This window comes from Clostridium sp. KLE 1755 (genome assembly GCF_000466465.2).
GTDB classification, from domain to species: Bacteria; Bacillota; Clostridia; order Lachnospirales; family Lachnospiraceae; genus Eisenbergiella; species Eisenbergiella porci.
This window is the reverse complement of the sequence record NZ_KE992671.1, coordinates 57672-115068: the sequence shown is the minus strand read 5'-3', so window position 1 is coordinate 115068 and position 57397 is coordinate 57672. Positions and strand designations below refer to the sequence as shown.

The 57397-nt window shown below is 43.2% G+C and carries 57 protein-coding genes and 4 tRNA genes (1 of these 61 running past the window's edge); 46 read left to right on the top strand and 15 right to left on the bottom strand.

Annotated elements, in window-relative coordinates:
- Window positions 1–1151, top strand: partial view of a fructose-bisphosphatase class III gene (locus HMPREF1548_RS06145; protein WP_021634998.1) — the 3' portion only. The gene continues 811 nt to the left of window position 1, outside the view; 1151 of the gene's 1962 nt are visible here — the last part of the coding sequence; its start codon lies beyond the left edge, outside the window; its stop codon occupies window positions 1149–1151.
- Window positions 1152–1287: 136 nt separating this feature from the next.
- Here the strand turns inward: HMPREF1548_RS06145 and HMPREF1548_RS06140 are convergent, their stop codons facing one another.
- Window positions 1288–1776 (bottom strand): hypothetical protein, encoded by a 489-nt coding sequence (locus tag HMPREF1548_RS06140; protein WP_021634997.1) that lies wholly within the window; start codon window positions 1774–1776, stop codon window positions 1288–1290.
- A 344-nt stretch (window positions 1777–2120) separates the two neighbouring features.
- On the opposite strand from HMPREF1548_RS06140, the gene hisA reads away from it, so the two are divergent.
- Window positions 2121–2903 carry a phosphoribosylformimino-5-aminoimidazole carboxamide ribotide isomerase gene (gene hisA / locus HMPREF1548_RS06135; protein WP_021634995.1) on the top strand — a complete coding sequence of 261 codons (783 nt, stop codon included), beginning with the start codon at window positions 2121–2123 and terminating at the stop codon, window positions 2901–2903.
- Window positions 2904–3190: 287 nt separating this feature from the next.
- Here hisA and HMPREF1548_RS06130 read toward each other — a convergent pair whose 3' ends face one another.
- Entirely contained in the window at window positions 3191–3391 is a 201-nt protein-coding gene (locus tag HMPREF1548_RS06130; RefSeq protein WP_025491654.1) for a cold-shock protein, read from the bottom strand.
- A 143-nt stretch (window positions 3392–3534) separates the two neighbouring features.
- The gene (locus HMPREF1548_RS06125; RefSeq protein WP_021634992.1) at window positions 3535–3828 is read right to left on the bottom strand and encodes a YerC/YecD family TrpR-related protein; all 294 of its coding nucleotides are present in this window, start codon (window positions 3826–3828) and stop codon (window positions 3535–3537) included.
- A 267-nt stretch (window positions 3829–4095) separates the two neighbouring features.
- On the opposite strand from HMPREF1548_RS06125, the gene HMPREF1548_RS06120 reads away from it, so the two are divergent.
- From HMPREF1548_RS06120 to HMPREF1548_RS06110, 3 genes are all read left to right on the top strand, one after another.
- The gene (locus HMPREF1548_RS06120) at window positions 4096–4767 is read left to right on the top strand and encodes a DUF1836 domain-containing protein (RefSeq protein WP_021634990.1); all 672 of its coding nucleotides are present in this window, start codon (window positions 4096–4098) and stop codon (window positions 4765–4767) included.
- A gap of 67 nt (window positions 4768–4834) precedes the next feature.
- Window positions 4835–4907 (top strand) — tRNA-Val (locus HMPREF1548_RS06115).
- A gap of 21 nt (window positions 4908–4928) precedes the next feature.
- Window positions 4929–5001: transfer RNA gene (locus tag HMPREF1548_RS06110), tRNA-Ala, on the top strand.
- A gap of 63 nt (window positions 5002–5064) precedes the next feature.
- Here HMPREF1548_RS06110 and HMPREF1548_RS06105 read toward each other — a convergent pair.
- From HMPREF1548_RS06105 to HMPREF1548_RS06085, 5 genes are all read right to left on the bottom strand, one after another.
- Entirely contained in the window at window positions 5065–5844 is a 780-nt protein-coding gene (locus tag HMPREF1548_RS06105) for an ABC transporter permease (RefSeq protein WP_025491655.1), read from the bottom strand.
- A 1-nt stretch (window position 5845) separates the two neighbouring features.
- A complete protein-coding gene (locus HMPREF1548_RS06100; RefSeq protein ID WP_021634988.1) occupies window positions 5846–6643 on the bottom strand; it encodes an ABC transporter permease in 798 nt (265 codons plus the stop codon).
- A complete protein-coding gene (locus HMPREF1548_RS06095; protein ID WP_049942500.1) occupies window positions 6640–7641 on the bottom strand; it encodes an ABC transporter ATP-binding protein in 1002 nt (333 codons plus the stop codon). Before HMPREF1548_RS06095 ends, HMPREF1548_RS06100 begins: the two co-directional genes overlap by 4 nt.
- A 14-nt stretch (window positions 7642–7655) precedes the next feature.
- Complete coding sequence (locus HMPREF1548_RS06090; protein WP_021634986.1) at window positions 7656–8549, bottom strand: ATP-binding cassette domain-containing protein; 894 nt, start codon at window positions 8547–8549, stop codon at window positions 7656–7658.
- A 127-nt stretch (window positions 8550–8676) separates the two neighbouring features.
- Complete coding sequence (locus HMPREF1548_RS06085; protein ID WP_021634985.1) at window positions 8677–9048, bottom strand: GntR family transcriptional regulator; 372 nt, start codon at window positions 9046–9048, stop codon at window positions 8677–8679.
- Between the two features lie 238 nt (window positions 9049–9286).
- Between HMPREF1548_RS06085 and HMPREF1548_RS06080 the strand changes: the two genes are divergently transcribed.
- Both HMPREF1548_RS06080 and HMPREF1548_RS06075 read left to right on the top strand, forming a co-directional pair.
- Window positions 9287–9643 (top strand): hypothetical protein, encoded by a 357-nt coding sequence (locus HMPREF1548_RS06080; protein WP_021634983.1) that lies wholly within the window; start codon window positions 9287–9289, stop codon window positions 9641–9643.
- A 114-nt stretch (window positions 9644–9757) separates the two neighbouring features.
- Window positions 9758–10435: a DUF4317 family protein gene (locus tag HMPREF1548_RS06075; RefSeq protein ID WP_025491657.1), complete on the top strand. Its 678-nt coding sequence runs from the start codon at window positions 9758–9760 to the stop codon at window positions 10433–10435.
- 111 nt (window positions 10436–10546) lie between these two features.
- Here the strand turns inward: HMPREF1548_RS06075 and HMPREF1548_RS06070 are convergent, their stop codons facing one another.
- A complete protein-coding gene (locus HMPREF1548_RS06070) occupies window positions 10547–11962 on the bottom strand; it encodes a S1C family serine protease (protein WP_021634981.1) in 1416 nt (471 codons plus the stop codon).
- Between the two features lie 441 nt (window positions 11963–12403).
- On the opposite strand from HMPREF1548_RS06070, the gene HMPREF1548_RS06065 reads away from it, so the two are divergent.
- The 8 genes from HMPREF1548_RS06065 to HMPREF1548_RS06030 all read left to right on the top strand — a co-directional run bounded on the left by HMPREF1548_RS06065 (window position 12404) and on the right by HMPREF1548_RS06030 (window position 18200).
- The gene (locus tag HMPREF1548_RS06065; protein ID WP_021634979.1) at window positions 12404–12796 is read left to right on the top strand and encodes a helix-turn-helix domain-containing protein; all 393 of its coding nucleotides are present in this window, start codon (window positions 12404–12406) and stop codon (window positions 12794–12796) included.
- Window positions 12797–12873: 77 nt separating this feature from the next.
- Window positions 12874–14568 (top strand): methyl-accepting chemotaxis protein, encoded by a 1695-nt coding sequence (locus tag HMPREF1548_RS06060; RefSeq protein ID WP_025491658.1) that lies wholly within the window; start codon window positions 12874–12876, stop codon window positions 14566–14568.
- A gap of 177 nt (window positions 14569–14745) precedes the next feature.
- Window positions 14746–15009 carry a hypothetical protein gene (locus HMPREF1548_RS29860; protein ID WP_021634977.1) on the top strand — a complete coding sequence of 88 codons (264 nt, stop codon included), beginning with the start codon at window positions 14746–14748 and terminating at the stop codon, window positions 15007–15009.
- 372 nt (window positions 15010–15381) lie between these two features.
- Window positions 15382–15618: a hypothetical protein gene (locus HMPREF1548_RS06050; protein WP_021634975.1), complete on the top strand. Its 237-nt coding sequence runs from the start codon at window positions 15382–15384 to the stop codon at window positions 15616–15618.
- A 280-nt stretch (window positions 15619–15898) separates the two neighbouring features.
- The gene (locus tag HMPREF1548_RS06045; protein WP_021634972.1) at window positions 15899–16387 is read left to right on the top strand and encodes a LytR/AlgR family response regulator transcription factor; all 489 of its coding nucleotides are present in this window, start codon (window positions 15899–15901) and stop codon (window positions 16385–16387) included.
- Window positions 16388–16621 carry a LytTR family DNA-binding domain-containing protein gene (locus HMPREF1548_RS28830; protein ID WP_081745580.1) on the top strand — a complete coding sequence of 78 codons (234 nt, stop codon included), beginning with the start codon at window positions 16388–16390 and terminating at the stop codon, window positions 16619–16621.
- Between the two features lie 199 nt (window positions 16622–16820).
- Window positions 16821–17885, top strand: a complete 1065-nt coding sequence (locus HMPREF1548_RS06035) for a sensor histidine kinase (RefSeq protein ID WP_081745581.1) — start codon at window positions 16821–16823, stop codon at window positions 17883–17885.
- Window positions 17886–18127: 242 nt separating this feature from the next.
- Window positions 18128–18200, top strand: a tRNA-Pro gene (locus tag HMPREF1548_RS06030).
- An 82-nt stretch (window positions 18201–18282) separates the two neighbouring features.
- Here HMPREF1548_RS06030 and HMPREF1548_RS06025 read toward each other — a convergent pair.
- Window positions 18283–18606, bottom strand: a complete 324-nt coding sequence (locus tag HMPREF1548_RS06025; RefSeq protein ID WP_021634968.1) for a GNAT family N-acetyltransferase — start codon at window positions 18604–18606, stop codon at window positions 18283–18285.
- 135 nt (window positions 18607–18741) lie between these two features.
- Here HMPREF1548_RS06025 and HMPREF1548_RS06020 point away from each other — a divergent pair, with 135 nt between their 5' ends.
- Window positions 18742–19317, top strand: coding sequence for an SGNH/GDSL hydrolase family protein (locus HMPREF1548_RS06020; RefSeq protein WP_025491659.1), 576 nt, complete (start codon window positions 18742–18744; stop codon window positions 19315–19317).
- Between the two features lie 17 nt (window positions 19318–19334).
- Here the strand turns inward: HMPREF1548_RS06020 and HMPREF1548_RS06015 are convergent, their stop codons facing one another.
- The 3 genes from HMPREF1548_RS06015 to HMPREF1548_RS06005 form a co-directional block, all read right to left on the bottom strand.
- Window positions 19335–19832, bottom strand: coding sequence for a flavodoxin domain-containing protein (locus HMPREF1548_RS06015; RefSeq protein WP_025491660.1), 498 nt, complete (start codon window positions 19830–19832; stop codon window positions 19335–19337).
- Between the two features lie 144 nt (window positions 19833–19976).
- On the bottom strand, window positions 19977–20396 hold the full coding sequence (locus HMPREF1548_RS06010) for a hypothetical protein (protein ID WP_021634964.1): 420 nt from the start codon (window positions 20394–20396) through the stop codon (window positions 19977–19979).
- Between the two features lie 3 nt (window positions 20397–20399).
- A complete protein-coding gene (locus HMPREF1548_RS06005) occupies window positions 20400–21029 on the bottom strand; it encodes a TetR/AcrR family transcriptional regulator (RefSeq protein ID WP_025491661.1) in 630 nt (209 codons plus the stop codon).
- A gap of 183 nt (window positions 21030–21212) precedes the next feature.
- Between HMPREF1548_RS06005 and HMPREF1548_RS06000 the strand changes: the two genes are divergently transcribed.
- The 22 genes from HMPREF1548_RS06000 (at window position 21213) to HMPREF1548_RS05895 (ending at window position 44319) form a co-directional block, all read left to right on the top strand.
- Window positions 21213–21596 (top strand): GntR family transcriptional regulator, encoded by a 384-nt coding sequence (locus HMPREF1548_RS06000; RefSeq protein WP_021634962.1) that lies wholly within the window; start codon window positions 21213–21215, stop codon window positions 21594–21596.
- On the top strand, window positions 21589–22464 hold the full coding sequence (locus HMPREF1548_RS05995; protein WP_021634961.1) for an ABC transporter ATP-binding protein: 876 nt from the start codon (window positions 21589–21591) through the stop codon (window positions 22462–22464). Before HMPREF1548_RS06000 ends, HMPREF1548_RS05995 begins: the two co-directional genes overlap by 8 nt.
- Window positions 22461–23105, top strand: coding sequence for an ABC-2 transporter permease (locus HMPREF1548_RS05990; RefSeq protein ID WP_021634960.1), 645 nt, complete (start codon window positions 22461–22463; stop codon window positions 23103–23105). The genes HMPREF1548_RS05995 and HMPREF1548_RS05990 overlap by 4 nt, the downstream gene beginning before the upstream one ends.
- A gap of 124 nt (window positions 23106–23229) precedes the next feature.
- Entirely contained in the window at window positions 23230–24081 is an 852-nt protein-coding gene (locus HMPREF1548_RS05985; protein WP_025491662.1) for a helix-turn-helix transcriptional regulator, read from the top strand.
- Window positions 24074–26170: a HelD family protein gene (locus HMPREF1548_RS05980; RefSeq protein ID WP_021634958.1), complete on the top strand. Its 2097-nt coding sequence runs from the start codon at window positions 24074–24076 to the stop codon at window positions 26168–26170. Before HMPREF1548_RS05985 ends, HMPREF1548_RS05980 begins: the two co-directional genes overlap by 8 nt.
- Before the next feature lie 289 nt (window positions 26171–26459).
- Window positions 26460–27305, top strand: coding sequence for a helix-turn-helix domain-containing protein (locus HMPREF1548_RS05975; RefSeq protein WP_021634956.1), 846 nt, complete (start codon window positions 26460–26462; stop codon window positions 27303–27305).
- Between the two features lie 483 nt (window positions 27306–27788).
- Entirely contained in the window at window positions 27789–28445 is a 657-nt protein-coding gene (locus HMPREF1548_RS05970) for a bifunctional 4-hydroxy-2-oxoglutarate aldolase/2-dehydro-3-deoxy-phosphogluconate aldolase (RefSeq protein ID WP_021634955.1), read from the top strand.
- A 35-nt stretch (window positions 28446–28480) separates the two neighbouring features.
- The gene (locus HMPREF1548_RS05965; RefSeq protein WP_021634954.1) at window positions 28481–29488 is read left to right on the top strand and encodes a 2-dehydro-3-deoxygalactonokinase; all 1008 of its coding nucleotides are present in this window, start codon (window positions 28481–28483) and stop codon (window positions 29486–29488) included.
- 51 nt (window positions 29489–29539) lie between these two features.
- The gene (locus HMPREF1548_RS05960) at window positions 29540–30202 is read left to right on the top strand and encodes a FadR/GntR family transcriptional regulator (RefSeq protein WP_021634953.1); all 663 of its coding nucleotides are present in this window, start codon (window positions 29540–29542) and stop codon (window positions 30200–30202) included.
- 131 nt (window positions 30203–30333) lie between these two features.
- On the top strand, window positions 30334–31209 hold the full coding sequence (locus tag HMPREF1548_RS05955) for a carbohydrate ABC transporter permease (protein WP_021634952.1): 876 nt from the start codon (window positions 30334–30336) through the stop codon (window positions 31207–31209).
- Window positions 31209–32045: a carbohydrate ABC transporter permease gene (locus HMPREF1548_RS05950; protein ID WP_021634951.1), complete on the top strand. Its 837-nt coding sequence runs from the start codon at window positions 31209–31211 to the stop codon at window positions 32043–32045. The genes HMPREF1548_RS05955 and HMPREF1548_RS05950 overlap by 1 nt, the downstream gene beginning before the upstream one ends.
- Window positions 32046–32069: 24 nt before the next feature.
- The gene (locus HMPREF1548_RS05945; protein WP_021634950.1) at window positions 32070–33062 is read left to right on the top strand and encodes a carbohydrate kinase family protein; all 993 of its coding nucleotides are present in this window, start codon (window positions 32070–32072) and stop codon (window positions 33060–33062) included.
- On the top strand, window positions 33059–34495 hold the full coding sequence (locus tag HMPREF1548_RS05940; RefSeq protein WP_021634949.1) for an L-fucose/L-arabinose isomerase family protein: 1437 nt from the start codon (window positions 33059–33061) through the stop codon (window positions 34493–34495). Before HMPREF1548_RS05945 ends, HMPREF1548_RS05940 begins: the two co-directional genes overlap by 4 nt.
- Before the next feature lie 142 nt (window positions 34496–34637).
- Complete coding sequence (locus tag HMPREF1548_RS05935; RefSeq protein ID WP_021634948.1) at window positions 34638–35489, top strand: class II fructose-bisphosphate aldolase; 852 nt, start codon at window positions 34638–34640, stop codon at window positions 35487–35489.
- A gap of 88 nt (window positions 35490–35577) precedes the next feature.
- A complete protein-coding gene (locus HMPREF1548_RS05930; RefSeq protein WP_021634947.1) occupies window positions 35578–36549 on the top strand; it encodes a C-terminal binding protein in 972 nt (323 codons plus the stop codon).
- Window positions 36546–37178: an RpiB/LacA/LacB family sugar-phosphate isomerase gene (locus HMPREF1548_RS05925; RefSeq protein WP_021634946.1), complete on the top strand. Its 633-nt coding sequence runs from the start codon at window positions 36546–36548 to the stop codon at window positions 37176–37178. The genes HMPREF1548_RS05930 and HMPREF1548_RS05925 overlap by 4 nt, the downstream gene beginning before the upstream one ends.
- The gene (locus HMPREF1548_RS05920; protein ID WP_021634945.1) at window positions 37175–37672 is read left to right on the top strand and encodes an ureidoglycolate lyase; all 498 of its coding nucleotides are present in this window, start codon (window positions 37175–37177) and stop codon (window positions 37670–37672) included. The genes HMPREF1548_RS05925 and HMPREF1548_RS05920 overlap by 4 nt, the downstream gene beginning before the upstream one ends.
- 58 nt (window positions 37673–37730) lie before the next feature.
- Entirely contained in the window at window positions 37731–39371 is a 1641-nt protein-coding gene (locus tag HMPREF1548_RS05915) for a DUF5597 domain-containing protein (RefSeq protein ID WP_021634944.1), read from the top strand.
- A 131-nt stretch (window positions 39372–39502) separates the two neighbouring features.
- A complete protein-coding gene (locus tag HMPREF1548_RS05910; protein WP_021634943.1) occupies window positions 39503–40864 on the top strand; it encodes an ABC transporter substrate-binding protein in 1362 nt (453 codons plus the stop codon).
- Window positions 40865–40905: 41 nt separating this feature from the next.
- Entirely contained in the window at window positions 40906–42219 is a 1314-nt protein-coding gene (gene melA / locus HMPREF1548_RS05905) for an alpha-galactosidase (RefSeq protein WP_025491663.1), read from the top strand.
- 108 nt (window positions 42220–42327) lie between these two features.
- Window positions 42328–43092 carry an SDR family oxidoreductase gene (locus HMPREF1548_RS05900; protein WP_035321307.1) on the top strand — a complete coding sequence of 255 codons (765 nt, stop codon included), beginning with the start codon at window positions 42328–42330 and terminating at the stop codon, window positions 43090–43092.
- A gap of 150 nt (window positions 43093–43242) precedes the next feature.
- The gene (locus HMPREF1548_RS05895) at window positions 43243–44319 is read left to right on the top strand and encodes an alcohol dehydrogenase catalytic domain-containing protein (RefSeq protein ID WP_025491664.1); all 1077 of its coding nucleotides are present in this window, start codon (window positions 43243–43245) and stop codon (window positions 44317–44319) included.
- Window positions 44320–44541: 222 nt separating this feature from the next.
- On the opposite strand, the gene HMPREF1548_RS05890 is transcribed toward HMPREF1548_RS05895, so the two are convergent.
- Window positions 44542–45069: a hypothetical protein gene (locus HMPREF1548_RS05890; RefSeq protein ID WP_021634939.1), complete on the bottom strand. Its 528-nt coding sequence runs from the start codon at window positions 45067–45069 to the stop codon at window positions 44542–44544.
- 518 nt (window positions 45070–45587) lie between these two features.
- Between HMPREF1548_RS05890 and HMPREF1548_RS05885 the strand changes: the two genes are divergently transcribed.
- Window positions 45588–45658 (top strand) — tRNA-Gly (locus HMPREF1548_RS05885).
- 61 nt (window positions 45659–45719) lie between these two features.
- Here the strand turns inward: HMPREF1548_RS05885 and HMPREF1548_RS05880 are convergent.
- Entirely contained in the window at window positions 45720–46523 is an 804-nt protein-coding gene (locus HMPREF1548_RS05880; RefSeq protein WP_021634936.1) for an HAD family hydrolase, read from the bottom strand.
- A 291-nt stretch (window positions 46524–46814) separates the two neighbouring features.
- Between HMPREF1548_RS05880 and HMPREF1548_RS05875 the strand changes: the two genes are divergently transcribed.
- From HMPREF1548_RS05875 to HMPREF1548_RS05840, 7 genes are all read left to right on the top strand, one after another.
- Complete coding sequence (locus HMPREF1548_RS05875) at window positions 46815–47738, top strand: LysR substrate-binding domain-containing protein (protein WP_021634935.1); 924 nt, start codon at window positions 46815–46817, stop codon at window positions 47736–47738.
- A gap of 580 nt (window positions 47739–48318) precedes the next feature.
- Entirely contained in the window at window positions 48319–49545 is a 1227-nt protein-coding gene (gene rlmD / locus HMPREF1548_RS05870) for a 23S rRNA (uracil(1939)-C(5))-methyltransferase RlmD (RefSeq protein ID WP_320920480.1), read from the top strand.
- Window positions 49546–50695: 1150 nt separating this feature from the next.
- Complete coding sequence (locus tag HMPREF1548_RS05860) at window positions 50696–51751, top strand: nucleotidyltransferase domain-containing protein (protein ID WP_021634932.1); 1056 nt, start codon at window positions 50696–50698, stop codon at window positions 51749–51751.
- A gap of 5 nt (window positions 51752–51756) precedes the next feature.
- Window positions 51757–53511: a ThiF family adenylyltransferase gene (locus HMPREF1548_RS05855; protein ID WP_021634931.1), complete on the top strand. Its 1755-nt coding sequence runs from the start codon at window positions 51757–51759 to the stop codon at window positions 53509–53511.
- The gene (locus tag HMPREF1548_RS05850; protein WP_021634930.1) at window positions 53501–54001 is read left to right on the top strand and encodes a Mov34/MPN/PAD-1 family protein; all 501 of its coding nucleotides are present in this window, start codon (window positions 53501–53503) and stop codon (window positions 53999–54001) included. The genes HMPREF1548_RS05855 and HMPREF1548_RS05850 overlap by 11 nt, the downstream gene beginning before the upstream one ends.
- Window positions 53985–54821 carry a hypothetical protein gene (locus HMPREF1548_RS05845; protein WP_021634929.1) on the top strand — a complete coding sequence of 279 codons (837 nt, stop codon included), beginning with the start codon at window positions 53985–53987 and terminating at the stop codon, window positions 54819–54821. Before HMPREF1548_RS05850 ends, HMPREF1548_RS05845 begins: the two co-directional genes overlap by 17 nt.
- Before the next feature lie 764 nt (window positions 54822–55585).
- Window positions 55586–57235, top strand: coding sequence for an SMEK domain-containing protein (locus tag HMPREF1548_RS05840; RefSeq protein ID WP_162162491.1), 1650 nt, complete (start codon window positions 55586–55588; stop codon window positions 57233–57235).
- Window positions 57236–57397 lie beyond the last annotated feature (162 nt).

The window sequence follows — 57397 nt, the reverse complement described above, 5'->3', positions numbered from 1 at the left end:
TTGCCACCTTTGCCATGAATACCTATGCGGACTCAGACTGCAGCGTTTTTTCCATCAAATACGGTGAAGATTACGACATGAAGGATATGGAGCTGGATATGAAGATGCACAAAGCCATTGCCATCATCCAGTTCAAGCTGGAGGGCCAGCTGATTCAGAAACGGCCGGAATTCGACATGGCCGACAGACTCCTTCTGGACAAAATAAATTATGAAAAAAATACGGTAACCATTAACGGTACGGAATATGCCATGAAGGACATGGATTTCCCCACCATTGACCCGGCCGACCCTTACCGGCTGACGGAGGAAGAAGAGCAGGTGGTGGAGAGGCTGCGCCATGCGTTTGTGCACTGCGAGAAGCTGCAGCGGCATGTACGTTTCCTTTTTTCCAAGGGAAGCCTGTACAAGGTATACAATTCCAACCTTCTTTACCACGGCTGCGTGCCCATGGATGAAGAGGGAAATTTCCTGAAGGTGAACGTCTACGGGAAGGAATACAGCGGAAAGGAGCTGTATGATATTCTGGATCACTATGCCAGAAAGGGCTATTACTCCCAGGATAAGGAGGAACGGGAAAAAGGGAAGGATATTATCTGGTATATCTGGACCGGCCCCAATTCCCCGGTCTTCGGAAAAGATAAAATGGCCACCTTCGAACGCTATTTCGTTGAGGATAAGAGCACCCATGTGGAGATAAAGAACAGCTATTACCGCCTGATGGACAACGAGGAGGTGCTTAACCGGATTCTGCGGGAATTCGGCCTGGACGAAAAATGCCACATCATCAACGGCCATGTCCCTGTAGAGCTGAAAAAGGGGGAAACGCCCATTAAATGCGGCGGAAAGCTTCTGATTATCGACGGCGGCTTTTCCAAGGCCTATCAGGGGAAAACAGGAATCGCAGGCTATACGCTGGTGGCAAATTCCCACGGCATGACGCTGGTGGCCCATGAACCTTTTGAATCGGCGGAGGCGGCCATTCGGAAGGAATCGGATATTTTTTCCGACTCCATTATTGTGGAAACGGCGCCCAGGCGGATCCGGGTTGCGGATACGGACATCGGCGCGGAGCTCAAGGAAAGCATCTGTTATCTGGAGGAGCTGCTTGCGGCCTACAGGGACGGTACGCTTATAGAAAAAGGCGTGTGATAAAAATAAAACTGTGCGGTATTTTCACAGTTACAGATATTTCATGTTACAGACGGCCTGATATGTACAGGGCAGGCGGGGCCTGCCCTGTTTGTGGTTAAAGGTTTGCGGTCAAAGACAGGAGGAAGCGGCAGGATTATTTATTGTTGGTAATATCCTTGACGCCGTTTGCCACTCCGTCAGCTGCATCCTTTACTGCATTTCCGGCATCATCGACAACATTGCCCACGGCATCGCCTGCGTCATCAATGGCATTTCCGGCGCCGTCAACGATATTGGAACCTTCGTTTGCAGTGCTGTTGCCGCCGGTGGTGCCGTTGTTGGTGCCGTTTATACCGGTAGTATCATTCAGGCCCGCGGTTTCGGTAGTGCCTTCCATGGTGCCTGTTTCATTCATACCTGTCGTATTTGTTTCATTTGCCGTTTCGTTGCCAGCAGTGCCGTTTCCAGCAGCGCCGTTTCCTGTGGTGTTGTTCATACCTGCTGTTTCTTCCGTAGCAGAAGCAGACTCTGTTGTATTTCCTGCCATGTCATCCGCGTTGTTTTTCTTACTGCCGCAGGCTGTAACACTGGCAAGCATCAGCAGAATCAGAGCTGCAGGTATTATTCTGTTCAGCTTTTTCATTTTGCTCACTCCTTTTTTCTTTGTGATTGGGTGTGTCTGTAAAACAGAAGCGCACTTTCGAACAAAATATCTGTCCGTTTTTTATTATGTTCGGAAAAATTCTTTTTATTCGGAAAAGGGAATTGTCAAATGGGATAAATTCGTGTAAAATATACCTAATTTTGTAAAAAAAAGTGTAACTGTTCAGTACCCCTCACAGTTACTGCTAAAATCCATCCTAAATCGCCTTTGGCGATGGATTTTAGCACTCCTGAATCATTTTCTTACGGTCAGCGAAGTAAATACGCTGACCTGCTGAACAGTTACAAAAAAGTTTACTAATTCAGAGGCAGGGAGATAAAAAAATGGAATTCAGACCATGTATAGATGTGCACAACGGAAAAGTGAAGCAGCTGGTTGGCGGGAGTGTGGCGGATATCAGTGACAGCGCGCAGGAAAATTTCGTGTCTGAGAAGGATGCGGCCTGGTATGCCAGGCTTTTTGAGGAAAAAAACCTGAAAAACGGGCATGTAATTCTTCTCAACAAGAAGGGAAGCCCCTATTATGAAAGCTCCAGGGAACAGGTCCTTTCAGCGCTCCGGGCATTCCCGGGAGGGCTGCAGGCCGGTGGCGGCATAACTGCGGAGAACGCCCATGAGTATCTGGACGCGGGCGCTTCCCATGTCATTGTCACTTCTTATGTATTCCGTGACGGGACGATTTCCTATGAGAATCTGAACCGCCTGCTGGAGAACGTGGGAAAGAAGAAACTGGTCCTGGATTTAAGCTGTCGGAAAAAGGACGGTTCCTATTATATCGTTACCGACCGGTGGCAGAAATATACGAAGGTGATCCTGAATGAGGATGTGCTTGACATGTTTGCCTCCTTCTGTGATGAATTCCTGATTCATGCGGTGGATGTGGAGGGCAAGGTATGCGGCATTGAAAAGGATCTGGTGGCGCTTCTGGGAAGATGGAACAGGATACCCATTACCTATGCCGGCGGAATCCGCTCCCTGGAGGATATCCGCAGCATTAAGGAGCTGGGCCGGAATAAGATACACATTACGGTGGGAAGCGCACTGAACCTTTACGGCGGCAGCCTGGATTTTGACAGGGTACAGGCATATGCGGAAGAGGAGCTGTGAGATACTCCGGCGGCTGTTAACTGTTTCTGGCACGTAAATGTGGCGGGCTGGCCGGAAGTGAAAAAATATGATGTTTCGTACAGAGATATAAAAGGAGCGTTCCGATTCGGCAGATGCCGGTTTCAGAACGCTCCTTTTTAAATTCAATGGTCGTTTCGGTACATGGGGAAGCGGAGCCATTGGTGGAATCCATTACAACTGTACAGCTTATTCTACAAATATATATTTGATCAAAAAAGGCACATTGTGATGGTTCGTGATAAGACAGGTCAACAGGATGCCTGATCTTATAATTTGGTTACGTTAACAGCCTGGGGTCCTTTTTCACCTTCGACAACATCGTATTCCACAGCTGCTCCCTCGTCCAGAGACTTAAAGCCGTCCATGTTCAGTCCGGAGTAGTGTACGAAAACATCATGTCCTGCTTCATCAGAGATGAAACCGTAACCCTTTTGGTTGTTAAACCACTTTACTGTACCTTTGTTCATTCTAGGATACCTCCGCAAAAAAATAAGAATTAGTATGTTGCCTTGCAACATAGTCAGAATATCACAAGAATATTCGAATGTAAAGTGCTTTTTTACGTTATACCACTTATTTTCTGAAAATATTTACCAGCAATTTTCCCGGCTTACGCTTCCTTATTCAGCCTTGAAAATACCAGTTCGTAGCCATCGTTTCCATAGTTCAGGGAACGGTTCACGCGGCTGATGGTGGCTGTGGATGCGCCGGTTTTCTCTGCGATATCCAGATAGGTTTTGTGATCACGCAGCATGGCGGCAACCTCAAAACGCTGGGAAAGGGAAAGGAGTTCATTTACGGTGCACAGATCTTCAAAAAAGCTGTAGCATTCCTCCTTATTCTCCAGTCTCAGAACAGCTTCGAACAGATGGTCCACTGCGTCTGTTTTTATTTTCTTGTTCATTTCTTTACCTCCGTACGATTCCTGTGTCTATCCAGGGAAGACAAAATATAGTTTACTTCTGTCCCTCATATACTGCGATTTTAACATACTAAAGTTTTAAAGTAAAGAAAAATGTCTGCGCCAGGAAGATTATGCTTGTCATGTAGTTTTCGATACTATATAATAAAGAACAGATATATATTATCATATATCCGGTTCCATATTTACAGTTTGGGAATTCCGGGCCGCGGTGTCCGTGCATGAAAGGGCGGAAGACAGGAGCAGAGAATGACGATTTCGACAGAAGATTTACTGAACAGCATTTTGAAAAGCCTTGACAGAATTGATTATGTAAAGCCGGAGGATATTCCCAATATTGATTTATATATGGATCAGGTAACCACGCTGATGGACAGCAAGCTGAAAAACAGCACCAGGAATCCGGACGGCGACAAGATCCTTACGAAGACGATGATCAATAACTATGCAAAGAACAATCTGCTTCCGCCCCCTGTGAAGAAGAAATATTCCAAGGAGCATGTTCTGATCCTGATTTTTATTTACTATTATAAAGGTGTGATGTCCATAAATGATATCCAGACCATTCTCCAGCCGATTACGGAACGGTATTTTAAGGGACAGTCCGATCTTACGCTGGAGGATATTTACAATGAGGTGTTCAGTCTGGAAAGGGAAGAGGTCGAGGTATTGAAGAAGGATCTGGTGGAGAAATTCACCAAAGCCGGCCAGACCTTCAAGGAGACGGAGGAAGAAGAGCGGAAGTTCCTGCAGCTGTTCTCTTTTGTCTGCATGCTCAGTTTTGATGTATATGTGAAAAAGCTGCTGATTGAAAAGCTTCTTGACGCATACAGCGCCGAACTGGCTCCTAAAGGGAAAAAAGGACAGCCTAAAAATGCCAGGGAAACTGCGGAAAATGGGCCTTCAGGTAATAATGCCTGAAAATTTACAGGATTTTTGTCAAACATTCTCTTGCCAATTTCGAAAAATGTGGTAAAATAATACCCATGGAGACATAGCTCAGCCGGGAGAGCGTTCGCCTCACACGCGAAAGGTCACGAGTTCGAGCCTCGTTGCCTCCATTTTTTTCGGAAAATTAATTTGGGCTCGTAGCTTAGCTGGGAAAGCGCTGCGTTCGCAACGCAGAGACCGAGGGTTCGAATCCCTTCGGGTCCACTCAAAAAGTTTAAATCCGAACTCTCTTACGGGGGTTCGGATTTTTTTATCGTTATACGGCGCTTACATACCCATGCTTTCATAGTGCAAAATCCCTCTGTAGAAAACAAATCTGGCGCCGAGAAGGCTGAAAAGACTTATCAGGACCAGTGCCGCGCACAGGGACAGCATATGCTGCCCGGTAAGGATCATTACCGGGACCATGCCGATAAAAGCGTAGGGCACAACAAAGAGCAGGATAAATTGCAGGATTTTGGGATAGATCATGATCGGATACCGGGCATAGGAGCCGATTTCGGTTATCATATAAGGAATGCTGGTCCTGCCGCCCGCATCGTACCAGAAGACCAGGCTGTTTGTAAGCAGGTAGCTGGACATACAGATTATGGTGCCGCAGAGGACAAAGAAAAGGCACATCAGCATGGACGCAGGACGGAAAATCCCCAGCCGGATCAGGCTGTAATTCAGGCTGATGAATCCGAACAGGACCACGCCGATCCCATGAAGCCCCATGCCGCCGCACAGCACCTGGTAAAAAGGCGAAACAGGGCGGGACAGGATGGTGTCGAAATTTCCGTTGAAAACCATGGAAGGCAACTGCCAGATCCCTTCAAACAGAACGCTGCACAGCCCTTCAGACAGGTAAAGAAAGGACATGATCAGATAGATCTCTTCCTGCTTCCAGCCGGCAATCGTTTTGATATTGCTGCAGATAATAAATGGAACCAGCATCCCGAAGAACCTTGTCACAACGCCGGAAAGCAGCATGAGCCAGAAGTTCAGCGGATATTCCATTTCTGTTTTTATGTACTGTTCCTTCATTTTCAAAAATATCTGTATCATTTCAGCCTCCTGCAATTATCAGGTTTTTGCGGATGTTTTTGTAGAACAATCCATGCAGCGCCAGAAAAATGCCGATCCAGAAGAATTGGACGGCGTATACCTGGAACAAGGGAACGTTCAGCTCCTGGCCCAGCAAGATGCTGATCGGGATCTGTATCATGTAGGGGAAGGGAGTCATATAGGCCATGCTTTTCAGCCAGCCCGGGAACATGACGATAGGGATCAGGGCGCCGGAAAAAAATTCAAATATGGCGTTGCGGGTCCAGCTGATGCCCAGATATCCTGTGGTATAAAAGCACAGCAGGCTGCACAGCTCGATGAGGAGGATGCGCAGCAGGAGGGCGCCCGCCATGCAGGGCAGGAATAAAACGATATTCTGCAAAGAGGGCACGAGCAGAAAACGGCCGAATAAAAGGAATCCCGCGGATGCTATGATCAGATTGAGCGCAAGCTGGGGCAGCAGGGTACCGGTCATTTCCGCAACGGACTGAGAGAGAAAGGAAACCGGACGGATGCATCTTTTCACAACGGTTCCATTTTTTATTTCCTTGGATAGCGCGTTCTCAGAGGACCAGCCCATGATATGGTTCAGGGTAAAGGCAATGAGCAGGTAGGAGTACATCTGGGCGGCGTCCATACCGCTGATGATGTGATCCGGCTGCTGCTGGTACAGGGCATGCCACAGAAGATACTGCCCTGCAAGCAGGACCATGGGAGACAGAAGATTAAGGAAGAAACTGGTCCGGTAGTACATCTGGCTCTGCAGGGACATTGCGGTCAGCTTCAGAAAGTTTCTCATAAGGCGGACGCCTCCTTTTCCCGGGAAAATATGTGGGAAACCACCGTATCGATATCCGGGGCCTGGATGGAAATATCTTCAATGTCAAAGGCCTGGGATACGGCATTCAGGACGGTTTCCGCCCCGTAGGCCTGCATGGGGTAATCGATGCGGGTGACGCGGCCTTCCCTGGAAATCCTGGCATCCGGAAGATATTTACGGATATCGGACTTCTGGACGCCGGTAACCCTGATGGAACGCTCATGGACATACTGCTGCTTCAAGGCATCCAGAGAACCGTTGTAAAAAAGCTTTCCGCCGGAAAGGACTATTGCGTCGTCACAGATTTCATCAATATCATCCAAATCGTGACTGGTGAGGAATATGCTGACGCCCTTTTCCTGATTCATCTGCCTCAGAAAACTGCGGATGGTATGCTTGATATTAATATCCAGGCCGATAGTCGGCTCGTCCAGGTATAAAAGCCTGGGAGAATGCAGGAAAGCCATGCCGATATCGGCCTTCATACGCTGGCCCAGGGAGAGCTTTCTTGCGGGAGAGGATAAAATCGGGGCAAGCTCCAGCAGCTGCACAATCATGTCATAGTTCTTCTTGTATTCTCCGGGATCCAGCCGGTACAGGGTTTTTACGGCCTGATAGCTTTCCTCGACGGGCAGGTCTGTCCAAAGATTGGATTTCTGGCCGAAGACAACGCCGATTTTCCGAAGATATTCCTTACCGCTTTCCCGGGGATGCCCGCCGTAAACTGTTACATCGCCGGCAGTGGGGGTGAGAATGCCGATCATGATTTTAATCAGGGTGGATTTTCCGGCGCCGTTTTCCCCGATGCAGGCCAGGGCCTGTCCCTCCTTCATTTGAAAGGAGATATCGTCCAGCGCTGTTTTTTCCGTCCATCTGGCATGTGCCAGGTTCCGGAAGGCGCCTTTAATTCCGGGCTCCTTTATATTCAGACGGTATATTTTTTTAACATGATTTACTTCCGCCATAATATCGGCCATGATAGTTCCCTCCGTTATTCTTCCATGCATAATGCGGCGAATATTTTTTGCAGCGTTAATGGCTTTATGGTAAATTCCGGGTCCTCCGGCAGGCTTTCTCCGGGCCGCAGGAGCACGGCGATGCTTTTGCTTCTTCCGAAATTCCCCATGTCATAGGATTCGTATTTTGAGGCAAGGGCTTCTGTTTTTTCTTTCAGGCCGCTGATGAGGAAACTGCGTCCCAGCAGCTGTTGGGTATTTTCCATGAGGCGTATTCTGCCGCAGTCCAGCGTGGATTTCAGGTAAAAATCCAGGAAAATCACTTCTTCCGTAAGATCGGAGACTTCATCAATGAGATGGGTGGCGATCACAAAAGCGCGGCCGCTGCCGGAAAATTCATCCAAAAGCATTTGGTAAAATTTTTCCCTGCTGAGGGTATCCATGCCGGCTTCCGGTTCATCCAGAAATGTAAAATCAGCTTTGCTCGCCAGGGCGGCAATAATGGATGTCATGGACATCATGCCTTTTGACAGCTCGCCCAGTTTTTTGTCCGGGGAAAGCTGATAGCGGCCGGCCAGCGTTTCCGCCAGACTGCTGTCCCAGCCGGGGCAGATGTGTGACAGCTCCTGGAAATAGCCGGAAAGGCTCTGGGCGCCGCGTCCTTTTTCCTGTATGGTCAGAGAAAGATCCTCCGGAAAAAAGACGCGCCCGAGAGTCAGCTCCAATTCCCGGCCGTTGTCATCATATAGATGGACGGTTCCGGCGTCCGGGAGGAGCTGTTTGGATAAAATGGAGAACAGGGTGGTTTTGCCTACGCCGATTCTTCCTGTGAGGCCGTAGATTTTGCCCTTTTCCAGGGTGAGTTGAAGCTGATCCAGTACTTTTTTTCCGTTACATAGTTTGGTGATGTTTTCTGCTTGCAGTTTCATGAAGAATTAGACTCCTTTTTTATGGTTAGGGCCGCGTCCGGCGGCAGGATATTCAAATTGGGGCCGCCTCTCCGGAAGGAGAAAGGTAAGCCGCGAAAGGCAGCTGCGTAGGGGGAGAGGAGGAAAATTACGCAAAGTCTCCGCCGGTTTCAATTGTGCGTATCACTTCTTCTTTGGAAAGGCCGATGCTGGCGGCTTCCTGAAGCAGCTTCGGGATATACTGCTCTTTGAATAATTTTCTGCGCTTTTCAAGAATCTGCTCCCTGGCGCCGGGGGAAACGAACATCCCGATGCCCCTTTTTTTGTAAAGGATTCCTTCCGCAACTAAAAGGCTGATTCCCTTGGCAGCGGTTGCCGGGTTGATGGTATACTGCTTTGTCAGCTCATTGGTGCTGGGGACTTTTTCATCTTCCAGCAGAATTCCGCGCAGGATGTCCGTCTCTATGATTTCGCTGATTTGGAGATAGATGGATTTGTCGGAGTTAAGGAATGTATTCATCAATATGGCTCCTTGTGATGTGGTTAACTACTTATGTAGATAACCATATCACAAGGAGAGGGGGACTGTCAATGATGGGGGAGGAAGTTTTTATGGCAAATCGGAAAAATTATTTATCATGGAGTCCAGAAAATCGGCTGTTATTTTCCAAACTGGAATTTAGTGCAGCTCCGAATTGCGCCGACCCGGTAATTATGGTAAAATAAAAACAAAATTTGGGGAAAGAAGGTATTAGGTTATGGACAGAGAAGTATTGGATTTTGTAGTGAAAAAAACACATGAATTAATGGACGCTGCATCCTGCAGCAGCGAGGCGAAGGCGGCGGCCCAGGTTTGGCTGGATGCGGTCGGGACTGACAGGGAGGCGGCGGAGACGGCGAAGTATATTGCTGAGCTGGAAGCGGATATCGTGACGGTTGACGGATTAATCAGTTTTGCGCAGTCCGAAGCAGGAGCCAGTGTTTTCGGGGCTGACAATGCAAAAAATATTGCGGCCCATGCCAGGGAAATTAAGGCGGCCGGGGCTAAATATTGTGACTGTCCGGCCTGTGCGGCCGTGGAGGCGATTCTTGAAAAGAAAGAGCTGATGCAGTAGACAGATGTGAAAAACCACAACAGTCTGTGATTTGAAAAAAGAAATGTATTTTTGCAGGGCATCAATCAGAAATGAGGGGTGCCCATTCTGATGCATGTGAGGAAAGAGGAGCGTATGATTAACAGAGAAGACATGCTGGAGCTTACGAGGCGGATGACGCTTTCGCGGACTTCCATAACGAGGATTGCAGGGTGTTATGTGGACAGGGACGGGGAATTTGAGGGAAGTTTTAATACGAATTTTTTGAAATTATCTTCACCGGAAAGAGCGAAAAAGCTGGAACTGGCCAAAACCATTCCCTTTTCGGCAACCAATGTAAATCTGAAGGATTATGAATTCCCGGATAGCGTGCAGAAACCGGGGAGTATGTGGCAGATGCTTATGGCAATGAAGGCGTGCGGGTTGAAGAATGACGCTCTGATGGATACTTTTTATGATATGGTTATGGAACATTATCATGCGGCTTCGGAGTATGCAATCCTTGTTTTCCATGACTGCTATGATATCCCGGCAAAGGCTTCCGACAAGGAGCGGCTTTGGGAATCGGAAGAGGTATTTGAATATCTGATATGCGCGATTTGCCCGCTGGTGGGGGAATATGAACCGGGAAAGCCGGAGTGCGGTTTTTTATTCCCTGCTTATATTGACAGGTGCGGGGATTCGGGGCGGATTCATGTATTTCAGGAGGATGCGCGGCGGCCCCACGGGGAGATACTGGATATTTTGGGAATTGGGGACGGGCGAAGCCATACATCTTTGCATGAAAAATCCGGAAGAGGACTGCATGGATGAATATGGAAGAAGGAAATCTGAACATAGATAACAAATGATGAAGTGAAAAAAACTCCGGCGCACGTACATTTCTGCTGAAATGGCAATGCGCCGGAGGGTCAGAAGCTGATATTAGTAAATTGAATTATTTTTGTCTTCTTGCTGCCCGGATTCCGTTTGGGTATTATTGCTGCTTTCCGCCGCCCCGAGCGTAACGGATAAGGTTTTTTCCGTATAAGTTCCGCCGGTGGCAGGGATTTTAACTGTGATTTCCACGGTTTCTCCAGCGGGATAATACTGCAGAAGTTCGGTCAGCTCCTGAATCTGTGTGATAGTTTTGCCGTCAAAGCCGGTAATCACATAGCCTTTTTTGATCCCGGCTTTATCTGCGCCGCTTCCTGGCGTTACGCTGGCTACATAGACGCCGGAAGGAATGCCATAAATGCTGTTAACAGATTCATTTACGGTAAGGCCGGAAATGCCGATGCTGGATTTCTGATCCGCGCTTACCTTAGTGCGGGTGGTTTCGTTCATGAGGTTTTCAATAATATCGGAAACTCTTGACATGGGGATGGCATAACCCATGCCTTCTACCTCGGTGCTGGCCATTTTGGCGGAGTTTATGCCGATGACTTCACCCTTCATGTTAACAAGCGCGCCTCCGCTGTTGCCGGGATTGATGGCGGCATCTGTCTGGATATAGGTAGGCAGGGCGGAAACGTCAGCAGAGGTATTTACCACCTGGGTATTGGAGCCCATGGTACGGTTCGTAGCGCTTACGATACCTGTGGTGACTGATTGGCCGTAGCCCAGTGCGTTGCCGATGGCTACCACTTGTTCGCCCACTTTCAGGGAATCGGAATCACCGATGGATGCAACGGCAATTTGCGACATGGTATCCGCTGAAATGCTTTCAAGAGGAACCGCAATTACGGCCAGATCGTTTGCGGGATCCGTACCCTTAACATTTGCTTCGTAAACCTGGTTGTCGATGAAGCCTGCGGAAAGCGTATCCGCGTTTTCAATGACATGGTTGTTGGTTACGATTAAAAGCTCGGTATCATTTTTACCGATGATAATGCCGGAACCCCGGCTTTCTGTTTCCTGAGGAATGGTCTGTCCTCCGTAACCGAACATGCTGAAGTAATTTTGTATCTCCTGAACGGATTTATTGGTGATGGAAACTATGGAGGGCATGACGGTTTCCGCAATATCCGATACATCAAGGCTGCCCTTTTCAGACGCTGCGCCGGGGATGGCGGCTGCCTTTAAAAGGCTGGCGGAGGTGTTTTCTGCGGCAGCAGTATTATCTGAAGTCTCCGTAGGGCCGATGAGTGTGTTGACAGCCTGGAAGGAGCCTGCGGCAACACTGCCAAAGAGCGCGGCGCTTAAAGTTATGGCGCCGATTTTTTTTACAAGCTTCCCTGCTTTTCCGGTTTTTTTAGGGCCTGAAGGTCTGTTGGAGGCCGGCCCGCCGGTTTCCGGCATCTGGTAATAATCATACATCTGGTTTCTGTTTTCATAGTTATTATTCTGATATTCAAACATAATGGTCAACTCCTTTTCACCTTTTTTATGAAAGAATCTTTATCTCCTGTTTCTAAGATGTAGTATAAAAAGAAATTGTGATGGAATTATTATGGAATTGTGATGAGAGTGCGAAAAAAATGTGGTAATTTTGTGTTTGCTGCCTGAACTGTCAGCTTTGCTCATGCAGAAGAAAATGAACGCGGCAGGGTTTTATAAAGGAACAGAGTGTCCGGGCGGCTTTTACCTTAAGGTATTTGCTTTGTAATCAGGCAATATACCGGAAAAGATTGCGCAGTCAGCCGTTGCATGCTAGAATGCAATTAGTATGTGAATAAAGATGAAACCTGTTGTATGGGGGGGGCAAAGGAGGAGATGCTTTTTTGGCTGTATACGGAAAAGCTTAAGTCTGAGGCATGAAATATAACGGAACAGCTGGGAAAATGGTGTGGGAGGTACACGATGAGAAAATTTGATGACCCAAGAACGCGGAATCTGGCAAATGAAATAGAACGGCAGTATGGAAATCTGAGGAAATTTTCACAGAGAATTGAAATACCCTACAGTTCACTGGTATCAATGCTGAATAACGGGGCATATACCATGAGCTATGGTACAATGTTAAAAATATGCATGCTGCTGGAGCTTGATCCCATTGATTTTACGCCGCTTACGGGTAGCAGGAGTATGGGTGAACATCTTTTGGAGAAACAGATTATGGACACCTTTTCCAGGTTCAACCAGGAGGGAAAAAGAAAGGTTATGGAGCTTCTGGAAATTTATGTACAGATAGAAAAGTATACAGTATCATTTTCCCGGGTTCCCGACGGCGGAAATCAGGAACAGGAAGTATAGGGGGCGGGGATACAGGGACAGGCCGGCTGTTGGGGATTGATTCCCATTTGACAAAACCATTGGAGGCAAAAATACAATTGAAAAATCTGAAAGTATCATGGAAACTGTTTATTTCATATGCAGTATTGCTTGTATTGCTTGTTGCGGGCTGTGCTGTCAGCATAGCTCACCTGGCGGGGCTGGGCAGACAGATAGAAACCTTTTATGAGGGGCCTTTTATCGTAAATGACAGCGCAAATATTGTGAATTCCAATTTTGAGAGGATGCAGAAGGCTGTTTATCGTGCAATTGCTAATTCTGATCCGGAAATAACGGCGGAAGCTATTGCCAACGCGAGGGATTCGGCTGCGATTATCCAGGAACAGCTGCCAGTGATAAAGGAACATTTCCTTGGGGATAAGGATATTATTGCCCGTTTGGAAGCGGCTCTCACAGAGCTTGAACCGATGCGGAAAAATGTTCTGGAGCTGGCAACCCTGAACAGGCGGGAAGAAGCAGCAGATTATATGGAGCATAACAATATACTGGTGATTAAGAAAGCCCAGGCAGAGCTGGAGCTTCTGATAGAAAGCGGAAAGACCAGGGGGAACAGCCTGGTGGATGGCTTAAGAAGCAGGCAGAGGAAGGCTGTTGTCACACTGTTTTTACTTGGAAGCATCAGCGTGGCTGTCAGCATCGTTTTTGGTATATACATAACACGCGGTATTACGCGGCCGGTAGCCCAGCTGGAAAAAGCCGCCCGTAATCTGGCGGAGGGGAAGTTATCCGATGTGAAGATTGATTATCAGTCAAAGGATGAATTGGGAGTACTGGCTGATGATATGCGGGGGATGGTATATCTGCTTTCAAATGTAATACGTGACGAATCCAGCTTGCTGAAGGAAATGGCGGCCGGTAATTTTAATGTGCACAGTAATTTTGAAAGCAGTTATGTAGGGGAACTGAAGCAGCTTCTGCTGTCCATGCATGAGATTAACGTCAGGATGAGCGGGACTTTGCTTCAAATCAGGCAGGCTTCCGCCGAAGTGGCGTCCGGTTCGGAGCAGGTGGCCTCCGGCGCCCAGAGCCTGGCCCGGGGCGCGTCGGAACAGGCTGTTTCCGTAGAAGAGCTTTCCAGTACGATTAGCGGGATATCGGTCCGGGTGGAAGAAAATGCCCGGAATGCAAAACAGGCTAATGTGGAGGCGCAGAAGGTAAAGGCCGGAACACAGGAAAGCAGCAGATATATGGAAGACATGCTGTGTGCAATGATGGAAATAAGCGACAGTTCAAAAGAAATTATAAAAATAATAAAAACGATTGAAGATATTTCCTTTCAGACGAATATCCTTGCCCTGAATGCAGCTGTGGAAGCAGCGCGGGCAGGCGCCCAGGGAAGAGGTTTTTCCGTGGTGGCCGGAGAAATACGGAAATTGGCAAATCAGGCGTCGGCAGCTTCCAAAAATACGGCCGCTTTCATAGAAAAAAATTTGCGGAACATAGAAAATGGGAAAAATACGGCGAACAAAACGGCAGGTGCATTAGCTGAAGCGGTAAGAGGGGTTGACCGGATAACCAATGCGCTTAATACGATTGCCGGGGCATCCGAAGGCCAGGCAGCGGCTGTCCGCCAGGTTATGGAAAGCATGAATGAAATATCCTGTGTTATCCAGTCGAACTCCTCCACGGCGGAGGAGAGCGCGGCTGCAAGCGAGGAGCTTTCTTCCCAGGCGCAGTTATTGAGTTATCTGGCGGAGCAGTTCAAACTGAAGGAATTGCAGGAGTGTATCTGATATGAATATGCAACAGGCGCAGATGATTATCTGCGCCTGTTGTGCCTTTTATATTAAAGAGGCGTATAATAGTAACATTTAGAATGTTTTTATTGCAGGATATTATCTATTGGTATATTGAATGTATATATCTAATGGCGTATAATTTTTCTCAATATAATTTACAGGTAACTACAAATGAGAAAAAATTTATACGTTTTGGAAATTTTACAATATTTTTGCCAGGATAAAGATTTAGTTGAATTTTTCAGTAAAGATGAGATGTTGATAGGATATTGTCCAATTATATACGTACCAAGAGAGTTTTGGTATGTTATTGTGGAATCGGTGGCAGTGGATTTGTTTAAACTGAAGCTGACATGTGATTTTAATAATGGAAGCTGTAATATAAAAACTGACATGGATGGAAGACTGTATCCTTATGCCGGTTTGTTTCACTGATGAACATAGCTTTTCAGGCCAATTACTGCATGTGGCAAATTCTTTTCCGGTTTCCGGGGGAGGCTGCCTGTCCTGAGCTGGAATCATTTCAGAAATATATCTAAAATAGTAAAAATTGAACAATAGAAGAGGAACAGCTAATCTGGGGGAAATTTCAGGTTAGCTGTTTTTTTCTCAAGGAGATTCCTTCAGGCATCTTTTTTTGTGCGGCGTGAACACTTTCGCCTGCCCGCAAAGGAATGGAGGGACTGAGAAAGGAACGTATGCCGATTTCAGCAGTAAAAGGCGCTGTTTTCATCATGCATGGAGGATGCGGGATATTTTTGCATATAATTTTAGTAAGACAGGTGAGTTCACCAGAGTAAAACCGGTATGAATCGGACGGAGCTGTCTGTAAAAGGGACTGTGGTTTGTGAAAATGGTTCTATGTCCCTGGTTTACATTGCGGAAGACGGGACAGAAATACTGGTTTATGACGGAGAAGGCGGAGAAATAGACATCGCAGTTGAAGTATCAAAAGGAAAAGGCAAACTGTACTTTGTCGGCGATAATGCAGTGTATACTTTTTCAATGGAAATAAGCAACCATTGGATTTTATGTTATATGTGACCGTATCCGGCTGGCGGAAATAACGGCAAATAATGATACCCGTATTCATGTATTAGGTACTATGGAAAGCGATATGCTAACAGGCAGCTATTTTGTGGGTTTTGATCTTGAGGGCAGCTATATAGTGACTATTAGTGCGAGACAGCATACCGGTAAATTCAGTATTTGCGCCATAGAAAAAGAGGGATAACGGTATCGGTGAAAATGCTCAAAACCGATATGGCGGCCACAAAATATGCTATAATGAAAGTCATGATACATTTTTTGAGGGAGAAATGGTATGCCAGTATATAATATCGGGATTTGTGACGATGATAAAAATATGTGCTGCGAACTGGAAAGTATGCTGATTGATATTTTTCGGGAATTTAATGTACATGTAGAAATTGAACCCTGGTATTCAGGAGAAACCCTGTGTAAGCATCTTGAAATGGGGAATGCGTTTGACCTTCTCTTTTTAGATATTGAGCTTCTGACGTTGAATGGTGTGGAGGTGGGAAAATTTATCCGTGAAAGCCTGAATGATATTAAAACAAAAATTATTTTCATTTCCTATCATAAAGGGTACGCCATGCAGTTGTTCAGTGTACAACCCCTGGATTTTATCGAGAAACCGTTAGAATATGATGCTGTTAAAAAAGCAGTGGGGATTTTTCTGAAAATAGAGGGCCTGGGGAAGATATTTTTAGAATACCGGAATGGAAATGTGTTTTGTCGTGAATGGTGTGAAAATATTATTTATATTACCAGCGATAACAGAAAAGTTTAGATTGTTGCCTTTCAGGGGATAAAAGAATTTTATGGTAAAATAAAAGCAGTTCTTACCCAACTGCCGCCAAATTTCCTGCAAATCCACCAATCATATGTCATTAACCAGGATTATGTGATTGAATATACATACGAACGGGTAAAAATGTTTAATGGGGATGAACTGAATATCAGCAGACGCTACCGGAACCAGGTCAGAAATCAGATAATTGATAACAGAAGGAGCCAGGGATGAGTATACATGATATTTTGATCGCCGCCGTAACAAATCTCTTCCGTATCTATATTGTCTGGAAGTTTGTCGGTCTTTTTCTTACTGAAAGAAAGGCAGGAAAAAGAACTGAAGTAATCGCTTATGTGATATTTTATGTGATAAGTTTTGGCATGTTTCTGATTTTTCATTATCCAATCGTGAATATTGCCACGAATCTGATATGTCTTTTTTGGTTACCCTTCTTTATGATGGCAGCATCCGCAAGAAAATAACTACAACCGTGCTTATTTACACGATAAATATGGTGAGCGATATTCTCGCAAGCTTCCTTTTCTTTGATTATAAAGTCGGACAGACAACGCCGCAGTTATTTTCTATTGTAACAGTCCTTTTAATCCAAATCTCAGAACTTATTGCTGCACGGCTCCTGGATAATAAAGCGAAACAGGAGTATACGCGGGGGATAAAATACCTTCTTATAATACCGGTATTAAGCATAATAATGCTTTTTATGCTGATTAGCTTTAACCTGAATAACAGATTTCTGCTTGTATGTGAGAGCATGGGAATACTGCTTATTAATATCGTTGTATTTTATTTGTATAATATGCTTATGGAAGTGCATCATCAGCTCCGTGAAAAAGAGATGATGGAGTTAAAGGTAAAAGTTTATTCCAGCCAGTTGGAAACAATCACGCAGACGCAGAAAAAAATCAGGCGGCTGCGGCATGATATGGTCCATCATATTATGCAGCTGTATAGTATGGCTTCGCTTAATAAGAACGCGGAAATGTTGGAATATCTTGATAAAATGGAGCAGGCAATGATAAATCCCAGGGAGCATGTCAGTTCGGGGAATAAGGATATCGATGGTATTCTCAATTTTATGCTGGAGAAAGCGGTATCTATTCTTAAAAAAGTTGATGTTCAGGTCAAAATACCGGAGGATTTGCATACCTGTTCATTTGAGCTGGCGGTTATTCTTGGAAATATTATTGATAATGCGATTGAAGCAGCACGGCAGACGGAGGTTAAATGGCTGTCCCTGCAAATTACCGCGGATAAAGGGATACTTTTTATTCGGGTATCCAATTCATATTGTGGCTGCATTAAGACCTCAGGCAATAAACTTCTAACGTCAAAAGAGGATAAGGAAAACCATGGCCTGGGACTGGATAGCGTAAAGGATATGATTAAAAAGTATAATGGTGATATGAAAATAACCTGCGATAAAAATATATTTACAGTGGATATATTACTTTATCTTACGGTGAAACGTGGCTGAATGATTTTATATTGCTGGTCAGAAAATACCTTTGTGGGAAGCGTTATTTTTTAGAACAGTTATGTTTATATATGAAAGCATTGACGCTTCTTAGGGGCATTTTCATAAGTGACAAAAAATAATAAAAAAATCACAAAACATATTTTTGCAAAAATTAAAAAAACATATTGACAGATTTGGGATTTTTTTGTATACTAACATTCGTCGGTTGGAGCGAAAGCCCGGACGACATAAGAAAGCTTCGGGGTGTGGCTCAGGTGGTAGAGCGCTACTTTAGGGAAGTAGAGGCCGCAAGTTCAAGTCTTGTCACTCCGATGGAAAAAGCCTGGTTTTTACCAGGCTTTTTTGTTGCCCATAAAATGAACGTTGTGCCTTTGCAGTTTATTCCATATACAGATTACGATATTTCAAACCAATAATAAGGGCGCTTCTTGAATAAATAGAAACTGCATTTTTCTGCTGCCATGCGGGAGGCGGAATTAGATTCCACGCAGTCCCACTGTACTGTCAGGTTTTCTTCAGAACAGCTGCTGAGCATATGCTCTGTGAGAAAGGCGGCGATGTCGCGCCTTCTGTACGTTTCTTCCACTTCAATATCCACAGCTATTATATTTTCATATCTTGCGGAGCCGAAAATGATACCAACGATTCTTCCTGCTTTTCGTTTTTTATTGTTTTGGAGTTTCCGGCCACAGCGGAATATTTTTCCGTCTGTACCCATAGCGGTTCTTTCTTTATTTTTATGATGAAAAATATCCTACGGTATATTATGATTAATACATCAGGATTAGTAGAAAAGCATTGGCTTTGTCGGATGAAAATCCGCAGAAAGCCAAAGAAGAGGAGAATACAGGGAATGAGAGTTTTATTTATTGGCAACAGCCACACCTATTTTAATGATATGCCGGAGATTTTTGCGGAGCTTGCAAGAAAGAAAGGGATTGCCTGTGAGGTGACAATGCTCACCCATGGCGGCTGGTTCCTCCATCAGCATCAGAAGGAGCCGGAGGTCAGGTTTAACATTCTTTATGGAAATTATGATTATGTGGTCCTTCAGGAACATGCCCATCCGTTCGGGCCGAAGGAGGACATGCTTGAAGCGGCAAAGTCGATTAATCAATGGATTCAGGAAGCCGGAAGCACACCGGTTGCCTATATGACCTGGGCTGAGAAAACGAATGAAGCCGGACAGCAGAAAATGACGGAGACATACCGGGAAATGGCGGAACAGCTGGGGGCCGTGCTTGCGCCGGTGGGCGAGGAATGGTGGCAGTATAAGCAGGCCCATCCGGAAACGGAAATGTATGCGCCTGACGGCGAGCATGCCTCAGAGACCGGTTCCAGGCTGGCTGCGGAAATCCTGCTGCGGGTAATTCTGGAGCATGACGCGGGGAAAGGCCTTACGGCGGATAGGCCCGCACAGACCGTGTGAATGCGTGGCGGCAGGTATCAGGCCTGCGTCCTGAGAATCCCGCGCAGAAAAGCTTGCGCACCTGCAATGTCACTGGTGTCAGGATGTCCCTTGGCAATCCCGCCGATAAGCTTCCAGGGGCCGAAGGTATCAAACCCTTTACATTGGTAATTCCCCAATACGGTACAGCCATAGCCTTCCAGAAGGGAGGAAAAGGCTGTGCCGTATTTTTTCTGGTTGGCGCCGCTGGTCAGAAGTGTAAAAACCCTGCGGCCCTTCAGCTCCTTTTGGTGAGCCTCCAGGAAAGACTGCATTGAGGCATGGGGCCTGCCCATATAAATGCCGGAGGCCAGGCCGATGAGCTCGTAATGGGAAAGTTCCGGGAGGCAGTTCTCTGACAGAGGCATAACAGCAATGTCAGACAGCTGTGCAGCAGCTTTTTTTACAAGGGTCTCCGTGTTCTGATGATGACTGGAGCAGTACAGGATCAGGCATCTTTTTTTTCGGACTTCAGGGGCCGCTTTTGATTTATTCATTTGGAATTCCTCCTTTGGGGGCGTTTCCATGCGCCGGTCCCATGGAGACAGACGTGCGGAAACAATCAGTGTTTTCATGGGGCATACAGGGGAGCGACACATACAGAGGAGCAGCACATACAAAGGAACAGCACATACGGAGGTTCAAGCCGCAGAAAACAGGCCGATCCAGGTATGAATGAGCGCACATCCAAGCATCATTGCAGATAAAATCCGGTGCTGCTGCAGTTTTCGCCTCTCGTCCCGGCAGGTGTGGCACAGGGTTATCAGGACAAGCATGCACAGAAACAGGCAGCCTCCCGACAGATAGCCTGGCAGCCGTGCCGTCTGGGACAGCCGCGTCGCCTGGGACAGCCCTGCAGTCTGGGACAACCACATTGCCCGTGGCGTCCGCAGCACGAAAAAAATGTGAACCGGGCAGAGGAGGAAAAGCACGGCGGATAAAGGCTTATGCAGCTTCATAAAAAGCCGGTCTGCTTTTTTCAGGCCGAATTTCCTGGATGCGGCCTTGGCAAGCAGGAGGAGAAAGCATAAAAAGCACAGGATTCCCATAAAAATTCCCATTCGTCAGTCCTCCTTTTTCAGTGAGGTGAGCAGCAGGCGGAAGCCGTACTGCAGAAAGTCCGACCTTTTCATTCCCATCCTGTTTTCAATATAGGTTTCTTTTTCATAGGCCATGGGGATCAGGCTGCCCAACGAGGCCCACAGGGTAAAAACAGCGGGCAGGATGGAGAGATCCTGCCGCAGGTATTTTTCCCGGATTCCCTGCTCAAAACATGCAGCTAGGATATCGTTGATCTCCTCGCCCACGTCATAAATCCGGCGGAGGATTTCACTTTCCACTAAAGCCTGCTCGTCAACGCTTATATATCCCAGTATACTTGTAAAATACATAGGCTTGCCGGCATAAAGGGAACACAGTCTGTTACAGACCGCAAAGTACCTGCTTTCAAAATCCGGGTTTTCCCGGATGCAGTCACGCAGGGTATCCCTCAGACTGCACATGTAGCTGTGAATAATGTAGTTATATATTTCATCCTTGCTATGGAAATAAACATATATGGTTGATTTGCTGTATTCCGCAGCCCTGGAAATATCGTCCATGGTGGTCTGGCACATGCCCTTTTCGGAAAAAAGCTTCTCCGCGGCAGCCAGGATATTCTGCTGATGAAAGCGGACTAAGTGTTCTTTTTTCATATTTTTCATCCTTACTATACTGATATTATGATAATCGTACTATGAGTTCGATTTTCTGTCAAGGACGACTGCCAATATTTTACTCAGAAAATCAGATACAAGGCCATTGACAGATAATAATACAACTGTTATAGTGATGTGCATAACAGCATATCAGCCAGCTGATGAAGGAGGGACCGAGATGTGAAAATTGTGGTATCAAACAACTATGACGGCCCGATTTACGAGCAGATAAAAAGCCAGATACTTCAGGCAATACTGTCCCGGGAGCTTATGCCGGGAGATATCCTGCCCTCACTGCGTTCCCTGGCCAGAGATCTCAAGGTGGGGGTGCTCACGATTAACCGCGCTTATACCGAGCTGGAAAGTGAGGGCTACATAGAGAATATCCAGGGAAAGGGCTGCTTTGTCGCCCAGAGCAGTGAGGAACTGATTAGAAACCACCTGATAGGGGAGGCCAGGGCGATGTTCGCCGACGCCATCCGGGAGGCGAGGAAAGCCGGAGCCGGCGATGCACAGATAACCGACCTGTTCAGACAATGTATGGAGGAAAAAATAAATGGATAGCATGCTGCATGTGGAGGCATTGGAAAAATCATACGCGGATTTCAGGCTGGATAATATCAGCTTTGATCTGCCCGAAGGCTATATCATGGGCCTGATCGGCCCTAACGGCTCCGGTAAAACGACGACAATTAAAGCGATACTGAATATGACGGAACGCGAAGGCGGGAAAATAACCGTGTTCGGAAAAGACAATATTGCCTCCGAGCAGGAGATAAAGAAGGATATCGGCGCTGTTTTTGATTCCAGCAGCTTTGTGGATGAGTGGACGATGGCTGATGTGGAAAAAGCCTACACGCTTTTTTATCCCGCCTGGGATTCTGAGAAATATTGGTCCCTGCTTTCCAGGTTCAGGATTGGCAAGACAAAGAAGGTGAAAGAACTGTCAAAGGGAATGCAGATGAAGCTCATGCTTGCCTGCGCCTTTTCTTACGACGCCAGGCTTCTGATTCTTGACGAACCCACAAGCGGCCTGGATCCGGTATCCCGTGACGAGCTGCTGGATATCCTGTGTGAGTATATTGAGGACGGCCGCCGAAGCGTGCTTTTTTCCACCCACATTACACCTGATCTGGAAAAAATCGCAGACTACATCACCTATATCCACCTGGGACAGCTGATTTTTACAGGAACAAAGGAGGATTTTGCGGACAGCTTCCGCGTTGTGAGGGGAGACAGGAAGGAGCTTACCCCCAGACTGGAGGCCCGGCTCATCGGACTGCGCACTTTCCCCACAGGCTTTGAGGCGCTGATCAGGAAAGAGGATTTGGCCGCTGCCGGCCGCCTGGAATGTGTTCCTGCATCCATTGATGATATTGTGGTCTTTATGAGCAGACAGACCGACAGAAACAGTCAGGAGGAAAACATATGAACCCTGCTATGAAATGTATGAAACTTGATTTTATGCTGCTGAAGCCCTATGCAAAATCCGTGCTGCTGGTGCTTCTTGTACCGCTGATGTTTCCTTTTTTTACAGGATCCTTGCTGGAAGGGCTGTCCTTCGGCGTTACGGTGACGGCCATGACGACAGCGTACACCTTCTCCATATCTGAAAAAAATGGGATGGAGCGGTTTTACGGCTTCCTGCCCGTGGGCAGGGGAAGCCTGGTAGCGGGCAGATATCTTGCCGTATTCGGAATCGGTTACCTGGCGCTGCTTTTGGAAACGGCGCTGCAGAGCGCAATTCTGCTCTGGGCGGTAAAGTCCCCGCCGTCGGGCGGCGATCTGCTTTCTTCCCTGCTTCTTGGCATGCTGCTGTTTACCATATACGCAGGGGTACAGCTGCCCGGATATTATAAGTACGGCTCGATTAGAGGAAAAATATTTATGTTTATTCCCACTGTCGGCTTTCTTGTATTTTATTATCTGGCAGGAAAGCTGGGGATAGGCGAAGCATGGCAGCTTCTTTCCCGTCCCGCCGCCGCTGCGGGCTGCGTATTGACGCTGTCGGCCTGTATCATTGGAATTTCCGCGGCGTTTTCCATACGGATTGTAAACAAAACCGGCCGTTAGAATAAAGGTCGGAGGGTAAGGGCCGGTCTGCCGCGTGCAGGCCGGCTTTTTTCTTAAAAAAGCAAGATTGATGAAAAATGTCCCGTCACGGTTGGGTATAATAAGGCTTCGGAAGGAGGAGAACATGCAAAAGAATATACAAAATATTACGGCAGTCATTGAATATATAGAAGCGCACCTGACCGAAAAACTGGACCTGGATACCATAGCGGATGCCGTCCACTATTCCAAGTACCATCTGCACCGGATGTTTGCCGATATGACGGGACTGACGGCGCATGACTACATACAGAGAAGGCGGCTGACGGAGGCGGCGAAGCTATTGGTTTTTTCAGATAAGCCGATTCTGGAAATCGCGCTGCTGGCGGGGTATGAGAGCCAGCAGGCCTTTACCGGGATTTTTACAGCCCTGTATAAAATGCCGCCCAACAGATACCGGGAAAATGAACGTTTTTACCCGCTGCAGTTAAAATACAGCCTGGAGGGGAGCTACAGCATGCTGGAGAATAAGGAAAACAGGCCATGGGAGGCCGCTTTTGCCCAAGAAACCGACATTCCCTGCTGGATGGAGCTGGTTCGCCTTGTGGTGGATGGCTTTCCCTGCCTGGATGAGGAAGAATATATCCGGATCCTGCAGGAAAAAATCCGTGCAGGACAGGCGCTGATACTGAAGGACGGAGGTATCGCCGTGGGAATCCTGCTTTTTGACACTGAGACAGGAAATATTGATTTTATGGGAACCCATCCGTTTTACCGGAAAATGGGCATTCCCAGGGTTTTTCTTAATAAGGTGATGGACGAGCTGGCAAAGGGCAGGGAAATCAGCATCACCACGTACCGGGAGGGGGATAAGGCGGACACCGGACAGCGCCGTGAAATCAAGGGGCTGGGCTTCGCAGAGGCGGAGCTGCTGGTGGAATTCGGCTATCCGACGCAGCGGTTTGTGCTGAAGAAGGAGGAAACAGGCGATGCATAAAGACAGCGGGGGAAAAATAACGTGCAGGCGGCAGGAGAAGCCCCTCCCTTTCCCTGAGGAGCAGATCCACCTGGCACAGACACTGGAACGGCTGGAGGAGGCGCTTGCGGAAGCGGGAGAAAATGCAGACAGGCTGGAACAGGAATACAGGGAGGCCAAACGCTACATGGCGGACAACCGGGGCGAGATCGACCCGCATGAAATGTTCCAGAACGAACTTCTTTTAAAACAGACCGACAGGACAGGCGCTTTTGCCGCAGGAGTGAGGGACAGAATCGCCAGACTGAAGGAGTCCCCCTATTTTGCCAGGATAGACTTCAGAGAGGACGGCAGCCCTGCGGATGAAATCTATTATATCGGCCGCTTTGGCTTTCAATATAAGAAGAAGCCACTGATATATGACTGGCGCGCCCCGGTATCAGGCATGTTTTATGACTATGAAAACGGACCGGCCTCTTTCGAGGCCCCGGCAGGCAGGATCACGGGGCTGCTCACGAGAAAACGGCAGTTTAAAATCACAGACGGTGTGATGGAGTACGCGCTGGAAAGCTCCCTGAATGTGCAGGACGATGTGCTTCAGAAGGAACTGAGCGCAACCTCGGATGAAAAAATGAAATCCATCATAGCCACAATCCAGAAGGAACAAAACCGGATCATACGGAACGAAAAGACGGAAACCCTCATCATCCAGGGAGTCGCGGGTTCCGGGAAAACCTCCATTGCCCTTCACAGAATCGCCTTTTTGCTTTACCGCTTCCAAAAGGAATTAAGCTCGCGCAACGTGACCATAATTTCGCCCAACCGGGTTTTCGGCGATTACATAGCAAACGTTATTCCTGAGCTGGGAGAGGAGCCTATTTTCGAACTGGGTTTTGCCGAGCTTGCACAGCTGCAGCTGGAGGGCGTTATCGGCTTCGTGCCGGAAAGCGATCCGTTGGATACGAAGGATGAAAAATTCCGGGAACGGGTGCGGTACAAATCAACCCTGGAATTCGTAAGACTTCTTGAGGAATACCGCAGACAGCTGCCTTACACTGTTTTTTTGCCGGAGGATTACCGTTGGGGCCGTTTCTTTGTGGAGAAGGAATGGATCCGGAAGCGATTTTTAGCCTACACAAAATTCCCGGTAAAAAAGCGCCTTGCGCTGACTGCCGGGGATATCCGGGAGCGTATGCAGACGGAAAATATCAGAGGGGAAGAACTGCCGCGTGCAGCGGCAATAGAAAAAAGCCTGATGAATATGCTTACCATAAAGGATTCTCTGGCGCTATACCGTGATTTCTATGAAAAAATGGGAATTGCCGGGTTGTTTGCCATGCCTGCCCCCCGGACGCTGGAATGGGCGGATGTCTATCCCTTCCTGTACCTGCGTGCCGCATTTGAAGGGTTGAAGCAAAGCGGAGTGACAAAGCACCTGGTCATAGATGAGATGCAGGATTATACGCCGGTACAGTATGCCGTCCTCAATGAAATGTTTCGCTGTCACAAAACCATATTGGGCGATTTCGGCCAGCGCCTGAACCCAGACCATCTGCACACGCTGAAGGATATCCGGCGGATGTACAAAAGCGCCGAATTCGTGATGCTGAATAAAAGCTACCGCTCCACTTATGAAATCATTTCCTTTGCCAGGCGCATCTGCCCCAACGATCTGCTGGAAGCCATGGAACGGCACGGAGAGGAACCTCAGGTAATTGCCTGTGGAGATAGGCAGGCGCAGATAGGCATAATCAGAGAAGAGGTGCAAAGCTTTGAGGAACGAAGGGAAATGGGGAAGAGCGCTTCCATGGGCATTATCCTGAAAACGGACAGGGAGGCGGAGGCGATGTATGATGCCCTGGCAAGACAGTGTAAAGTGACGCTGATATCCCCGGAAAGCACCGGGTTTTCCGACGGGGTATCCATAACGTCGGTGCGGATGGCGAAGGGGCTGGAATTTGACGAAGTGGTGGTGGCGGATGCGGATAAAAATACGTATGGGGCCGAGTTTGACAGAGGGCTGCTTTATGTTGCGTGTACACGAGCTATGCACAGGCTGACGGTGATTGGGGTGGGGGAGTTGGCGGAGTTTGGTGACAGGGGAAAATAGGGAGAGACAAGGATGCGGCAAGGAGGCAGTGGGAAGAGAAGCTATTATGGATTGCAGCGTGGATGGAGCTTATGACATTGGATGGTGGACGGGAGGGATTTGCCTGCGGTTCAACTGATTCAACTGATATTTGAATGGATGTTTTTAACTGTATTCAACCATTACTTGTTGGAAAAGGCGGTTGGGATTTGATACGATAATGCTGCGGACGGAAAACTGTCAGTGAAAAAATGTTAGTGGAAAGAAAACTATCAACGGAAAGGAAACTATCAGAGGAAAGGGAGAAAATATGTTTGATACGAAGGAAATAGGCAGGAAAATTTCAGAATTCAGAAAGGTCAGTAATATGACACAGATGGAGCTGGCGGATCGACTGAATATCAGCTTTCAGGCAGTGTCCAACTGGGAAAGGGGAAACTCCATGCCGGATATTTCGAAGCTGCCTGAGCTTGCGGAGCTGTTTGGCATTAGTATTGATGAACTGCTGGGAAAAAAATCAGAGCTGATTACCAATATAATTGAGGGAGATATAGAAGAGTTTTTAGGAAATACGCTGGTAGCTGCAGAAGAACTGAAGGAGGCTGCCCCTATTTTACAGCCGGCTCAGATTGAAAGAATTGTGGAGAATGCAAAGCAGGAATTTGAACTGGGAGAAATGACTGAATTGCTGCCCTTCATTAACCAGGATACGATAAATAAGCTGGCATACAGGGCGGCTGAAAACGGCAGGTATGATGATATCGAGGATGCGGCTCCGTTCCTGGAGCAGAAGGTTATCGTCGATACCGTAAAAATGATGATAGCAGACAGAAAAAATATAGAAGATATTGCGCCGTTTATAGAAAGAAGCAGCATGGGTGAGCTTGCAGGCATGATTTATGAAAATGATGGACTTGCCGGAGTGGAGGATATTCTGCCGTTTATTCCAAGGGAAATCCTTCAGGAAATTGCTGAAAAAGAATATGAAAGAGGCGGTCATGATTTTGATGTTATAGCCCCCTTTTTGGACAAAAAGTATCTGAATGAGCTTGCCATAAGATTGCTTCGGGACAAGCGGATAAAGGATCTGGAAAATACTATAGCTTTTGTGGATACTAATGTGCTGAGTGAATTTATTCAGGAAAGCCTGGGATAACGAGAGTGTTTCAGCCAGGTAGATAGTATAAAAATATTTGTCTCAGGAAAGAAGAGTCTCCTTTTGAGTTAGAATCAAAATATTAAGATTCTTATTCAAAAGGAGTATTTTTATATTATAGTTGATATCAACAAAACTTGCAGGGAGGCTTTGGAGTGTTGTATTCTGTTGTGTTTAGTGCCTATATATTTTGCCAACGTTCTTGAGAGAAATAATTCGAGTGGATGGAATGGAAAAGGTAATACATTAATTATTAATTTAAATGATAATATGTATGACAAGTTGAGAAAAAATGAATAAAGAACTTTGGATTTTTCTCGACTAATTAAGCAAAAATTGTGCAAATAGCCATATTTTATTTTTTTGGGACTAATTTGTTGTAAAAAGATGTCTAATGTGATATATACTACATATAAGTTGTAAATACTGTTGAGATTAAAACTTGTATTACTTGTCAGTCAATTGAAAGGGTGGTATAACAAAATGGAGCGGACATTAAATCTGATTTTTAAAGAAAAAATTATTGCGATTATCAGAGGAATTGAACGGGATGCCATCCTGGATATGGCACGGGCGATTAAAAAAGGCGGCATAAGCTGTCTTGAGATTGCTCTGGATCACAGTACAGCCGGCTCTGTAAGGAATGCATATGAATTAATTACTTTGCTCAAAAAGGAATTTGGAGAGGAACTATGTGTTGGAGCCGGAACCGTTTTGAGCGAAGAAGAGGTTTGGCAGTGTGCCAGGGCTGGCGCTGCTTATATTATTTCTCCGAACACAAACTGTGCTGTAATTCGAAAAACGAAGCAATTAGGATTAGTTTCCATGCCCGGAGCATTCACTCCATCAGAGGTCGTAATGGCTTATGAAGCAGGAGCTGATATTGTAAAGTTATTTCCTGCTGGAATATTGGGCATAGAGTATATAAAGTCAGTTCGCAGTCCGTTAAAACATATAGCCATGTCGGCGGTGGGAAATGTGACGCCTGAAAATTGTACTGATTTCCTTAATGCGGGATGCTGTTGTGTTGGAGTGGGCAGCAATCTGGCAGACAGAAAAGTAATTGCTTGTGGAGATTTTGAAAAAATAACCAGTAATGCCAGAGAGTATGTACGAAATATAAGAGAGAATGCCTTATAATAAGAGTAAGGTATGAGTTGCGGGGGGATAAGCTGATGAAGAATTATGTGATAACAATTGATGGGGGGACAACGAATACACGTTGTATTTTGTGGGATAATACGAATAAAAAGATGGCGGAGGAGCGGCGAGGTGTAGGCGTAAGAAATACAGCTATTGACGGAAATAACCAAAAACTGAAAGCTGCGGTTAAGGAGTGCCTGGAAAACTTGCTAGCTGCAGAACATTTGGGGTATGATCAGGTTTACAGAATTATTGCCAGCGGTATGATTACATCAGATGTGGGACTTGTGGAAATACCCCATCTGACAGCACCGGCAGGACTTGAGGAACTGGCTCGTGCAGTTGTTCCGGTGAAGCTTGAAGAAATATGTCCGCTGCCGATTTATTTTATTCCGGGAATAAAGAATGCAATAGCAGATATAAGCCTAGACAATTATGAGGCAATGGATATTATGCGTGGTGAGGAAGTGGAAAGTGTTGCGGTGATTGATCGATATTTCAGTGGAAAGCCCATGCTTTTAGTTCTTCCGGGTTCACACAATAAATTTGTCTCTATAAACGATAAGGGAAAGATTGAAGGATGTCTGACATCTATTTCAGGAGAAATTCTTGCTTCTATTACAAATAATACAATTTTGGCGAAATCAGTTAGCCGAGAATATGTGGAAGAAGAATCCTATGATAGAAAATGGCTTTTGGCCGGATATCGAAATGCCAGAAAGACAGGACTGGGCAGAGCTTGTTTTTCTGGAAGGATACTGAATCTTTTTGCAGAGACAGATACAAGAAAAATTGCAAATTATATTCTTGGGGCAAGTCTTCAGGGGGATATTGAGGCGATTCAAAATTCGGATGCTATAAAAATATATGAAAATATGGATATTATTGTGTGCGGGAAGAATCCTCTCAGACAGGCACTGGTTGATATTCTGAAGTTTGAAGGCGTGGGTGGGGAAATCCGTAGTTTTGTCTCGGAAGAAGAGAATGCAACAGCGGCTCTTGGGGCATATCTTGTGGCATTAAAATCAAATATTATATGATAGGTGGTTTGAATGTTTTATAAAAAATAAAAAGGAAGTGACGTCAAACGAATGAGTTCATCAGAACATAAAAATGTAACCGAAGATGTAGTGGACTATTTAAAACAGAAGATTATGGACGGAACCTGGAAACCAGGTGATAAAATCAGTTCTGAAAACGAGCTGACTGCATGCCTTTCTGTAAGCAGGGCAAGCGTCCGTTACGCGATTCAGCATTTGATTGCGGTTGGCGTGCTGGAAAGCTTTCAGGGCAAGGGAACATTTGTTAAAACGAAGCCCATCAGTGATATCGAGCAGAAATTAAAAACGTTGTATAATAATACAAGTGTGGAGCAGCTTGTTGAGTTTCGTATTATTATTGAGGGAGAGAGCTGCAGGCTGGCAGCACAGCGTATGACTGAGGACGCTTTGAATCGTATGAAAATCCATCTTGTAAATATGATGAACAGTATATCCGACAGGGAAGCTTTTATCAATGAAGATATTGCTTTTCATAAAGAAATACTGAAAACGACAGGAAATGATCTAATCGTACGAAGCATGGAATATATTATGGGACAGATTGAATCTCAGCATCATGCGTTTAATACAGAAGATAAGTTCTCTACTGCGGTGGAATGGCATCGGAAGATATTGCTTGAACTTGAAAAAGGGAATGGAAGAGAAGCGGCCCGTTGTATGAAGAAGCATCTGCTGGACAGCGCAAAAGTGTAGGTGGAAGGAAAAAGAACAGGAGAGGTATGCATATGGGAATTTTTTTGTTCTAACTTGTCATACAACTTAATTTTATAGAAAGTTAAGTTGTATGAAGAATTGGCAAAAATTGGTAATGAAAGGGGTATGTCATGAAAAAATTTTTAAGGAAAAACAGTTTAAATCTGTTCTATTTACCTGCATTAGTGTTGATGTTGTTTTTTATAGCCTTTCCATTGTTTAATGGATTGCGGCTCTCATTTTATAACTGGAACGGATATTCTCAGAATAGGAGATTTGTGGGAATTGATAATTACGTTAATATGTTGTCCGACAGAAGTATGCGGACAGTATTTCTAAATACATTGTTGTATGGGTTCGGTTCCACGATCCTGCAGAATATATTCGGATTGGCTACAGCGCTGCTTGTAGACTCTAAGTTTAAAGGACATACGGCAGTTAGGACATTTATTTATCTTCCAATCATGATATCCGGTCTTATCATGGGTTACATTATGTATTATTTCCTACAGTATGATGGAGGAATACTTAATGAGATTTTGGGCTGGTTTGGACGGAAACCGGTGGACTGGCTTGCAGATTCCTCACGAGGGAGGATTATCATTCTGCTTGTCAACAGTATTCAGTATTATGGCAATGCCATGGTTCTGTATCTGGCAGGGCTTCAAGGCATTCCTGCATTATATTATGAAGCTGCTGAAGTGGACGGCGCTACTGCCATACAGCGTTTTCGTTATGTAACCATGCCTTTGCTGATTCCGGCGATTACATCTGCAGTAATTGTTAATCTGATCGGAAGTCTGAAACTAAATGATGTAATTGTTTCCTTAACAAACGGAGGACCCGGGCATGATACACATTCACTTTCTACTTTTATAACGCTAAATTATTTCAGATTGGAAAAGGCCGGGTATGCTTCAGCAATTGGGGTGTTTATGTTTGTATTTATTATGCTGGTTTCCAGTGTCACAAACAGATACTTCAGGAAAAGGGAGGTGGAATATTAATGATAGGGAAAACATGGAAAAAATATATTAGAAAGCATTGGTGGAAATACATTTTAGGCTTAATTCTTGTTTTTTTGACAATGATGCCATTGTATGTATTGATTGAAATGTCTTTGAAGGAGCCTACAGATTTGGCTTCCCGTCTGACCTGGCCCAACTATATTTACTTTGATAATTACATAAAGGTTCTTAAAGAAAATAATATGCTTAATGCCTATAAAAACACCTTAATCGTGACGATAGGGACAGTTACGGTGGAAGTTTTCTGTGGATGTTTGGCAGCTTATCCATTGGCCAGAAAACAGACACGGTTCAATGAATTTATCCGCAGTTTAATCCTGGCCATTATGATGGTACCGGCGGTGTCGGTATTGGTGGGTGTATATTCAATTTTGAGTGCCATTCGAGGGATTAATACACTTTGGGCACTGATTTTGATTACTGCGGCATTTGGGCTTCCTCTTTCAATTTTTTTATATACCAATTACATTACGTCTATTCCGCGAGCTTTGGATGAGGCAGCCAGGATAGAAGGGGCTAATTATTTTCAATGTTTCCTATATATTATACTTCCACAGCTCAAGCCGGTGACAGTGTCGGTAATAATCATAAAGGGTGTGCAGGCATGGAACGATTATTTGTATCCCAGTTATATTCTGCAGAAGCCTGAGCTGTATACCAATGTATTGATGGTAAAACAGTATTTTTCTTCAACAAGTTCCAATTTTCAAGGGGCAGCAGCTTGCTGTGCGGTGGCAATGTTACCGGCATTAGTGGCATATATACTGCTCAACCAATATTTTATAAAGGGTGCAATTGACAGCGCTGTTAAATAGAAATGATTACGAGGTGACAAAATCATGAAGGGTGGAGAAGAAAAGAAATATGATGTACTTTGCGTTGGTCTTGCATTGGGAAACATTGTGGTACATCCGTTTCCTGAAAAATTTGAAGGCGGGGATACCATGCAGGTGGAGGAGATTACGGTCATGTGCGGCGGTGACGCTTTTAACCAGGCGACAGTTTTGTCGGCGCTGGGGCATAAAACAGCGTTGATATCCAAGGTCGCAGATGATGTAACAGGAAATATGGTGTTGGATCAGATGAAGGCAAGAGGGGTAGATACCTCTTTGGTTGCTCTGGATAAGGAGATTGGGACAAGTTCCTGTATCGTTATGGTATATCCGGGAGGGCAGAGGCGGTTTTGTACATTTAAAGGGTGTCTGCGAAACTTTGGAGGAAAGGATATCAATTTTGAAGCGGCAAAGCAGGCAAAGATTGTAAGTATAGGTGGACTTTACTCGATGCCGTCTTTTGACAGGGAGGCAAGTATCGAACTATTCCGGAAAGCACGAGAAGGAAAAACAGCTACGGTTCTTGATACAAAATACGATGCTTTTCATATAGGGCTTGCAGGAATAAAAAATCTTCTGGAATATACGGATTATTTTTTCCCGAGCTATGAAGAAGCCTCTTACCTGTCCGGGCTGGAGAAACCGGAAGATATCGTCCATTTTTTTGTTGATAGAGGGGCATTGCATGTTGGCGTTAAGCTGGGAGGAAGAGGCTGTTATCTGTTAACGCAGGGATTTGAGGGGCTGATTCCTTCATTTAAGTCCCCAGTGCTTGATACGACGGGGGCGGGGGATAATTTTATGGCAGGTCTGATACATGGGCTTCTAAATGACTGGAAACTTACCGACAGTGTGCTTTATGCCAATGCGGCGGGGGCCCGTGCTGTATCAAGGCTGGGAGCTACTGATGAAGGGGAGTATATAGAAACAATTAACCATATTTTAATGCAGACTCCAGAAGGGGAGAAACTGGTAAAGGAGGCAGTGAAACAACAATGAAAGAGAATAGGAAAACATTGCGAATAGGCTTTGCGCCTACCCGCCGCGTGCTTACAACTCCAAAGGCTTTCAGTACAGATGAGGCGCTCAGGATAAAAAAGGAAGTGGAAGAATATGTAAAAAAATTTCAAGATGTGGAATGGGTCAATCTGGACAGTATAAATAAAGAAGGGCTTCTGTTTCAGGTATCCGATGTTAATGCCGCCAGTGAGTTATTTAAAAACAAAAAAGTGGATGCTGTATTTTTCCCATTCTGTAATTTTGGTTCTGAGGAAGCTGTGGCGAAAATGGCAAGAGAAGTTGGAAAGCCGGTACTGGTCTGGGGGCCGAGAGATGAGGCGCCGGATGAAAATGGGGACAGACTGCGGGATGCTCAATGCGGAATGTTTGCACTTACAAAGGTACTGCAGCAGTTTAGGGTTAAATATACCTATATATCCAATTGTTGGATGACAGATAAAAAGTTTGACATAGGATTTGAGAACTTCCTGGGGGCTGTATCCATTGTAAAGGCTCTTAATCATTTAAGAATCGGACAAATCGGTGTAAGGCCAGATGCTTTTTGGAGTGTAAAAGCTAACGAGAGAGAATTGATGGAAAAATTCGGAATTGAGATTCATCCGATTACATTGGCGACATTGGATGAGATGTTAAAGATAAATCTCACAGAAAATAACCATTTGGTACGGGAAGAGGTTGATTCACTTAAAGAAAGGTTTCCTAAAAATAAATATAGTGAAGATATTTGGACAAAGATGGCTAATCTGAAACTAACTATTAAAAAATGGTGTGAGGATAATCATTTGTCAGCTGTGTCAGCGGAGTGTTGGAAGCCTATGGCTACCGTAGCAGGAATATCTGTCTGCTTTACTTTTTCAGAGCTGACTGGAGAGGGGATACCAGTCGTCTGTGAATCAGATATTCATGGGGCGGTTTCATCAGTTATCGCTGCCGCGGCAGCCAGATATAGTAGCGCAACGTTTTTAGCGGATCTCACCATTCGACATCCCGTTAATGACAATGCAGAACTTCTCTGGCATTGCGGTGTATTCCCAAGAGTATTGTCAGACGATCCAGATGCAGAAATTGAGCTTCATTTCAATAGAAAAACAGCCGCTGTGGGGCAATGGGAACTGAAGCATGACGATATCACAGTAGTACGCTTTGATGGCGGCAATGGTAAGTATTCCTGCCTGTTCGGACACGGCCGCGGAGTAGATGGTCCTAAGACATTCGGAACCTATCTATGGGCAGAATTTGACAACTGGCCGCTGTGGGAGAGACGATTTATGGAAGGCCCATATATTCACCATTGTGTTGGTGTCTACGGGAAAGTGGCGCCGAGAATCTGGGAAGCTTGCAAATACATACCGGAGTTGGAAGCTGATCCAGTAAAACCTGATGAAAAGGAAATAAGAGATTTTCTGATGTGAAGTGTGAGAAGAATTTCTAAGGCCGTGAAGGACGGGAACTAAGAGCGTTTAAGCTGCATATTGGGAGAAGGTGGGAGGTGTGTTCTTCTGATTCTCACTATATTATTTGAACGCGCGCCGGAGATGCGCAGAGAGGAGTAACATGAAAAAAGAAACGCTTATGAAACAATTAAAAAAAGCCGATGAGGGAGGCTATGCAGTTCCACATTTTAATTTCTCAGATATCTGGGATTTGGAAGCGATCGTAAAGGGGGCTGAGGAGATGCATTCGCCGGTGATCGCGGCGGCATTGCCCAAAGTAAATGACGCTCTGGGAATGCATGTAGTTGGTGCAATGGCAAAAGCACTTGCGGAAAGTGCAAAGGTACCAGTTTATCTGCATCTGGATCATTCTACAGAAGTTCAGGTATCACAGAAAGCCTGTGATGAAAACTATTCCCTGGTAATGCTCGATGCCTCTAAAGAGACTTTGGAAGAGAATATTAAGAGGGTGAAAAAGGTAGTGGATTATGCCCGACCCCGCGGTGTTTTCGTAGAAGGGGAGATTGGTATGATTAAGGGACGTACTGAAGAGGGGAATTATACAGAAGATGATTTTTTGGTTCGAGTAGAAGATGCTGTGGAACTAGCAGAGAAGTCAGGTCTGGATATTCTGGCTGTGGGAATCGGAACAGCACATGGCTTTTATCAGGGAAAACCGGAAATTAATTTCAAAAGACTTGCAGAGGTGAATGAAGCGTTAGAACTTCCACTTGTGATGCATGGAGGGACAGGAATCCCAGAGGAAGATGTGAGACGTGCGATCAGAAATGGAATTAATAAGGTGAATGTAGGTACTATTATCAAATATACGTATCTAAGCACAGTGAAAGAAGTTCTAGACCGGGAAGGACCGACGATCTATACGACAGAATTGATGAAACCTGCGGTAAATGCGGTGAAGGAAGAAGTAAAACGTTGGATCAGGACATGTATGGCAGATGGAAAGGCCTGAAAGAGACAGGGAATGAATGTTGAAAGAAAAATAACTTTCAACATCCTTGATTTGTACATACGCCTTTGGCGTGCAGATAGGAGCAAGGATGAAAGTGGTAATTACAGATTGTGACCATGATAATATCGATATTGAGAAAAGCATATTTTCTGAGGCTGGAATTAGTGTGGACTTAAAAGATGTAACAACAGAAGATGATGTAATTGCAAATTGCCAGGATGCGGATATTTTTATCATTCAGTATGCGCATATCACAGAAAAGGTAATGCAGAATTGTCCGAGACTGAAGTTTGTGGTTCGGTATGGCGTAGGAGTGGATAATGTGGATGTTCTAGCGGCCGCGCGATATGGAATTCAGGTCGGGAATGTGCCGGACTATGGAATGAATGAAGTAGCGGATCACGCAATTTCACTGGCTCTTTCCATGATAAGAAAAATTATGGAAATGAATGAGCTAACAAAGAAAGACAAATGGGATTATACAAAAGCGATCCCAATACACAGGTTCAGTGAAATGACTGTAGGAGTAATCGGTCTTGGAAGGATTGGAAGGAACTTTGCAGAAAAAATGCATTCAATCGGATTTCATGTTATAGGCTTTGATCCATACTACAAGCCAACTTCTGAAACTAAAAAGTACGTATCTGCTGTTTCCATGGATGAACTGATTGTAAAGTCGGATATTATATCCATTCATTGTCCGGCCGAGGAAAATCAAAATCTGATTGGAGCGGCGGCTTTCAAAAAAATGAAAAACAGCGCAGTGTTGATAAATGTGGCCAGAGGCGGGATCGTAAATGAAGCAGATTTGAAGCAAGCTCTTGAAAACGGAGAGATAGCCGGCGCGGCGTTGGACTGTATGATTGGAGAGCCGGTAAGCAAGGATTCTCCGCTATTTGGACTGAAAAATCTGATTGTAACACCGCATATGGCATGGTATTCAGAAGAAGCGCAAAAGGAACTGAAAAGAAAGGCAGCACAGGAGGCAGTACGCTTTGCAAAAGGAGAACCGATTCATTATCCTGTAAAATATCTTGAAAGGAAGGTAGTAAAGAAATGAGAATAGCGGTTATCAATGAATTCAGTACAAAAAATAGAAATGGCGATGTACTAAAGGCACTGGAAGAACTGGGATATGAACCTGTGAATCTCGGAATGAAGGATCTTGAGGGTGAACCACAGCTGAACTATCTGGAGACGGCATTTTTATCGGCACTGGCACTGAATCTAAAGGCGGTTGATTTCGTTGTTGGAGGTTGTGGGACTGGCCAGGGATATATGAATGCTCTTCTCCAGTATCCAGGTACGTTTTGTGGCCTTCTGACCGATCCTACAGATGCTTTCCTCTATTCCAGAATCAATGCGGGGAATTGTGTATCGCTGCCGTTAAACAAAGGTTATGGAGGAGTAGGCGGTGACATTAACCTAAAATACATATTTGAAAAGCTTTTTAACGACACATATGGCGGCGGTTATCCTGAAACAAGAAAAGAATTTCAGGCCGATTTAAGAAAGATATTGAATAACCTTTCCCTGAACGCACATAAGTCCATGGAAGAAATTGTAGATACTATGGATGAGACAATATTGAAAAAAGCATTACTTTTCCCGGGAATCAGGGACATGATAGAGGAGGCTCCGGAAAGCGTACTAAAAAAGAAGATAAAGGAATGGTATGAGAAGCAATGAAAACGAAAAACGTAAATGTACTTAATCCGGGGAATTTCCATAAATTCGGAACATATCACAGCATGGTAATCATGGATACAGAACGGCTCGGACCGCCTCCGGTTGAGTTTTATCGGGATATTCTTAAAGTAGATTTCAATGGAAAGAATCCTGCATTTTCAGTGACACAGATTTCACCGAGACCGCTGATTGCCGAAAAGTTTGAATATCACAGTTATACCGGGGAGGCATTCATGCCGCTGGATGGTGATATTTTGATTCATGTAGCTCCGGCGGGAAAGAAGGAGACGGTTCCGTATGATAAGATCGAGATTTTCCTGGTACCGAAGGGAACTATGACGGTGATTAATCCAGGCGTATGGCATGCTGCGCCGTTTGTAAAAGGAGAGAAGCCAATACATGTACTGACGGTGCTTCCAGAACGTACCTATGCAAATGACTGCCAGACGTTACAATTTCCTGAACAGGAAAAAATTCAGATTATTTTGACATAATAACTGCAGCCTTAATCAGTAATTACATTATCGTAAATAGAGCAGAGAGGAATGTGGTATGGAAAGAAAAACTTTTTTTACTGTGCAGGGAAAGCCATTCTATTCCCTGGGAATTCAGACTCATAACTCCAGCAGCAGTACACCGGAATACCTGCAGTATTCCTGGAATGCTGCAAAAAAAATAGAAGCGAATACGGTGGCTGTCCCCGTTTCATGGGAACTGTTTGAGCCGCGGGAGGGTGCATTTCGAGAAGCTTTTGTTACAGATATTATCAGTCAGGCGAGGGAGAATAACCTGAAATTGATTCTGCTTTGGTTTGGAACCTGGAAAAATGGAACAATGGAATATACTCCATCCTGGGTAAAGAAAGATACCGAGAGGTTTCCCCGTGCAGAACTAAAGGATGGCAGGAAAACGCATAATCTTTCCCCTCATTGTCCAGAAAATTTGGAAGCAGATAGGAAAGCATTTTGCCGGCTTTTAGAGGTGGTAAAAAGATTTGATCAAGAATTCAATACGGTAATCGGAGTGCAGATTGAAAATGAGGCAGGTATGCATTCCGCAACGCGTAGGGACTTCAGTAAATTTGGTGATAAAGCATTTAAAGAGAATGTTCCGGAAAGACTGATTACGTATTGTAAAGAAAATCCCAGCTGCTACCTTGCAAAAGAATGGTTAAGGCAGGGGGAGAAGAGCAATGGAAACTGGACGGAAGTATTTGGCGCTGCAGGGGGGGAATGGGTAACGACATGGGCTGTGGCAGCCTATATCGATGAAATTGCCAGGGCAGGAAAGGAAATATATGATATTTTTCTTTACACGAATGCCTGGCTGAATGAGGGGAGGGGGCTGGCTGGTGTAGATTGGCCTTCAGGGACGCCACGCCAGAACAATCTTGATATTTATTATGCGGTTTGTACACATTTGGACAATATCGCACCGGATATTTATCTGCAGGAGGTGACTGGTTATCTGGATGTTTTGAAAACATATTCTCATCCGGAAAAAGGATTCCCGCTCTATGTGCCGGAATCATCCCGCTCTGTATTCAATAGCGGAATGATGTTTGAGGGAATCGGGGATTATGGTTCCATTGGTTACCATATTTTTGGAGGGGAAAGTCTACTGACAGATGATCAAAAAGAACTGAATACGGAAGAAGGTATCAGTATGAAGCATTCGTTCCATATGATCAGGAATGTGGTTCCAGTGCTTCCAGAATATACGGGAACAGACAGGATCCATGGGATTCACCGCAGGGGTATAGAACCTTCTGCCCTCATAGAAGGGCTTTTAGGAGGATGGAGAGCTTATGTGAGTTTTGAGGGAACGATGGATCAGTTTTACAGAATGGATTTTCTGCATAAAGAAGCTTGCTGGGAAGAAACATTGGGAAATAAGGGGGAACCATGCAGAGGATTGCTGCTTCAGGAAAGTGAAAATGTTTTTTATGTGGTGGGACATAAGTTCCGTATTTACTTTCTTCAGGAAGAAGAGGCGGATGGTTCACTAAGTGCTGTGACAGTTTCAGGGAAAAATTTTTCTACAAATGCAGAATATCTGAGTGTGACGGAAGGACATTTTGATGAAACAGGAAGATATTTTCCTGATGTGGTTCGGACAGGGGATGAAACACGTCATGGTACCTATGCGCAGTGGGACAGTAATGTGCTGAGAATTGAACTGATGAAAATATAAAACCCACGATTGATGCTCCGTGCATAGCTGAGGGCCCACTATGCATAGATCAGTTGTTTGCCGATTAGTTTGGCAATGGGATTTATATAGGAAACAAGGAAATGTAAGTAAAGAAAACAGGAGGGAAAAAAATGAAAGGAAAGAAATGGATCGCATTATTTTTATGTGTTACCACATGTTTCAGCCTGATGCTTGGCGCATGTGGACAGAGCGGAGAAACGGCAGCAGAGCCAGATGGCGCAGGGAAAGCATCAGTAGAGGAAAGTGAAAAACAGAATGAAATGGAAGAAACTGCAAAATCTGATGTGACACTGGAGCTTGCTGTGACATGGACGGATGAAGTTCTCGCTAAATTCCGGGAAGTGGCGGATGAATATACGGCAGAGACTGGAGTAAAGTTCGATATTGTTGCCCCCGGGCAGGAATATGAATCTCAGCTTAAAGTAAGAATGGCTAATAATGATCTTCCGGATATGTGGATGACTCACGGCTGGTCAGTCATTCGTTATAGTGAGTATATGATGGATCTGAGTGGTGAGAACTGGGCATCCGATGTTTCAGATGCAGCAAAAGGCGTAATACAGGATAAAGACGGAAAATTCTATGTTCTGCCCATCTCCATTGTTTTATCCAGTATTTGTTTTAACAAGGATGTCTTGGAACAATCGGGGGTAGACTGGACAAAGTTAAAAACAATGGATGACTTTGACGCTGCCTGCGTAAAAATTCGTGATGCAGGATTTGCACCAGTAATCATATCAGGTATGGATTCTGGAAGTGCGGGTTCTGTGCTAAATCCTTTGCTGTTTATGCAGTTTGCAACACCAACAAGCCCGTCTCATGCTCAGTTGGATTCTCATTTGGATGGTACAATAAATATTACGGAAGAATGGGCTCCCTGTTTTGAAAAGATGCTGGAGTGGCGTGATAATAATTTTTATAATGCTGATTATTTAACACAGGATCAGCCTGGCGGGCATAAGATGCTTGGTAATGGAACCGGCGCTTTTTATTTCAGAAATACGGCTAATATTGCGTCCGCATTGTCTTATTATCCGGATGCCAATCTGGGACTCCTGCCTTTTCCGGCAATGACAGAAGACGGCGGAGCATCCATGTGTATATCTGAAGGAACTACCTTTGGTATTTGGAAAGACACAGAATATGAGGCAGAATGTAAAGATTTTCTTAACTGGTTGGCTCAGCCTGAAGTGGCGGGCAGGTTCTTTGCTTTTGACGGTGGTACTGCGGGGTTAAAAAGTACTCCGGATGACTCTCTGATTGGAAAATTGCATCAGGAGGTTATAGAAGCTTATGGCGAAGATATCTATTATGATAATATTTTTGACAGAAAATATCTGCCCAATGGTGTGTGGAATTCCATGTGTGAAGCTACTTCTATGCTTTTAAACAATACGCCTGTACCTGAAGTTGGGAAATATATGCAGGAAGGGTTTGATTCCTGTTATGCAGAAGCGCAGATGGAAAAATGACCTGTTAACCAGTACATAATTAAATGAACAAGGTATTGATTATGAAAAAAATTACGTTTGTCGGTGCCGGAAGCTTGGTATTTACAAGAAATCTGGTGAAAGATTTAATGGGAATTGAAGCTTTTCGGGATGCCGAGTTGTGTCTCATGGATATTGATGAGAAGAGACTGGAGTATTCGGGCAGATTTGTAGAGAAAATCATCAATGCATTTCATAATCCGGCGGTAATTACGATGACAACGAATCGCAGAGAAGCGCTCAGAGGTGCGGATGGGATTATCTGTACAGTATACAACGGCGGAAATGATGTTCTGAAAACAGAAGTAGATATTCCGTATAAGTATGGTGTCAGTATGAATGTGGGGGATACCAGAAGTGTTGCAGGGATTTTCAGGGCTTTAAGAAACATTCCTCTTATGCTGGATATTTGCAGGGATATTGAAGAGATCTGCCCCGATGCGGTACTTCTTAATTATACGAATCCAATGGGAATGTTGTGCAGTGCAATGCAGAAGTATACGAGCGTTAATATAACCGGACTTTGTCATAGCGTGGTAAATACAGCAGATATGCTGGCCAGATGGATAGAAGCACCGATTGAGGAAATTGATTATACCTGTGCAGGTGTTAATCATCAGGCTTTCTATTTGGAGTTTAAGTGGAACGGAAAAGATGCCTATCCGCTTCTCAGAGATAAAATGCGAGAACCTCAAATTTTGAATGAGGAGCAGGTAAGAAACGAAATTTTCCAGCAATTTGGTTATTATGTGACAGAATCTTCAGGACATAGTTCAGAATATTGTGCTTGGTTTCGGAAGAGAAGAGACTTGATAGAAAAGTATTGTACCCATGGAACCGGATGGAATCCTGGAGAACATGCATTCGCTGTCAATAACAGAATCAAAAGAGAGAAAACTTTATATGAAGATATTGATAAGTGGCTGCAGGAAGAAGAAATTGATCTGGAATCCAGCGGAGAATATGCAGCACATATTTTCAATGCAATATTCGGCGATAGAAAACCATTTGTATTTAACGGAAATGTAATAAATGAAGGATGTATTACCAACTTACCGAAGGAAGCATGTGTGGAAATTCCGATGCTGGCAACCAGAGACGGCTTAAAGAAAATTTTCGTGGGAAAACTGCCGGATAATATAGCAATTCTGGTAAATACAACGGCACAGATAGAAAATCTTGTGGTGGAAGCCTGTATGGAAAAAGACAAAGAAAAAGTCATTAATGCCGTACAGATGGATCCTCTTTGTTCAGCAGTATGCAGTCTACAGGAAATAAGGGATATGTGTGAAGAACTTTTCGTGATAAACAGAAAATATCTGGGTGAATACAAGTAGCATAAAGATATGGAATGTAGAGTATGAAAAGTTACGGCCTGCTGTTAAGTGTTATTTTCTTACAGCAGGCCATTTCTAAATAGTAAATTGGAAAGAGGGGAAGGAAAATTGAATTATAATAATTTATCAGGGAAAATGGCAATCGTAACAGGGGCGGCGCAGGGACTGAGCCGCGGTATGGCGGAAGGACTTATGGAAGCGGGGGCTGCAGTATGTATTATGGATATTAATCCGGTAGCAGAGGAAACGGCAAAGGAATATCGTAAAAAGGGGTATGCATGTTATGCTGTTATCACTGACTTGGGAAATGATGAGACAAGAGAGAGTTTTTTTCGGGAGGCAGTCAGGAAACTGGGAGGACATCTTGATATTTTGGTAAATGGAGCGGGAGTGCAGCGCCGATATAATAGTGAAGAGTTTCCTCTGAAGGAATGGGATTTTGTTATGAACATCAATCTGAGAAGTGTTTTTGCTCTTTGTCAGCTCGCGGGACGTATATTCATGGAACAGCAAAGCCGAGGAAAAATTATTAATATAGCTTCTATGCTTTCATTCTTTGGAGGTGTTACAGTTCCTGCATATGCAGCGAGCAAAGGGGGTGTTGCTCAGATTACGAAGGCACTCTGTAATGAGTGGGCCGTGAAAGGAATCAATGTAAATGCATTGGCCCCAGGATATATGGCAACGGAAATGAACACAGATTTATTGGATGAAAAGAGTCCGAGGTATAAGGAAATTACAGATAGAATTCCAGCAAGAGCCTGGGGACAGCCAGAGGATATGAAAGGTCCTGTGGTATGGCTTGCGTCTGATGCTTCGGACTACATTAACGGAGCAGTTATACCGGTAGATGGAGGATATCTAGTACGTTGAGGGACGTATCGTTGAAGGAATGTTGGTAGGGAATTTTATAAAGGTTAGAAGAAAGTATTCTTATTAGTGAAACTTTATATTCTTGGACAGGATATTTTTATTCACGAGAGTTTCTCCAAGAACGTAATGGACAGAAAGGTAGGTGGAAAGATGGGAGGAATACCAAAGAGAATGAAAGCATTGGTTGCTTATGGAATTGGTGATTATCGACTGGAAATGGATTATGAAACTCCTATCTGTGGAGATGATGATATTATCATTAAGACGGAGGGCTGTGGAATTTGTGCAGGGGATTTGAAGTGCGAGCAGGGAATCAGGAGATTTTGGGGAGATGAGGAACAGAAAGCGTACGTGGAACCTCCATTCATTCCTGGTCATGAATTTGTAGGCAGAGTGGTATTGGCAGGGAAAAATGTAAAAGAGTATCAGATTGGAGAAAGATTGGTTGCAGACCAAATTGTGCCATGCGGAGAATGCCGATTCTGCAAAAAGGGGCTGTATTCTCTCTGCCAACCGCACAATGTTTTCGGTTTCAAATCTAAACTTAATGGTGGAATGGCAGAATATGTGAGGTATCCCAAAACGGCTGTACTGCACCGTGTGCCTGATGATATGCCGCTCAAGGATGCATTACTGATAGAGCCGTATTCCTGTTCAAAGCATGCAGTAGACAGAGCAAAAATTACTTCAGAGGATGTGGTAGTACTTTCCGGGGCCGGAACGCTTGGACTTGGAATGGTTACCTATATGCGTACGAAAAATCCTAAGAAGCTTATCGTTTTGGATTTGCTAGAAAAACGTCTGGAAAAAGCCTGTCAGTTTGGTGCAGACGTGGTGCTGAATCCTGCAAAAGAGAATGTAGTTCAGAAGATTCTGGAGATGACGGACGGATATGGATGTGATGTATATATAGAAGCCAGCGGAAATCCTGTCAGTGTGGAACAGGGACTTAATATTATCATAAAACAGGGACGATTTGTTGAGTTCAGTGTTTTTTCAGGCCCTTCAACAGTGGATTGGTCCATTATTGGTGACGAAAAAGAATTGGATATACTCGGAGTTCATTTAAGTCCATGGTGCTTTGACTATGTAATAGAGAAAATTATGTTGGGAGAACTGAATACGGATGGAATCATATCCGGTTTATTTCAGCTTGAAGATTGGGAAAAAGCCTTTATGCGTGCGACCGGGAAGGATGGTGATTTTAAGATAGCATTTACTTTTTAGAGAAGAAATTTTAGGATGTTAAAGGATTTTTTCGGCTAGATATTCTTATGATACCTTTATTGGGTCAAAATGTATTTGTGATAGTTACTGGCATAAAATTGTATAACCTGCAACTTTATATTTCGTGGTATGCCCCGTTATAATAAAGATCCCCTGTGAGTAAACAGGATTTCATTTCACTGTCTGCCCGCAGGGGAATATATCATTATCTGCCGGGATTTTTTATTCATCAAATTCCATCCGGTTACCGCAATAAATATCATGTACAGCTATTGTGGTCACTGATTTATCTCCCTCAGAAATTTCAAGGTATACCTGAATTCCCTCTTTAAATTCCAAGCTGCTGTCATAATCTTCTATTTGCTCATATTTTCCCCCAGTCTTTTTGTAGTTGATTACGGTGTACTTTTTTTCTTCATTATACTCAAAGCCGTATTTTTCATAATCCGTACTGCCAATGCCTAAACCATTAAAAAAAGTGGCGCCTGAATCCTCCCTGCAGTAAATGAAAGTCAGGAGGTCATCCGTATAACGAAGATCCATAAAACCGTAGTCATATATATTACGTCTTTTTATATACTCGTATGGACTCAAGATTTCTTCCACTTTATCACGGCTCATATATAATTGCAGTTTTTCCCCTGAAGGAAGCTTTACCCCTAACATTTTGTTGGGAGAATCTCCCGAACATGAGCAAAGTAACATTCCCATCATAAAAACAAGTACAAGAAACAGTAATTTCTTTTTCATAAAAATTCTCCTTATTATATAATTTTTTTTTGAAATCAGTTTGTCAAACGGAAGTGTGTGATTTGGCCGCTTTTTGACAGAAAATATCCTTTATTGGCTTGGATTCATATTCATACTATTTTATAAGGATACTCTGTTTAAAAGCAGTGTGTATACAAATATTTTTCTGTGTGACTATTGTACTATGTATGTGACGATAGGGCTGTAAACGGCTTTATTATTTGTATTTCCTGCCTAAATGACGCTCCTTAGTTATAACGGTTGTGTGCTCAGCAGGGCCGCCGTTGTCTAATGATAGAGAAGCCAATTGGTTTTTGTCAGGCGGCATACCGGTAAATTTCGGCCTGGATGGCTGAAGATTTGGCTGAGGATTTATTATGAAACAACAGATCCTTTTCAATACGATAATTAGCAATACATTTATTTCTAATGCATTTAATTTGATATAAAAAACGTTTATGAACGAAATAAAATTCCCTCTTTTCAATTCGGATTTCATATGATATACTTCAATACATGCAGATATAGTTCATCGGTAGAACGCTAGCTTCCCAAGCTGGAGAGACGGGTTCGATTCCCGCTATCTGCTTTTTTTATTGCCTGAATACCTTAAAAATCAAGGTATTCGGGCTTTTATTTTTTACTAATGCTTATTTTATCGTACGTAAAACCTGAAGGACACCATCATTCATATTCGTATCTGCGACAAAACGCGTCAGACCTTTGATTTCCTTTCTTGCATTCCCGATGGCATAGCTGTAATCCGCGCGCAGCAGCATGCTGGCATCATTCATATTATCGCCGAAGGCCATGGTTTCCTGCGGTGAAATTCCGTGCATGTTCTGATATTCGGAAAGCGCAATCCCCTTATCCGCATTAATCGGCGTAAAATTCATCCACTGCTTTCCAGCGCACACAAGCTGCAGCTCCCGGTGTCCATGCCATTTCTGATACAACCCCTGATGTGCGATTTCCTCAGCTGCCGTGGGATGATACAGCTCCACACTGAGAATTCCGTCATCGGCAGGCAAATCCTCAGGCATTCTCCTCAATTTGGTAATATCCAGCTGATACCCTTCTGTCAGCCAACGGTAAAGCTCATCGGCGCCTTCTTTTACATACCCGTCCTTCAGTGCGGAAATATAGGTCGTGCAGCCGGGAAGCGCTTCAATTTCCCGAACCAGCTCCATAGCCAGTTCATGCCGGATTGTATAGCATGACAGCAGGCTGCCCTGATAAATCGTACGAGCGCCGTTGTCGCAGATAAAAAGAATATCATCAATTACGGGAGCAAACAGTTTTTTCAGGCTCGAATAAGAACGTCCAGATACCGCGGCAAAAAGGATTCCGGCTTTTTTCAGACGCCGTATCTGGTCAAAATATTCCGGATTCAGCTCATGTCCGCCATCAGGCACAAGCGTGCCGTCCACATCGGAACAGATCAATTTAATCATGGAAAACCTCCCTCAGTCTTCTGTATTCAGAAACAACGGTAATACGCAGCTGCCCGAACCGTTGGTTATTATCGTAAAAATATATTACTCATTGTAGTCTTAACAAAGGGAATCCGTCAATACGGGTCTGAGAAAAAAAGAAATAAAAAAGAAACATAATTTTTTCCCCTTGATTCGCCCCAATTCAACAATTTCTTTTTTCATAAGGCTATGTTATGATAAAGAAAGCAGAAATTCAGGGGAAATGACGGCAGACGGCCGTCAGCTCCGGTAAGAGATAAAGGAGAGCTCATGCAGGATTTTCGGATGGAAACCTTTCTGGCGGTATGCCGGAATCTGAATTATACAAAAGCTGCGGAGGAACTGTGCATTACGCAGCCAGCGGTATCCCAGCATATAAGACATCTGGAGGAATACTATGGCACCAGGCTTTTTATCAGCGAGGGAAAAAAGATGGTGCTCACCGAAGCCGGGCGGCTTCTTCAGAGCGCGGGCCTGACCATGCGCCACGACGAGTGCGCCCTGAAGGAACAGATGGCCAGGGCCGGCGCGGAGGGCCGCAGTCTGCATATGGGGGCAACCATGACCATTGGCGAGTTCGTGCTTCCCTTTATGCTCAACCGTTTTATGTTGAACGAGCCGGAAGCTACCGTCCATGTCACTGTGGCCAACACAACGGACCTGCTGCGCTCCATTGACGAAGGAAAGCTGGATTTTGCTCTGGTGGAAGGCTATTTTTCGGGCGGAGATTACGACTACCAGATATATTCCACCGAAAAATACATCCCGGTAGCTGGCGCTGCCTACCAGCTGCAGGCCTCATCCCGGGGAAAAAAGCTGCTTCGCACCGAAGATTTGCTTTCGGAACCCATTCTCATCAGAGAACAGGGCAGCGGTACAAGAGAGGTTCTGGAACGAATACTGGAGGGAAAAAACCTTGCGGTAAGAGATTTCCGGAAAATCCATGAAATCAACAATCTCCAGGTTATGAAATACCTGATCCGCGAAGGCCGCGGAATTACTTTCCTTTATGAGGCAGCGGTCCGCCAGGAGATTGAGCAGGGCATTCTGCGCGAAATCAGGCTGAAGGATTTCAGTGTGGAGCATGATTTCTATTTTGTATGGAGAAAAGGAAGTATTTACGGTTCGGAATATAAAGAGATTTTTAAACAATTGAAGGGTGAAGAATACGATGGAAAAGAAACGCGGGAATGAGATGACGGGCAGGGAATATAAAGATGGGGGAAATAGCAGGGGAGATGGGAAAAGGAGAGAAAAGGGGAACTGGGATGAGATTGGTGGAGATAGTAGAGGAAGAGATAATAAGAGCAGAGAAAATAAAAGCAGAGATAATATGAGATGGGATGGTAAAGTCAGAGTTAGTAAATGCAGGGATGATATAAGTAGCGATAGTAAAGGTAGAGATAATAAAAGCAGTAATGTGGCGGCACAGAATTTTATTGGGAAGGATAGCGTTAGTAAGAGGGTGAAGGTGAGGAAGGATAAAATTAGGAGCGGACGGCCTTCAGAAGGAAGAGGGGCGGCAGGCAGGACTTCGGCAGGGAAATATAAAGATGAGGAGGAAAAATCTGCTGCAGGGAGAAGTATGTTCGGTAAAGCAGATGGAAGGTCTGTATCTGGTAGAACCATATCAGGAAAATCAATGGACGGGAAATCTGTAGCCGGTAGAAATATGTCAGGAAAATCGGCATATGGAAAAAATGTTTCTCAAAAATATACATCTGGTCAGGACAAATCCTCTGGCAGACAACAGTACGATCAAAGAAATAAGTCTGTGAGTAAAAAAAATGAGGTAGATGCAAAAAGTGATATAGCCCAAAGAAGCGGCAGAAGAGAAACAAAGTGTCCATATGAAAAGAAGTGCGGCAGCTGCAGGTATCTGTATCTGTCCTACGAAGAGCAGCTGAAGAAAAAAGAAGCTTTTGTCCGGCAGGAACTGGAAAAATGTCCTGAGCTGAAAGGCCATTTTAATCCGATTATCGGCATGGAGAATCCATGGAATTACAGAAACAAGATAACAGCAATTTTTGACAGAGACAGAAAAGGCAATCCCGTATCTGGAGTTTACGAGGAAGGAACCCATAATGTAATTCCGGTGGAGCGCTGTCTGATAGAGGATGAACTTGCAGACCGGATTATCGGTACGATCCGCGGAATGCTAAAATCTTTTAAAATTAAGGTTTATGATGAGGATATCAGATACGGACTGCTGCGTTATGTCTTGGTACGAAGAGCCTTTGCCACCGGCGAGGTTATGGTGGTATTGGTTACAGCCTCACCGGTGCTTCCTTCAAAAAGGAATTTTACGAATGCATTGCTGAAAGCTCATCCGGAAATCACTACAGTGATTCAGAATGTAAATACGCGTACTGACAGTCTGATATTGGGGGACAAGCAGCAGGTTCTTTATGGAAAAGGCTATATTGAGGATGTTTTGTGCGGCTGCAGATTCCGTATTTCCCCGGCTTCTTTTTATCAGATTAATCCGGTGCAGACGGAAAAACTGTATAAGAAGGCCATAGAGTTGGCTGGTCTGAAGGGAACAGAAACAGTAATCGATGCTTACTGTGGAATCGGAACGATTGGCCTGATTGCTTCTTCCAAGGCAAAAAATGTGATTTCTGTGGAACTGAACCCGGATGCGGTAAAGGATGCTATTGTGAATGCCAAAATAAACGGGATTAAGAATGTGCGTTTTTATAAAGCAGATGCTGGACAGTTCCTGACGCAGATGGCTGAGGAAGGCGCTAAGGCGGATGTATTGCTGATGGATCCGCCTCGGAGTGGGAGCACGGAAGAGTTTCTGCAAAGCGCAGCATTGCTTGGACCTGAGAAAATTGTGTATATTTCCTGCAATCCGGTGACTTTGGGGCGGGATTTGATGGTGCTTAGGAAGTTGGGGTATCGGGCAGAGGAGGTTTGGCCGGTGGATATGTTTCCGTGGAGCGGACATGTTGAAGTGATAATCGTGATGTCGCATTGTGGTTTGAAGAATAAATAGAGGAATAAACCACAAGATATAGTGTTTTTTTGCCTTTCCATAGATGTGAGAGAAAAGCCTGCAGATAGGAAGGTAAAATTCAGAGGATAGATAAACAGGTAAAGGAGAAACGAAGTATCATGTCAATGAGAGATTATGAAATGAACACCGCCATGTTATTTAATACCGGTTTTGATGACAGGGAATGTAATCGGTAGATGTTTGAAGAGATGAAAGGGAAAATTGTCAATGACATTAGTAGGGCATTCTAGAAAGATAAAACACTCTCCGAATATATCACCAGTAATCTGGATTTTACGTTTACCGGATACAAGATAAGGGTAGATTACACTTTTGTGTGTCATGATGAAAATGAGGCGGAAGCGGAAAGCTTTTCAAATTACTATTTGCAGAGTGTCCGGCATGGGTTGCAGGAGCAAAGGTACACAATGGAAAACCTTATCTGTAAAGCAAGTGACATGGATATGGGGTGGCCGGACAGAGCTGTGTCGGACGCAGCGAATGGTTGGAGAGCAATCCGCTTTACGAGATGGGATTTTACCGAGGAGGTTGTTTGGGCTGCTCCATGGCAGGGAAGAATCGGTGGACGGAATTTCGTCTGTTTCCTACCTGCCGGCAGGCGTATATACGGGCATTTGGGAAGATGCTGGATGTGATTTATGCCGGTGGAGGGGAGACGAAGTGGAAGACGTGTTCTCTTGGTAGATGGAGGAACAGAGTTTGGAGGGGCAGATGAGTTTGTTTTATTTGGCGGAGTGATTGGGGAAAATGTACAATAAAAAATGATATGATAAAGTTCCCGTTTTGTGGAACTTTATTGTTACATCTGTTAGAGGCATATATAGTTGGAGATGTATTAGGAAAAAACCAATATGACACATCAGAAATCAATAATCACAGAACGCTGTAATTTTAAAACTTACATATATTAGGTATAAGAGTTGAGAATGTTATTGCCAGGAGTATTTTCTACTTAGTAATAACATTTTATTATTTGCTCTGATGAAATGCTAAAATTAAATTCATGCTTAAAGGATGACTTGTTCTTAGGGATTGACGTAGATTTGGGAAAGTGATAGATTAAAATTAGTAGCACTCTAATAACACGAGTGCTAAAAAGTGCTGTATATATATAGAAGGGATGGGATGTATGAGTTTACAAAAATATTTTAGAGATTTTAATAAAACTATAAAGATGGATTATGATGTGAAATCAGAGCTTGCCAGTAAAAGAGATATCTTGTTAAAAAAATTGAGGGATAGTAATGAATTACCAGGTTTTACGGAATTAAACCAAGGAAGCTATATTATGTATACGGGCGTTGAACCATTGGATAAAGAATATGATATAGACGTAGGTTTGAGATTTAATGTTAATAAAAATGATTATGAAAGTCCAATGGAACTTAAAAATAAAATTTGTGATATATTAAAAAATCATACAGAATATGGTGCAAAAGTAAAGAAACCTTGTGTGACTGTAACTTATAAGAAAAATGGTGAGACAGCCTATCATGTTGATTTAGTTGTTTATACATATGAAGATAAAGATGATATGGAAAGCCAATTGTATTTGGCACGGGGAAAAGACAGTATTCCCGAAGAAATATGTTGGGAAAAATCAGATCCGAAGGGACTGGTTGATTACATTAATAATAAATTTGAAACTGAAACTAAAGATAGGGAGCAGTACAGACGTGTTATTCGATATATGAAGAGATGGAAAAATTTAAAATTCAGTAGCTCAGGAAATGCAGAACCACCTAGTATTGGAATTACATTGATTGCTGCGGATAAATTTGAAGTGTCCAAAAGTTATGACTACTTAGAAGAGGAATGGAAGTATGATGATTTGGAAGCACTCATAGGATTTGCTAAGGCGATTCAGAATCTCTTTAAGCTCCAGGGGGTCTCAGAAAATGGTAGATTGTTATATCGTATTAAATATCCATTACCCTCTTCCTTGAATTTTGAAAGTGATACAGATATATTTAAGAAAATGACAGATAGCTATATGACGGATTTTAAAGATAAGGTTGATAGGTTAGTAAACGATTTGGAAGAAGTAAAAGAAGAAGCAGATGAGGTAGAACAGTGTAAGTTACTGAATAAAATTTTCGGAGACGATTTTAAGATCCCAGAAAAAAAGAATGCCTCTAAAAAGCAGGTAAACTGTATACCTGTTTCAAGTTCTTCAGGAGTATAATATTTATGAACTTTGATGTTATTGAAGAAGCATTACACGCGAGTTCAGATGTTTTCAATATTGTTATTGTAGATACAACAATATTTGAAGGACGCAGTTATCAGAAGTTAATTGAATGTAATCTAATAGCTGGAGAGAGAACCATTCCGATTGTAATTGCCATACCAGAAAATTGGCAAAGAGTATTGATTGATATTTATATCAAACAGTATATGAATTTCCCCTTTATACCACACATAGATGTAAAGGGAAAAATCTGTTTGTTTGACATGGAAGGTGTTTTGATTGACCAGAATTTGTGTGGGATAATATTACAATCAATTAAGAGAGCAAAGAAAATTATTTCGAAGGGGTTATCAGGCGCCAACAAGGAAGATTTCATAAATGAATTTGATTTATATTGGCAACAACTTCCAGCTGTTCAAATGGCAAAGGTTGATGTACCGTGTGTTCAAAACGTTGGCATTGTAAAGTATTTTGTAAATACATCAAAAAAACGTAAAAAAGAATCGTATCTAAAATTTATGCAGAGATTAAGGGGAAGTATAATATACGTTTCTCAAGAAATTGAAAATTTGAAACGTTATTATAAAGAAGACAAAGGCAGTATAAGAAATGCCATTTACATTAAAATTAAAGTAGATGACTTCTTATATCCCCCGGACGCGCGTGGTACAAATTTAAAGGAATATTTTCAAAAAGTATTGGGGTATGTAAATGGGGAACAACTTCAAACAATTATTTCAAAAATAGGTAGCGATAAACTAGTGATTTTTGAAGTGTGGCAACCTAACGATACAATTACATTTTTGGGAGCTATATTTGAAAAAGTTTTGTTCTCTTTTGAAAACGGTTTATGTAATTTAAAATCAGTGAATCGAATTATTCCGATTACTGTTAGTAGAATAGATAAAATGTATTTAATGACTCGTTCTAATGAAGCAATTAATATCTTAACAGATAAAAAGATTTTGTTAATAGGATGTGGTTCTGTGGGAAGTTATATTGCTAATGAACTGGTGAAATCTGGAATAGAAAAGATGATGCTGATTGACGACGACCACTTATATGAGATTAATGTTTTTAGGCATTTACTTGGATTGGAATATGTAGGCCAGTATAAATGTGTGGCTCTGCAAAACTTTCTTGAAAAAAACATTCCTGATTTGAAGATTTTATCGCTAGTGGCGGATATAGAGGATGCGGTACAAGAAGGGAGTATTGAGTTTGAAGATTATGATTTGATTATATCTGCGACAGGCAGTCATAATGTTAATAGATGGATAAATAAATATATGTATTTGCATAAATTATCTACACCGATAGTTTATGCATGGAATGAGGTATTAGGGATTGGGAGTCATGTAGCATATATACAGTATGGGAATATAGGATGTTACGAATGTTTTTTTGGGCGAGATGAAGACACTGACGAGTTATATGATCGGACATCTTATTGTAAGCCTGGACAAAATATCGTTCAAAAAGTTGCCGGATGTGGAAGTTCTTTTATACCATATGGTTCTACTGTTTCTTTTAAAACTGCTGGTATGTGTGTTGAAACGGTAAAAAAGATTTTTGAAGGTAGATATACTGATAATATGATTATCTCTGCAAAAGGTGATGGTTATCATTTTAAGAAAGCTGGACTACAAGTGTCAAACAAATATCTAAGACAAATAGACGATGTCGTAGAATATAATGGAAAACAGTTTAGTAAACCAGGGTGTGAATTTTGTGGAGAAAAACATGGTAGTTGAAAATGACGATAGAAAGATAAAAATTTGTAATAGTATATTGCAAATTATGTATAAGTATATTCAAATTGTACGAAAGTCTTGCGAGGCCGGCGGCATTTTAATTGGTCGAGAGAATTCTGGTAATTCTAATTTAATTATAGAGTATGTTACAGAGCCAATGGCCTCGGACAAAAGAAGTAGATGTAGATTTTCGCGCAAGGATAAAGGACATCTTGAATTTTTTAAAAAAGTATATGAGGAAAATTCAGAAATATATGGTTATATTGGCGAGTGGCATACGCATCCAGAAAATATTCCACATTATTCATTTATAGATGCGAACAATTGGAAAAAAATCGGAGAAGAAATGAAAGATAGAAATCAATATCATATTATTGTTGGAATTCAACAAGTTGGTATTTGGGAATATAATGCTGATAAAAAGAAAATTACTCAAATATGCAGTGTGGATTGGAAAGGGATATTGAAAGAAAATGAGACACTTTTTTAAAAAGGTAAAAGAAAATTCTCGTTCTATTGCAGAGATTATTGTATTAGTGGTTGCTGTTTTTATACCGTCTAAAATTGACGCTACAGGTCTAATCGGATTATGTTTTAAAAATACGCTTATAGACTTTGATAATATAAAATATCTCTTTTTATTAAATGCAGGTAATTGGGTTATTGGATTAATTTTTATGCTGTATTTATTATTGAAGATTAGGGGGTATAATAAAGGGAAGATGTTCAACACCCAAAATGTATATCATAATTACCCATATTTATGGTATTGGTTTTGTGCAAAGATATTAGGGTATGAAAAATGCAATTTGAAACTGGTCCCCATATTTGCCCAGTTCAAATTGGTCTTAAATGATACATTCCCAGAGTATTATGTTGGGGCTGATGAAGATTATCCAGTTATAGAAAATGAACATATAGATATTCAGAAGAAGAACTATAATCAGGTATCAGAAGAAGTTAATTTGATTTTAGCAGATACATACCCAATAGATATTAGACAACAGATACCTATTAATAAACGAAGATTATCAATGATTATTATTGAGCGTGATAGAACTGATGTTAGTAGATATTATAGTCCACAGTTTGTAGCTAAGATTGTAGATGAAGTAAGGCGGTTGCCGAGTAATGTCAAAGATATTAATGTATATGCAACGACAAATCCAAAACATACGTTGAAAATTGTAAGAGATGCATTTAAATTAGCAGAACGAGGAAATATTGAAAAATTAGTGGTTTTTCAACAGGAGAAAAATGGGAATAGAAAATTTGGTAGAAAAGGAAAAGTGATTTATAACAATAGATGATAAAATGAAATCATAAAATATAGGCAGGGAGAGACATTTTTTCCTGTCTTTTATTTATTGTGAAATAGTATTATATATACGCAAAGATACTCTAAAATAGATACTAAATATAATACTGCTACTCTATGAGGATGATTTGGAGATGCTGCAGTGTATCCAGACATGTGTTAAAATAATTTCGAATGGAAGATTGCTCTCCATTAAAGTCGTCAGAGGGAGTAGTGTGACCACACTACTTAAGCTTTTGACTGTGTTTATTTGAAGGGGGGTGTATCTGGTTATTGCTTCTTTCACATTCAATGATGGCACTATCTATTAAGAAGTAGTAATTAGTATTAAATACTACAAATAATAAAGTGACTGACAAAGCATAGACATCAAAAATTTTATTGTTGGCAGTATTTTCAATTAATAAGGACATTTTTTCGCATATGCATTGACATATCGAAGTCTTGAAATCTATGATTTAATCTTTACAGAGATTGCATGAAGATTAAAAATGGTCTACAGAGGAGATTGGGATTGACAAGTATAACGACGAATCCGCTAGGGGAAGGCTATACCTTTTTAGCATCATTATTACACACTCGAGACACGTGGAAACCGCCGTGTTGCTGGTGCGGGAAACTTGATTCTAGGCGGGTTTGCGATATTTTTAGCGGCAAATGGAGTTGTGTTTTTCTGCAAATAAAGAAGGATGAGTTTCCGTCTGGATGGGGACGGGGATAATGCCGGAGAGTTTGAAAATGAGGGAGAAAATTAAGATGATTAAGAAAAAAGATATTTATGACAGAGTTGTTCATGAACTGTCGATTTATGTAAATGATTTAGAGGCAAAGGCAGAAAATAATTTATTGGACGATAATGTATTCTCAGAAGATTTTATTAAAGATTTATTGAACGCTTGTTTGGGATGGAATTTAATAAATCTGAATACAGAAACAAATAGGTTTCCAGGAATTGATTTAGGTGATAAAGAAAGAGGTATTGGAATACAAGTTACTTCTACTAAGACGAGTAAGAAAGTTTTGGACTCATTGGATAAGATTGTTAGTAATAATGTTGATAAAGATTATAATGAGATATATTTCTTTATTTTAGGAAGAAAACAAAATAGTTATTCTGTGGACTTTGCACAATATGACACATTGAATTGTTCAGAAAGTAATATTTGGGATGTTTCAGATATAATTGCATGGTGTGCTCATTATGATTCAGTACATATGGATCAAGTATGGAATGTAATAAAACGAGATATTCTTATAGAGAATGAAAAATCCGGTATTCCAATCGAAATAAAAAAGGGGATTCTTGAACTGAAAAATGCAGTACATAAAGTTTTTGCCACATCTAATCAGTTACTTCAAACTCATTATGCGCCCGGAGAGTATATAGAAGAAGTTAATAAATCATTAGGTGAATTAGACAAAATGCTGCCATATCTTGATGAGATTACATATTTTGCATGTAAAGAGGTTCTTGAAAATGGATTAGAATTGGGGAAAGCATTACAAACCCAAAATAAATGGGGATGGAATATCGAGGCGAAGTGTTATTACATAATGTATAAGATTTTAGTAGAAAAGAATTTACAAGAAGCTTCAGAATTAATTGCAAATGATATTCCGGGATTGCAAAATGGAATGGATATTGTAATCGATGGAAACAGTTTGTTTGATAGATTAATTAAGTTAAAGATAGATGAAGATATTCTTTATAAACAATTTTCTGTAATGAAATTTCAGAGGGTTATAGAAGAGAGCATTTTAAGAAAAAGTAAAAAGTGTAAGATTGTCTTTTCGAAAGATAACATTTATTATAATAAAGACTTGATATGTCGAATAGAAGCAGAAGGAATCCCAGTCATAGTACTTGAAAGTAGGTTGCAATGTATCGAATTTGTGTGTCAGCAGATTAGGAGAACTTTTGAACTCGTATTAGTAAGTACAAGCGACGATTTGGTGAGCAAGGTATCTTTAGAAAAAGACAATTATTATTTGTATACAGTTTCTTTTGAAAATGATTTACCAAAACAATCTTCTCCAATATTTTTTTCAAGAGGTGATATAACATCGATGGGATTGAACCATTGTTTCAATTATAATGAATGTAAAACAATTAATATAAAAAATATTACTGAAGCTATATATAAAGATATGCTTTCAAATGCAAACGATTGTATTTCTCATCAATTAAGAGTTGATTGGTCCGGTGATGTATATTTATCAACAATTACGGGAGCCGAAGAAATTGATGGTATAAAATTCAGATGGGAGAGTTGGAATCCAGGGAACGGATATGCAGGACCACGTGCTGCTTCAGATCATGAATATGTAAAGCAATCAGTAGCGTCGCTGAAAAAATGTTGGGAAGATGGGGTTCGTGGATATTGTGATTTTTATGCTATCCTCTAATAAGGAATCTGTAAAAAGGATCAATTATAAAAGATATTAGTAGTGAATTTTGAAAGGGAAATTAGTACAAGTAACTAAAGAAAATATTCTAGATAATATTCCATCAAGCTTGGCGAATGTGTTTATGCAGGAGAGATATTTCTGTATTAGAAACTGCAGTAA

Bases quoted from the DNA above. Each gene is read 5' to 3' on its own strand.
- HMPREF1548_RS06140 (WP_021634997.1), bottom strand. From the start codon at position 1,776: ATGAAAAAGCTGAACAGAATAATACCTGCAGCTCTGATTCTGCTGATG.
- hisA (WP_021634995.1), top strand. From the start codon at position 2,121: ATGGAATTCAGACCATGTATAGATGTGCACAACGGAAAAGTGAAGCAG.
- HMPREF1548_RS06130 (WP_025491654.1), bottom strand. From the start codon at position 3,391: ATGAACAAAGGTACAGTAAAGTGGTTTAACAACCAAAAGGGTTACGGT.
- HMPREF1548_RS06125 (WP_021634992.1), bottom strand. From the start codon at position 3,828: ATGAACAAGAAAATAAAAACAGACGCAGTGGACCATCTGTTCGAAGCT.
- HMPREF1548_RS06120 (WP_021634990.1), top strand. From the start codon at position 4,096: ATGACGATTTCGACAGAAGATTTACTGAACAGCATTTTGAAAAGCCTT.
- HMPREF1548_RS06105 (WP_025491655.1), bottom strand. From the start codon at position 5,844: ATGATACAGATATTTTTGAAAATGAAGGAACAGTACATAAAAACAGAA.
- HMPREF1548_RS06100 (WP_021634988.1), bottom strand. From the start codon at position 6,643: ATGAGAAACTTTCTGAAGCTGACCGCAATGTCCCTGCAGAGCCAGATG.
- HMPREF1548_RS06095 (WP_049942500.1), bottom strand. From the start codon at position 7,641: ATGGCCGATATTATGGCGGAAGTAAATCATGTTAAAAAAATATACCGT.
- HMPREF1548_RS06090 (WP_021634986.1), bottom strand. From the start codon at position 8,549: ATGAAACTGCAAGCAGAAAACATCACCAAACTATGTAACGGAAAAAAA.
- HMPREF1548_RS06085 (WP_021634985.1), bottom strand. From the start codon at position 9,048: ATGAATACATTCCTTAACTCCGACAAATCCATCTATCTCCAAATCAGC.
- HMPREF1548_RS06080 (WP_021634983.1), top strand. From the start codon at position 9,287: ATGGACAGAGAAGTATTGGATTTTGTAGTGAAAAAAACACATGAATTA.
- HMPREF1548_RS06075 (WP_025491657.1), top strand. From the start codon at position 9,758: ATGATTAACAGAGAAGACATGCTGGAGCTTACGAGGCGGATGACGCTT.
- HMPREF1548_RS06070 (WP_021634981.1), bottom strand. From the start codon at position 11,962: ATGTTTGAATATCAGAATAATAACTATGAAAACAGAAACCAGATGTAT.
- HMPREF1548_RS06065 (WP_021634979.1), top strand. From the start codon at position 12,404: ATGAGAAAATTTGATGACCCAAGAACGCGGAATCTGGCAAATGAAATA.
- HMPREF1548_RS29860 (WP_021634977.1), top strand. From the start codon at position 14,746: ATGAGAAAAAATTTATACGTTTTGGAAATTTTACAATATTTTTGCCAG.
- HMPREF1548_RS06050 (WP_021634975.1), top strand. From the start codon at position 15,382: ATGAATCGGACGGAGCTGTCTGTAAAAGGGACTGTGGTTTGTGAAAAT.
- HMPREF1548_RS06045 (WP_021634972.1), top strand. From the start codon at position 15,899: ATGCCAGTATATAATATCGGGATTTGTGACGATGATAAAAATATGTGC.
- HMPREF1548_RS06035 (WP_081745581.1), top strand. From the start codon at position 16,821: ATGTCTTTTTTGGTTACCCTTCTTTATGATGGCAGCATCCGCAAGAAA.
- HMPREF1548_RS06025 (WP_021634968.1), bottom strand. From the start codon at position 18,606: ATGGGTACAGACGGAAAAATATTCCGCTGTGGCCGGAAACTCCAAAAC.
- HMPREF1548_RS06020 (WP_025491659.1), top strand. From the start codon at position 18,742: ATGAGAGTTTTATTTATTGGCAACAGCCACACCTATTTTAATGATATG.
- HMPREF1548_RS06015 (WP_025491660.1), bottom strand. From the start codon at position 19,832: ATGAATAAATCAAAAGCGGCCCCTGAAGTCCGAAAAAAAAGATGCCTG.
- HMPREF1548_RS06010 (WP_021634964.1), bottom strand. From the start codon at position 20,396: ATGGGAATTTTTATGGGAATCCTGTGCTTTTTATGCTTTCTCCTCCTG.
- HMPREF1548_RS06005 (WP_025491661.1), bottom strand. From the start codon at position 21,029: ATGAAAAAAGAACACTTAGTCCGCTTTCATCAGCAGAATATCCTGGCT.
- HMPREF1548_RS05995 (WP_021634961.1), top strand. From the start codon at position 21,589: ATGGATAGCATGCTGCATGTGGAGGCATTGGAAAAATCATACGCGGAT.
- HMPREF1548_RS05990 (WP_021634960.1), top strand. From the start codon at position 22,461: ATGAACCCTGCTATGAAATGTATGAAACTTGATTTTATGCTGCTGAAG.
- HMPREF1548_RS05985 (WP_025491662.1), top strand. From the start codon at position 23,230: ATGCAAAAGAATATACAAAATATTACGGCAGTCATTGAATATATAGAA.
- HMPREF1548_RS05980 (WP_021634958.1), top strand. From the start codon at position 24,074: ATGCATAAAGACAGCGGGGGAAAAATAACGTGCAGGCGGCAGGAGAAG.
- HMPREF1548_RS05975 (WP_021634956.1), top strand. From the start codon at position 26,460: ATGTTTGATACGAAGGAAATAGGCAGGAAAATTTCAGAATTCAGAAAG.
- HMPREF1548_RS05970 (WP_021634955.1), top strand. From the start codon at position 27,789: ATGGAGCGGACATTAAATCTGATTTTTAAAGAAAAAATTATTGCGATT.
- HMPREF1548_RS05965 (WP_021634954.1), top strand. From the start codon at position 28,481: ATGAAGAATTATGTGATAACAATTGATGGGGGGACAACGAATACACGT.
- HMPREF1548_RS05960 (WP_021634953.1), top strand. From the start codon at position 29,540: ATGAGTTCATCAGAACATAAAAATGTAACCGAAGATGTAGTGGACTAT.
- HMPREF1548_RS05955 (WP_021634952.1), top strand. From the start codon at position 30,334: ATGAAAAAATTTTTAAGGAAAAACAGTTTAAATCTGTTCTATTTACCT.
- HMPREF1548_RS05950 (WP_021634951.1), top strand. From the start codon at position 31,209: ATGATAGGGAAAACATGGAAAAAATATATTAGAAAGCATTGGTGGAAA.
- HMPREF1548_RS05945 (WP_021634950.1), top strand. From the start codon at position 32,070: ATGAAGGGTGGAGAAGAAAAGAAATATGATGTACTTTGCGTTGGTCTT.
- HMPREF1548_RS05940 (WP_021634949.1), top strand. From the start codon at position 33,059: ATGAAAGAGAATAGGAAAACATTGCGAATAGGCTTTGCGCCTACCCGC.
- HMPREF1548_RS05935 (WP_021634948.1), top strand. From the start codon at position 34,638: ATGAAAAAAGAAACGCTTATGAAACAATTAAAAAAAGCCGATGAGGGA.
- HMPREF1548_RS05930 (WP_021634947.1), top strand. From the start codon at position 35,578: ATGAAAGTGGTAATTACAGATTGTGACCATGATAATATCGATATTGAG.
- HMPREF1548_RS05925 (WP_021634946.1), top strand. From the start codon at position 36,546: ATGAGAATAGCGGTTATCAATGAATTCAGTACAAAAAATAGAAATGGC.
- HMPREF1548_RS05920 (WP_021634945.1), top strand. From the start codon at position 37,175: ATGAAAACGAAAAACGTAAATGTACTTAATCCGGGGAATTTCCATAAA.
- HMPREF1548_RS05915 (WP_021634944.1), top strand. From the start codon at position 37,731: ATGGAAAGAAAAACTTTTTTTACTGTGCAGGGAAAGCCATTCTATTCC.
- HMPREF1548_RS05910 (WP_021634943.1), top strand. From the start codon at position 39,503: ATGAAAGGAAAGAAATGGATCGCATTATTTTTATGTGTTACCACATGT.
- melA (WP_025491663.1), top strand. From the start codon at position 40,906: ATGAAAAAAATTACGTTTGTCGGTGCCGGAAGCTTGGTATTTACAAGA.
- HMPREF1548_RS05895 (WP_025491664.1), top strand. From the start codon at position 43,243: ATGGGAGGAATACCAAAGAGAATGAAAGCATTGGTTGCTTATGGAATT.
- HMPREF1548_RS05890 (WP_021634939.1), bottom strand. From the start codon at position 45,069: ATGAAAAAGAAATTACTGTTTCTTGTACTTGTTTTTATGATGGGAATG.
- HMPREF1548_RS05880 (WP_021634936.1), bottom strand. From the start codon at position 46,523: ATGATTAAATTGATCTGTTCCGATGTGGACGGCACGCTTGTGCCTGAT.
- HMPREF1548_RS05875 (WP_021634935.1), top strand. From the start codon at position 46,815: ATGCAGGATTTTCGGATGGAAACCTTTCTGGCGGTATGCCGGAATCTG.
- HMPREF1548_RS05860 (WP_021634932.1), top strand. From the start codon at position 50,696: ATGAGTTTACAAAAATATTTTAGAGATTTTAATAAAACTATAAAGATG.
- HMPREF1548_RS05855 (WP_021634931.1), top strand. From the start codon at position 51,757: ATGAACTTTGATGTTATTGAAGAAGCATTACACGCGAGTTCAGATGTT.
- HMPREF1548_RS05850 (WP_021634930.1), top strand. From the start codon at position 53,501: ATGGTAGTTGAAAATGACGATAGAAAGATAAAAATTTGTAATAGTATA.
- HMPREF1548_RS05845 (WP_021634929.1), top strand. From the start codon at position 53,985: ATGAGACACTTTTTTAAAAAGGTAAAAGAAAATTCTCGTTCTATTGCA.
- HMPREF1548_RS05840 (WP_162162491.1), top strand. From the start codon at position 55,586: ATGATTAAGAAAAAAGATATTTATGACAGAGTTGTTCATGAACTGTCG.